This is a genomic window from Nocardia pseudovaccinii NBRC 100343 (assembly GCF_001613225.1).
Taxonomy (GTDB): Bacteria; Actinomycetota; Actinomycetes; order Mycobacteriales; family Mycobacteriaceae; genus Nocardia; species Nocardia pseudovaccinii.
This window is the reverse complement of the sequence record NZ_BDBY01000206.1, coordinates 1-57,671: the sequence shown is the minus strand read 5'-3', so window position 1 is coordinate 57,671 and position 57,671 is coordinate 1. Positions and strand designations below refer to the sequence as shown.

At 63.9% G+C, this 57,671-nt stretch carries 46 protein-coding genes (1 of these 46 running past the window's edge); 17 read left to right on the top strand and 29 right to left on the bottom strand.

Annotation, left to right across the window (positions count from 1 at the left end):
- Nucleotides 1-1,127: the 5' portion of an MFS transporter gene (locus NP3_RS26255; RefSeq protein ID WP_063044269.1), read on the bottom strand. 298 nt of this gene lie to the left of the window's left edge; only the first 1,127 of its 1,425 coding nucleotides appear in the window; the start codon lies at nucleotides 1,125-1,127; its stop codon lies off the left edge, out of view.
- 100 nt (nucleotides 1,128-1,227) lie between these two features.
- Here NP3_RS26255 and NP3_RS26250 point away from each other — a divergent pair, with 100 nt between their 5' ends.
- Nucleotides 1,228-1,809, top strand: coding sequence for a TetR/AcrR family transcriptional regulator (locus NP3_RS26250; protein WP_063044268.1), 582 nt, complete (start codon nucleotides 1,228-1,230; stop codon nucleotides 1,807-1,809).
- Here NP3_RS26250 and NP3_RS26245 read toward each other — a convergent pair.
- A complete protein-coding gene (locus NP3_RS26245) occupies nucleotides 1,806-2,069 on the bottom strand; it encodes a hypothetical protein (RefSeq protein ID WP_157124558.1) in 264 nt (87 codons plus the stop codon). The genes NP3_RS26250 and NP3_RS26245 overlap by 4 nt on opposite strands.
- A 22-nt stretch (nucleotides 2,070-2,091) precedes the next feature.
- Between NP3_RS26245 and NP3_RS26240 the strand changes: the two genes are divergently transcribed.
- Both NP3_RS26240 and NP3_RS26235 read left to right on the top strand, forming a co-directional pair.
- Nucleotides 2,092-2,616, top strand: a complete 525-nt coding sequence (locus NP3_RS26240) for a cysteine dioxygenase (protein ID WP_063044266.1) — start codon at nucleotides 2,092-2,094, stop codon at nucleotides 2,614-2,616.
- 202 nt (nucleotides 2,617-2,818) lie between these two features.
- The gene (locus NP3_RS26235) at nucleotides 2,819-3,211 is read left to right on the top strand and encodes a rhodanese-like domain-containing protein (protein WP_063044274.1); all 393 of its coding nucleotides are present in this window, start codon (nucleotides 2,819-2,821) and stop codon (nucleotides 3,209-3,211) included.
- Between the two features lie 238 nt (nucleotides 3,212-3,449).
- Here the strand turns inward: NP3_RS26235 and NP3_RS26230 are convergent, their stop codons facing one another.
- Together NP3_RS26230 and NP3_RS26225 are read right to left on the bottom strand one after the other, a co-directional pair.
- Entirely contained in the window at nucleotides 3,450-8,645 is a 5,196-nt protein-coding gene (locus NP3_RS26230; protein ID WP_245721117.1) for a PDDEXK-like endonuclease domain-containing protein, read from the bottom strand.
- Nucleotides 8,646-8,690: 45 nt separating this feature from the next.
- Nucleotides 8,691-9,986 (bottom strand): serine/threonine-protein kinase, encoded by a 1,296-nt coding sequence (locus tag NP3_RS26225; protein ID WP_063044264.1) that lies wholly within the window; start codon nucleotides 9,984-9,986, stop codon nucleotides 8,691-8,693.
- Nucleotides 9,987-10,166: 180 nt separating this feature from the next.
- Here NP3_RS26225 and NP3_RS26220 point away from each other — a divergent pair, with 180 nt between their 5' ends.
- Genes NP3_RS26220 through NP3_RS26210 form a run of 3 tightly spaced genes read left to right on the top strand, consistent with a single transcriptional unit; the run spans nucleotide 10,167 to nucleotide 14,826 of the window.
- The gene (locus NP3_RS26220) at nucleotides 10,167-12,200 is read left to right on the top strand and encodes a hypothetical protein (protein ID WP_063044263.1); all 2,034 of its coding nucleotides are present in this window, start codon (nucleotides 10,167-10,169) and stop codon (nucleotides 12,198-12,200) included.
- A 47-nt stretch (nucleotides 12,201-12,247) separates the two neighbouring features.
- Nucleotides 12,248-14,302 carry a GmrSD restriction endonuclease domain-containing protein gene (locus tag NP3_RS26215; protein ID WP_063044262.1) on the top strand — a complete coding sequence of 685 codons (2,055 nt, stop codon included), beginning with the start codon at nucleotides 12,248-12,250 and terminating at the stop codon, nucleotides 14,300-14,302.
- 2 nt (nucleotides 14,303-14,304) lie between these two features.
- Nucleotides 14,305-14,826 (top strand): hypothetical protein, encoded by a 522-nt coding sequence (locus tag NP3_RS26210; RefSeq protein WP_245721116.1) that lies wholly within the window; start codon nucleotides 14,305-14,307, stop codon nucleotides 14,824-14,826.
- Between the two features lie 957 nt (nucleotides 14,827-15,783).
- Here NP3_RS26210 and NP3_RS26205 read toward each other — a convergent pair.
- The 7 genes from NP3_RS26205 to NP3_RS26180 form a co-directional block, all read right to left on the bottom strand.
- The gene (locus NP3_RS26205) at nucleotides 15,784-16,359 is read right to left on the bottom strand and encodes a hypothetical protein (RefSeq protein WP_157124557.1); all 576 of its coding nucleotides are present in this window, start codon (nucleotides 16,357-16,359) and stop codon (nucleotides 15,784-15,786) included.
- Nucleotides 16,360-16,400: 41 nt separating this feature from the next.
- Complete coding sequence (locus NP3_RS47025) at nucleotides 16,401-16,628, bottom strand: DUF7336 domain-containing protein (protein ID WP_084508999.1); 228 nt, start codon at nucleotides 16,626-16,628, stop codon at nucleotides 16,401-16,403.
- A gap of 28 nt (nucleotides 16,629-16,656) precedes the next feature.
- Entirely contained in the window at nucleotides 16,657-16,872 is a 216-nt protein-coding gene (locus NP3_RS26200) for a DUF7336 domain-containing protein (RefSeq protein ID WP_063044259.1), read from the bottom strand.
- 22 nt (nucleotides 16,873-16,894) lie between these two features.
- Complete coding sequence (locus NP3_RS26195) at nucleotides 16,895-18,181, bottom strand: hypothetical protein (RefSeq protein ID WP_245721115.1); 1,287 nt, start codon at nucleotides 18,179-18,181, stop codon at nucleotides 16,895-16,897.
- Nucleotides 18,182-18,186: 5 nt separating this feature from the next.
- Nucleotides 18,187-18,486 (bottom strand): WXG100 family type VII secretion target, encoded by a 300-nt coding sequence (locus NP3_RS26190; RefSeq protein WP_063044258.1) that lies wholly within the window; start codon nucleotides 18,484-18,486, stop codon nucleotides 18,187-18,189.
- Nucleotides 18,483-18,821, bottom strand: a complete 339-nt coding sequence (locus NP3_RS26185; RefSeq protein WP_063044257.1) for an ESX-1 secretion-associated protein — start codon at nucleotides 18,819-18,821, stop codon at nucleotides 18,483-18,485. Before NP3_RS26185 ends, NP3_RS26190 begins: the two co-directional genes overlap by 4 nt.
- Before the next feature lie 365 nt (nucleotides 18,822-19,186).
- Nucleotides 19,187-20,350, bottom strand: coding sequence for a helix-turn-helix domain-containing protein (locus tag NP3_RS26180; RefSeq protein ID WP_063044256.1), 1,164 nt, complete (start codon nucleotides 20,348-20,350; stop codon nucleotides 19,187-19,189).
- A gap of 217 nt (nucleotides 20,351-20,567) precedes the next feature.
- Between NP3_RS26180 and NP3_RS26175 the strand changes: the two genes are divergently transcribed.
- Both NP3_RS26175 and NP3_RS26170 read left to right on the top strand, forming a co-directional pair.
- Nucleotides 20,568-20,900: a hypothetical protein gene (locus tag NP3_RS26175; protein ID WP_063044255.1), complete on the top strand. Its 333-nt coding sequence runs from the start codon at nucleotides 20,568-20,570 to the stop codon at nucleotides 20,898-20,900.
- On the top strand, nucleotides 20,897-21,190 hold the full coding sequence (locus tag NP3_RS26170; RefSeq protein WP_063044254.1) for a hypothetical protein: 294 nt from the start codon (nucleotides 20,897-20,899) through the stop codon (nucleotides 21,188-21,190). Before NP3_RS26175 ends, NP3_RS26170 begins: the two co-directional genes overlap by 4 nt.
- A gap of 519 nt (nucleotides 21,191-21,709) precedes the next feature.
- On the opposite strand, the gene NP3_RS26165 is transcribed toward NP3_RS26170, so the two are convergent.
- The 5 genes from NP3_RS26165 to NP3_RS26145 form a co-directional block, all read right to left on the bottom strand.
- Nucleotides 21,710-23,278, bottom strand: coding sequence for a serine/threonine-protein kinase (locus NP3_RS26165; RefSeq protein WP_063044253.1), 1,569 nt, complete (start codon nucleotides 23,276-23,278; stop codon nucleotides 21,710-21,712).
- Between the two features lie 61 nt (nucleotides 23,279-23,339).
- On the bottom strand, nucleotides 23,340-26,504 hold the full coding sequence (locus NP3_RS26160; RefSeq protein ID WP_063044252.1) for a type I restriction endonuclease subunit R: 3,165 nt from the start codon (nucleotides 26,502-26,504) through the stop codon (nucleotides 23,340-23,342).
- Nucleotides 26,505-26,510: 6 nt separating this feature from the next.
- Nucleotides 26,511-27,803 (bottom strand): restriction endonuclease subunit S, encoded by a 1,293-nt coding sequence (locus NP3_RS26155; RefSeq protein ID WP_084508996.1) that lies wholly within the window; start codon nucleotides 27,801-27,803, stop codon nucleotides 26,511-26,513.
- Complete coding sequence (locus NP3_RS26150) at nucleotides 27,800-29,797, bottom strand: type I restriction-modification system subunit M (RefSeq protein WP_063044250.1); 1,998 nt, start codon at nucleotides 29,795-29,797, stop codon at nucleotides 27,800-27,802. The genes NP3_RS26155 and NP3_RS26150 overlap by 4 nt, the downstream gene beginning before the upstream one ends.
- The gene (locus tag NP3_RS26145; RefSeq protein WP_063824917.1) at nucleotides 29,794-31,797 is read right to left on the bottom strand and encodes an N-6 DNA methylase; all 2,004 of its coding nucleotides are present in this window, start codon (nucleotides 31,795-31,797) and stop codon (nucleotides 29,794-29,796) included. The genes NP3_RS26150 and NP3_RS26145 overlap by 4 nt, the downstream gene beginning before the upstream one ends.
- Nucleotides 31,798-31,995: 198 nt before the next feature.
- Between NP3_RS26145 and NP3_RS26140 the strand changes: the two genes are divergently transcribed.
- From NP3_RS26140 to NP3_RS26130, 3 genes are read left to right on the top strand one after another with little or no spacing between them, the layout of a single operon-like run.
- A complete protein-coding gene (locus tag NP3_RS26140; protein ID WP_063044248.1) occupies nucleotides 31,996-34,491 on the top strand; it encodes an AAA family ATPase in 2,496 nt (831 codons plus the stop codon).
- Entirely contained in the window at nucleotides 34,488-34,868 is a 381-nt protein-coding gene (locus NP3_RS26135) for a hypothetical protein (protein WP_063044247.1), read from the top strand. The genes NP3_RS26140 and NP3_RS26135 overlap by 4 nt, the downstream gene beginning before the upstream one ends.
- Nucleotides 34,858-35,538 (top strand): hypothetical protein, encoded by a 681-nt coding sequence (locus NP3_RS26130; RefSeq protein ID WP_157124556.1) that lies wholly within the window; start codon nucleotides 34,858-34,860, stop codon nucleotides 35,536-35,538. The genes NP3_RS26135 and NP3_RS26130 overlap by 11 nt, the downstream gene beginning before the upstream one ends.
- Before the next feature lie 693 nt (nucleotides 35,539-36,231).
- Here the strand turns inward: NP3_RS26130 and NP3_RS26125 are convergent.
- From NP3_RS26125 to infC, 8 genes are all read right to left on the bottom strand, one after another.
- Nucleotides 36,232-36,921 (bottom strand): uracil-DNA glycosylase family protein, encoded by a 690-nt coding sequence (locus NP3_RS26125; protein ID WP_157124555.1) that lies wholly within the window; start codon nucleotides 36,919-36,921, stop codon nucleotides 36,232-36,234.
- Between the two features lie 296 nt (nucleotides 36,922-37,217).
- Entirely contained in the window at nucleotides 37,218-37,751 is a 534-nt protein-coding gene (locus tag NP3_RS26120; RefSeq protein ID WP_157124554.1) for a hypothetical protein, read from the bottom strand.
- Nucleotides 37,752-38,034: 283 nt separating this feature from the next.
- Entirely contained in the window at nucleotides 38,035-38,235 is a 201-nt protein-coding gene (locus NP3_RS26115; RefSeq protein ID WP_063044243.1) for a hypothetical protein, read from the bottom strand.
- A 111-nt stretch (nucleotides 38,236-38,346) separates the two neighbouring features.
- Nucleotides 38,347-40,287 carry an N-6 DNA methylase gene (locus NP3_RS26110; protein ID WP_063044242.1) on the bottom strand — a complete coding sequence of 647 codons (1,941 nt, stop codon included), beginning with the start codon at nucleotides 40,285-40,287 and terminating at the stop codon, nucleotides 38,347-38,349.
- 539 nt (nucleotides 40,288-40,826) lie between these two features.
- The gene (locus tag NP3_RS26105) at nucleotides 40,827-41,624 is read right to left on the bottom strand and encodes a TrmH family RNA methyltransferase (protein WP_063044241.1); all 798 of its coding nucleotides are present in this window, start codon (nucleotides 41,622-41,624) and stop codon (nucleotides 40,827-40,829) included.
- A 38-nt stretch (nucleotides 41,625-41,662) separates the two neighbouring features.
- Nucleotides 41,663-42,043, bottom strand: a complete 381-nt coding sequence (rplT, locus tag NP3_RS26100; protein ID WP_040689024.1) for a 50S ribosomal protein L20 — start codon at nucleotides 42,041-42,043, stop codon at nucleotides 41,663-41,665.
- A 104-nt stretch (nucleotides 42,044-42,147) separates the two neighbouring features.
- Nucleotides 42,148-42,342, bottom strand: coding sequence for a 50S ribosomal protein L35 (gene rpmI / locus NP3_RS26095; protein WP_040689021.1), 195 nt, complete (start codon nucleotides 42,340-42,342; stop codon nucleotides 42,148-42,150).
- A 61-nt stretch (nucleotides 42,343-42,403) separates the two neighbouring features.
- Nucleotides 42,404-43,090, bottom strand: coding sequence for a translation initiation factor IF-3 (infC, locus tag NP3_RS26090; RefSeq protein WP_084508992.1), 687 nt, complete (start codon nucleotides 43,088-43,090; stop codon nucleotides 42,404-42,406).
- A 339-nt stretch (nucleotides 43,091-43,429) separates the two neighbouring features.
- On the opposite strand from infC, the gene NP3_RS26085 reads away from it, so the two are divergent.
- From NP3_RS26085 to NP3_RS26070, 4 genes are all read left to right on the top strand, one after another.
- Nucleotides 43,430-43,783: a DUF1844 domain-containing protein gene (locus NP3_RS26085; protein ID WP_063044273.1), complete on the top strand. Its 354-nt coding sequence runs from the start codon at nucleotides 43,430-43,432 to the stop codon at nucleotides 43,781-43,783.
- Nucleotides 43,784-43,843: 60 nt separating this feature from the next.
- Entirely contained in the window at nucleotides 43,844-44,464 is a 621-nt protein-coding gene (locus NP3_RS26080) for a TetR/AcrR family transcriptional regulator (RefSeq protein ID WP_063044239.1), read from the top strand.
- A 44-nt stretch (nucleotides 44,465-44,508) separates the two neighbouring features.
- Nucleotides 44,509-46,050, top strand: coding sequence for an FAD-dependent monooxygenase (locus tag NP3_RS26075; RefSeq protein ID WP_063044238.1), 1,542 nt, complete (start codon nucleotides 44,509-44,511; stop codon nucleotides 46,048-46,050).
- A 230-nt stretch (nucleotides 46,051-46,280) separates the two neighbouring features.
- A complete protein-coding gene (locus NP3_RS26070; protein ID WP_063044237.1) occupies nucleotides 46,281-46,988 on the top strand; it encodes an alpha/beta fold hydrolase in 708 nt (235 codons plus the stop codon).
- Nucleotides 46,989-47,256: 268 nt separating this feature from the next.
- Here the strand turns inward: NP3_RS26070 and uvrA are convergent, their stop codons facing one another.
- The 3 genes from uvrA to NP3_RS26055 form a co-directional block, all read right to left on the bottom strand.
- Complete coding sequence (gene uvrA, locus NP3_RS26065) at nucleotides 47,257-50,280, bottom strand: excinuclease ABC subunit UvrA (RefSeq protein WP_063044236.1); 3,024 nt, start codon at nucleotides 50,278-50,280, stop codon at nucleotides 47,257-47,259.
- A gap of 115 nt (nucleotides 50,281-50,395) precedes the next feature.
- Nucleotides 50,396-52,492 (bottom strand): amylo-alpha-1,6-glucosidase, encoded by a 2,097-nt coding sequence (locus NP3_RS26060; protein ID WP_063044235.1) that lies wholly within the window; start codon nucleotides 52,490-52,492, stop codon nucleotides 50,396-50,398.
- Nucleotides 52,489-52,689 carry a hypothetical protein gene (locus NP3_RS26055; RefSeq protein ID WP_063044234.1) on the bottom strand — a complete coding sequence of 67 codons (201 nt, stop codon included), beginning with the start codon at nucleotides 52,687-52,689 and terminating at the stop codon, nucleotides 52,489-52,491. Before NP3_RS26055 ends, NP3_RS26060 begins: the two co-directional genes overlap by 4 nt.
- Nucleotides 52,690-53,273: 584 nt before the next feature.
- Between NP3_RS26055 and NP3_RS26045 the strand changes: the two genes are divergently transcribed.
- On the top strand, nucleotides 53,274-53,906 hold the full coding sequence (locus NP3_RS26045; RefSeq protein WP_063044232.1) for a response regulator: 633 nt from the start codon (nucleotides 53,274-53,276) through the stop codon (nucleotides 53,904-53,906).
- Here the strand turns inward: NP3_RS26045 and NP3_RS26040 are convergent.
- On the bottom strand, nucleotides 53,903-54,679 hold the full coding sequence (locus tag NP3_RS26040; RefSeq protein ID WP_245721114.1) for a sigma 54 modulation/S30EA ribosomal C-terminal domain-containing protein: 777 nt from the start codon (nucleotides 54,677-54,679) through the stop codon (nucleotides 53,903-53,905). The genes NP3_RS26045 and NP3_RS26040 overlap by 4 nt on opposite strands.
- A 150-nt stretch (nucleotides 54,680-54,829) precedes the next feature.
- On the opposite strand from NP3_RS26040, the gene NP3_RS26035 reads away from it, so the two are divergent.
- Entirely contained in the window at nucleotides 54,830-56,569 is a 1,740-nt protein-coding gene (locus NP3_RS26035) for a sensor histidine kinase (protein WP_063044230.1), read from the top strand.
- A 6-nt stretch (nucleotides 56,570-56,575) separates the two neighbouring features.
- On the opposite strand, the gene NP3_RS26030 is transcribed toward NP3_RS26035, so the two are convergent.
- Nucleotides 56,576-57,671: beta-ketoacyl synthase N-terminal-like domain-containing protein (locus NP3_RS26030; protein ID WP_063044229.1), on the bottom strand; the 1,096-nt coding region annotated here is incomplete at its 5' end.

The following is a 57,671-nucleotide window of genomic DNA, read 5'->3' as shown; positions in this document are numbered from 1 at the left end:
AACGGCCCGACGAATGCGAGATAGCTCGCGTCGACCGAGGCCACCGCCGCCATCCAGGCCAGCGCAGCTGCCAGCGAAAACTGTCCCGCCGTCAGCAGATTCCGCGCACCGACCCGGTCCACGATCAATCCGGCCAGCGGTGCGACCACCATTGGCGCCATCGTCCACGGCATGGTCCGGATGCCGGATTGCAGCGGCCCGAAGCCCTGCACCACCTGGAAGTACTGCGCCAGCAGGAAGATCGAACCGAATACGCCGACCGAGAAGGTGAACACGGTCGTATTGCTCACCCGGAAGGCCCGGGAGCGGAACAACCGCAGCGGTAGCATCGGATCCGGCGTCCGCAACTCCCAGGCGATCAGCAGTCCGAGCAGCAACGCACCGCCGATCAGCGCGGTAAGCACGCCGGTCGAGGTCCAGCCGTCATCGGCGCCGTGGATCACGCCCCACACCACCGCGAGTACGCCGCCCGCGGACAGCACCAGCCCGAGCGGATCCAGCCGCTTGGCCCGCCCGTGCGATTCGGTCAGCACCCGCGCCGCGAAGGGCAGCACCAGCACGCCGATCGGCACATTCACCCAGAAGATCCACTGCCAGCTCAGCCCTTCGACCACCGCGCCGCCGATCAGCGGGCCGAGTGCGACACCGAGTCCGGAGATGCCACCCCAGATGCCGATGGCGGCACTGCGCATCTTCTCCGGGACCGCCGATGACAGCAGGGTCAGCGAAAGCGGCATCACCGCGGCCGCACCGAAACCCTGAATCGCCCTGGCGGCGATCAGCATCCAGGGCTCGGTGGCCAGCGCGCAGGCCGCGGATGCCGCCGTGAAGAGAGCGATACCAGCCAGGAAGATCCGGCGGCGGCCCAGCCGGTCCCCGATGGACGTGGCGGTGAGCAGCAGCGATGCGAAGGCCAGTGTGTAGGCGTTGACGAACCATTGCAGATCGGCGAGGGAGGCGCCGAGTTCGGTGCGGATCACCGGCAGTGCATTGGTCACCACCAGGTTGTCCAGCGTGACCATGAACATCGGGATGCCGACCGCGGCCAGCACGGCGGCCAGCGCCCGCCCGCCCGCGCGTGGTTCGACGGACGCCTGCGGAGCGGCGGTTACGAGTGTCTCGGACATATCCAGCCTTTGTTGTAATCGACTGATAACTAACTGCTCGAAGAGTATGCATCGGCTGATAACATGTCAATGCGAGCGGCCGACGACGAAGTGGAGCACGATGGCGAGTTCAACCCGAACCCGGATGACCGCGACCGAACGCAGCGAGGAAGTACTGCGCGCGGCCGTCACCGCATTCGCCGAATCCGGTTATGCCGCAACGAAAACCGATGAGATCGCGCGGCTGGCCGGGGTTTCGCAGCCGTATGTGATCCGCCTGTTCGGCACCAAACAGCAACTGTTCCTGGCCGTGACGCATCGGGTCTACGATCGCGTCGAGGAGGTCTTCCGCGCCGCCGCGGCCGAGGGCATCGAGCCGGACTCCACCGGCGAGGAGAAGTTGCGCGCGCTCGGCAAGGGCTACCAAACGTTTCTCAGTGAACACGAACTACTCCGGGTCCTATTGCAGTCCTTCGCCGCCGCCTCCGATCCGGCCATCGGTCTAGACGTCCGCGCCCGCTTCGGCGGCATCTACGGGGTGGTCCAGGAACTCACCGGCGCATCCGTCCAGGAGATGTGCAGCTTCCTCGGCACCGGCATGCTGCTGACCGTAATGGCCGCTATGGGTGTCGCCGGGCCCGATTCGGTCGACGTCTGCTGGGCTACCGACATGCTCGAAAGCCTTCGCGCCGAGGGCGACTAGCGCATCTGTCCACGCAGTTTGTCGGACAACAATGCGTGTTCGACAGCGACGGACCGGTGCTGGCGGTCATCGGACGCATTTCCGTCCACAGGCACGGTTACGGCGGCACCCCACACCGCTTCGGCCAGTCGGGTGCGCCGCACCTCAGCGATGACGGCAAGGTCCGGGTTTTGCTCATGGTGATCGAGACCGGTGGCAACGGCGTCGTGGTGCCGGACAATCGCGAGACGCGGTTTGGCAGCGCAGTCGATTGTCCCCACGACCTTGTCAGGAGTATCTCGCTTGACCACATCACTGCCGGTGAATCTCAAGCACACCAACGATATTCATCCCGCGGTCGATGGACCGCTGATGCGCGAGGCGGTGTGTCCGGAGCGGACGCTGTGGTCACCCGCGGAATTGCGGGAGTTGACCAGGTCGGTCGCCGATGCCCATGCGACACCACTACTGGATATCGTGCGGTTCGACACGCAGCAACGCTGGTGGACCCGGCTGGCTCTGACCATGGGCGTCGAGGTGTGGCTGCTGTCGTGGGCCCCGGGGCAGGGCACCGAGCCGCATGATCACGGCGGTGCCTCCGGCTCGTTCACGGTGTCCATCGGCGAACTCGGCGAGGAATACCGTCATCCAGACGGCCCGGTCCGCACGACGCAATGGCGGGCGGGCGAAACCGTCGCCTTCGGACCGGAACGCGCGCATCGGCTGCGCAATCACAGCACCCACCCGGCCGCCTCGGTGCACGCGTATTCACCACCGCTGCGACCGGTCCGCGAGTACCGTGCGCTCACGGATTTCGTGGGCGTATGAGCGAACGCAGTGAGCGAACCGCTCATTCCGCAGCCGAGCGCCAGCGAGGCGCAGGCATGAGACCAGTCCTCGCCGGGACGCTACCCTCCAAGGCAACCTGCCTCCAGCTAAAACCTCCGGGTACGCCGTCTCATTTCAGTCCTCGAAGGATAAGCGCCGAAAGCATTCCCTGGAGGTCCCAGCCATGAAAGAAGGTAGTGCTATCAGCGCCGAGGACAGGCTCGACCGGGCACGAGCCAAGCTGAATCGCGTCGCCCCGGAGCAGGCAGCGGCACTACTGGCCGACGGCGCGTTGGTCGTCGATATCCGCCCGCACGCCAACCGGCTCGCCGAGGGCGAAATCCCCGGTTCGGTCGTGGTGGAACGAATAGTGCTGGAATGGCGGCTCGACCCGACCGGCGCACATCGGCTGCCCGGTCTCACCGCGAACTCTCCAGTGGTACTGGTCTGCAATGAGGGCTACGCGTCCAGCCTCGCCGCCGCCGACGCCCTCGAACTCGGCCTGCACCGAGCCACCGACCTCATCGGCGGCTTCCGCGCCTGGCAAGCGGCCGGTCTGCCTGTAGCTCCCGGCGGCACACCAGCCGTCCCCTAGCCCGTCGCCTCGATCTTTCGGCGCCAAAGCACTCCAGCCCGAGCTATCGCCTATCCAGTGTGCGCGGCGCAGGAGGTAGGACTTGTCTCAAGTGCCAACGCATATCTGACACGCTGGCGACACGACATTTCTGACACTGTCGGGCAGGTCCTCCAGCGGTCACAGTTTCGGATCCAACCGGCTCGGCGACCTCCGTGGTCTCTGCGGAGATCAAGGCCGGGCGTTTCGATCAGTCTTCTTACGCAGTTGTCCGCGGAGTTAGTGATCGGGCCAATGGCTCGACTCTTTCGAGTGCCGCCCTCGCGTTCTCGGTGAGGCGGGTCTGGCCGAATGCGTTGATCACCGCTCGGAACAGGTCGGCGCGATTGTCCCAGGCGACAGCCTGCGCTCGGTCGACCATCACCTCGGCGAGCTCCCGTGGCGGGACCTGCTCGATACGCCGTGGTCCCAGCAAGCGGCACTGCGATAGTGGCTGACCAGGGGTCCGGTAGGCCATCAGACCCGGGTCACCCCGATCGAGCGGGTCGTCTACGAGCAGGCGACCACGTGCCACCGCGGCGTGCAGCGCACGGTCGATCGCATTGCGGATATTGTCGCGTTCTCTGGTGTTCGCCGCGCTGACATACGCCGCTCGCAGCCGGAGGCCGGTCACCGGCCCTTCAACCGCTACGACAGCGCACAGATCTTCGACAATCGTGCGATGGGAAGCTTTGGTTGGACTGGCCAGCTCGGCGGTGAACGCGGCGTAATCGCCCATCGTTCCTGGCAGCGAACCGCGCGAGTCGGCGTCGCCCGGTGCGGACTCGGTTTTCGGTGGTTTCACCCAACGGGCCGGATCGGTGAGATCCAGCATTGAGGTATCGGCATCGGCTGCAAATTCGTCTTTCACCACATCGTCGGACGGTGCCGTTTCCGGCCTGTTCCAGTCGAATTCCTCGAGTACGGACGCATTCGGTATTGCCGCCGATTCGATGGGCGGCCGGTCGTCACTCGGGATCACCGGATCGGCAGGTCCGTGCGGAGTAGGGTCGTCTCCGCGCGGAAAGATCCCGTGTTCGGCGAGGACACCGCATAACCTGTCGAGGCATCCGACCGGATCGATAATGAACTCGGCCTGCCTGATCCGATGAAACGGCCAACCACATCGCTCCAGGTCTCGCTGTAGATCCAGCTCTGCCCGGTAGGCATCGGCACCTTGCCAGCGGTCACCATCGCATTGCACGGCGAGCTGCCCGCCTCGACCGGTCACCACGATGTCGAGATCGCACGCGGTCTCCGTGTGGTGCGCGGCAACGCGATAGCCCCGATCGACAAGGCCGTTGTAAACCTGCTGCTCGAACAACGACTCGAAAGGGTTGGTGAGCGCCTCATCGCTGAACCGCTCTGGCAGGGCATCCAATTCCTCGGCGTTCTCCTCGACCGACAGGAAGTAGTCCAGCAGCCGGAACCGCATATCCTCACGATTGGATAGCTGGTGAATGGCCACCGAGTGGAACAACCACACCTGATCGCGAGCACGGGAGACAGCGACGTTGTAGCGCTGCACGAATTCGTCCCGCGTGAGTGCGGTCAGCCGGCCTTCTTCGCGGGCCGCCGCGACCAGCGACAGGAAGATGACGTCACGCTCAGCGCCCTGGAACTCCGCGGCGTCACCGCAATGCAGATGCCGCTGCTCGAGTTCCTCGGGCGACACCACGTCGATCAGCTTGCGCCAGATGACTTTTGCCTGCTCCGGCCCGAGCAGCGAGATCACACCGAAAGTCTTGCCGTCGTAGGCAGGGTCGCTCACACAGGCAGCGACCTGCTCGACGATCCGGTCCGCTTCGACCTCATTTACCTTCGAACGCACCTCCCGCCCGTCACTGACATACACCGTGCGCACGGGCGGCAGTCGATCGCTGCCGAACCGGCGCACCGGAATCAGCGACACCCCTTCGGGTTCGTAAGCAATCTTGTTCGAGAACCCGATGATCTCCGGGACGCACCGGCGGTGCTCGACCAAGGTCAGCTTCTTCGGAAAACGCATGACGGCTTCGTCGAACAGGCTGCGCTTGGGCAATTTCCACGTATCGATGTAGTAATCGTCGGCGAGGTACTGCTTGCTGAGGCTGTCGAGCTCACCTTCCTTCACGCCGACCGACGACGGCGAGACCTGCTTGTCGTCACCGATCACCACGATCCTGGGCGCGAGGTACTGCAGCAGGACAGCCGCGGCACCTGCCTGCGACGCCTCGTCGACAACGATCACATCGAACATGTCTGGTTTGATCTCGAACTGTTCGACCACTCGATAGATCGGCATGATCCACACCGGCACCGCGGGCCTGCAGTCCGCCAGCGCCCGCTGCAGGCCGACCAGCTTGCGCGCAGCGTGCTGACCTGTGCCCTTTCCGCGATCCTTGACCAGTTGCGAGTATCGCTGCAGGTCAGCTTGTGCTTTGTTGGTGAGCCTGCCGACCGCCCGGTCCCACGCGCTCGTGGTGGCGAGAATGGTTGCCTGGACCCGCAGTTGGTTCTCGACCCCATCCAGCCGACGGCACAGGTCATTGACCCCACCGACGTTGTGACTGGTCAACCACCTGGCCATGACGCTCCACTGCCACGCCGCCGCGAACCCGGCGAGCCTGGCAGGCCACTCGGAATGTGTCGGATCAGCGGTCACCGCGGCGTGCAGGCCTGCCTGTTCGGCGATCCTGGCATCGAGTTCACGCCGCCGGGCAAAGGCATGCCGGAGCCGGTGCAGCTGGGTCAGCCGCTCACCCGCTTGCCGATACGCGGCGACATCTCGCTCCCGAACAGCGGCGGCCAGTTCGCGTAAGTTGCTGGTTGCCCGGGAATCCCGGCACCAGGTGTCGAGCTGGTCGGTGAGGTGAACCAGTGGCACCCCGGTCTGCTGCCATGCGAGCTCTGCCTCGACTGCGGCGAACGCTTCGAGAAGGTGAGCCACTTCATCCGGCTTCGCCCAGTTGGGCACCGAAAGCCCGCTGTGGCGCAACGTGTTATCCGTCGCCGACAGCCGTTCGCCGTACTCGAGAATTCGACCGAGCAGGGTCCGCGCCGCGCGATGCGCGGCGACCCGATCGCGCAGTGTCGCGGTCTCCGGCATCGGCACTGGCATCGGCCACGCGGAATCGAGCAGGCCCAGTAGGCGGCGGCAGGTCTCGGTTTCCAGGAACACCGTCAGGTGCTCGACCCGGGTAGGGATGCGACCGTCTACCCGAACATGTTCGAACAGCGGTTGCGCGTCTTTGACGACTCGCGGAGTCAGGAAGTTCAGTTTCGGGCTACCGTCCGATTTGACCTCGAACTTACCGCCTTGGTCGATATGTCGGCGCAGGTTCTCCGCGAGCGCGAGCAGTGGTGCGAGATCGGTGTCGGCCACCTGGACGTCGGAGAATCCGATCGTGTCGAGTGCCGCGTCGATCTGTGGCATCAGTGCGTCGATGGTCTGCGCGCATCCGGACCAGCTGTGCGATCGGTCAGCCCGCAACGCATCGGCAGCGGCGCGGGCCCAGGCATCCGGCCGGCACGCGAAGTCCTTGGCACGGCTGTCCAATTCCGCTACCGCACCGCACAATTCAGCTCGAAAATCCGGCGGCATCGCCATCAATTGACCTACAGCGGAGGTCCCGCGATGGTGTGCGTAGGACTCTCGACGCTCACCGGCTTCCCGTTCCCGTGCGTGCCACTGGGCGAAGTCGTCCGCGGTAGGGAGGTCGGCGGCCGCGATCAGGTCCGGCGCGGCGGCCTCGGGATCAGCGAGGTCCGGATCCCGCAGTAGGGCAAGCCATTCGGTCAGCTCGTCGACCGAGAACGGGCATGGCTCGTCGAGTCCTGGCGCGAGCAGTCCTGCAGTCCAATCGAATTGGTCACGTCTGGTGCACCACCGAGTGGCGATATCGGCGACGGTGCCGGTATACCCACCGACGCGGTGCTCGGTGATGTCATGTTCTCGCAGGCCGAGCAATTCGGCGTGCAACCCGCGCCGGATCCGGCGCAGCTCGTCGATCCGTGCTTCGGTCGCGACGGCTGTGCGCCTGGAGCGATTCGGATCATGGTCGGCCGCGGCTTGATTGATCCGATTCACCGACATCTTGAGCTCTTCGAGCTCGGTGCGGGAATCGCCGACGACCGTCACGCACAGCGGTTTGATTTCCTCGGGCAGCCGGTGCCGCACCTCGTGTAACGCGCGGTCGGTATGCGCGGTGATCAGGACCCGCTTGCCCTGCGCGAGCAGGTGGGTGATGAGTGCCGCCGCAGTATGCGTCTTGCCCGTGCCGGGCGGACCTTGGACCAGCGTGTGCGCATGGTTGTCGACGTGGTCGAGGATCCGCAGCTGAACCTCGTTGAGGGGCAACGGAAGGAACTTGTCCGGGCCGTCGTGGACGATGGCGCCGGCGGCGTCGCAGGTGGCAACTACCGGCTCGTGATCGGGATCGACGAGGTTGACCATGCCTGCGGGCATCGATCCGGTGTTTCTGATGTTGTCGGCGACAGCGCGCAGCGCGTTCACCATCCCTCGGTTGCTGCGCTTGCGTAGCACGAGCGCAGGCGCGTAGTAGGCAATCGGATTCGAGGTCGCAGCGCCAGGCACCAGGTCGTCTCGGTACTCGGCGTCGGGATTGATGCAGTTGACGAACATCCGGACCAACGCGGCGATGTCGTCCCGGTCGAAGGCATCGATGTCACCGGTTCTCGCCTGCTCCTCGGCACGTTGCAGGTCGCCCGGCGCCGACATCTGACCGGCCTCGACGATGTCCTGCAGTTCCGGGGTGTAGCCGACACTGGCCGGGTCCAGTGCGACCGACAGCGCGCCGTAGCCGGAGTCGAACCGAACCGATGCCGCCGCTGTCAGCACGTGCCGACGCACCGATCCGACCGAACTGCCCTGCCAGGTGAGCAGGCCGAGACCGAAGACGATCTCAAAGGTCTCGCGTTCCCCTTCGTAGCGTGTGTAGACCTCGTACAGGCTCTGATACAGCGCGAGCACGGCTCGCTTGAGCCGCGCTACGGGCGCCCATTCCCGCCATTCGGGCAACCACTTCGCGTAGGCCGCGGTGATATCGGGTTGGTCGGCCAGTGCCAGTTCCGCGCCGTCGTCATCGAACCGATGAGACACCAGGTCGGGTTCGAGGTCGGGGTTGTCCACAGCTCCGGCCAACCAGGTCCGAAGGACCCGGGGAGGCTCCGGGACAGGAGGAACTTGCGTCTTCTCGACGATGAGAAACGGTGCACCGGGTTCGGCCTGCTGATAGATGACGGCGGGATCCGCGGGTAAATCGGCCACCCAGATGACCTCACCGTCACGCTGATAGGTGGCGATGTCCTTGATCCGGCTCGACCGCAGCTGCTGGGCGTGTGCCAGGAAATCGAACAGTCGCGCACCGCGACCGACAATGTCGGCGGGAATCGCTTCCCCACCCGAGGTGTTCATCACCTGAAGCCTCCCTTACTGACATGCTCAGAGCCCACCGATGGCTCAGCGAACATGGATACCGTCGATCTGGGTCGCCAGCTCGACCACGCGAGTGTCCTGCGCACCGAATCGCACCGACATCTGCTGGTGCAGCCGCTTGAGCCGGTTCAACGCTCCCTTCGGATTGCCGAGGCGCAGTTGGCATATCGCGAGACGCTGCAGGCAGTACATCGCTTGCTCGTCGTAAGGCCCGTTGGCCGCGGTGAGTTCCTCGGCGAGCGTTCGGTACAACTCGGCGGCCGACGCGAACTCGCCCGCGTCGAAGTGCCGGTCGGCGCCGCTGCGTCGGTCGTCACCGAATACCCGCACCATAGGTGCGGTGCGCGGCTCGACGAAGGCAACGTCGATCGGCGGTGCGATCATCGTGCGCGCCGTCCGGTAGTTCGGCGGCGGCACCACGGCCTGCGCATACAGGCGTGCCGGGCTGGCCGGTTCGCATACATCGTCGAGTTCGTCGAGCCCGCACACATGTCGCAGCAGTGTGCTGTGCACGGCCGTTGCGTCACGCGGCCGTTGCCGCGGATCCTTCGCGAGCATGTCCGACACCAACGCACCGATATCGGGTGGTACATCCGCCCGCAGGGTCGATATCTCGGCGGGCTTCATTTCGATCTGCTTGCGCCACAGCAGGAACGGAGTACTCCCGGTGATCGCCTGAGCACCCGTGAGGAGCTCGTAGAGCACCAGCCCCAGCGAATACAGGTCGGTCTGCGCCACTACTGGGTCACCGTTGATCTGTTCCGGCGCCATGTAGGCGGGTGTCCCGAGGGTATTTCCAGTGGACGTGAGCCGGGATATATTGCTGTCCAGCAGCACAGCCAACCCGAAGTCGAGTACCTTCACGGTCCCGTCTGGACACAGCATCACATTGGACGGCTTGAGGTCTCGGTGAAAGATCGATTGGCGATGCGCCGCCGTCAGCACCGCCGCTACCTGCGCGCCGATCGAGGCGACAACTCCTACGGGCAGCATGCTGCGATATCCGGCGATCCGATCCAGTGGCACACCGTGCACGAAATCCATCACCAGATAAGGCCGTTCGGGCGGCCCCGGCTCGATCCCCGCGTCGTGAATCGCGGGCAGCCCAGGATGCACCAACCGAGCCATAAGCCGGGCCTCGCGAATGAACCGCTGGGTCCACTGCGGGTCCGTATCCAGATCCGGCCGAGTGAGTTTCACCGCGATCGGGCGCTCGAGGTGCCGATCGTATCCCGCGAACACCTGCCCCATACCGCCGGCGCCGATCTGACTGGTCAGCTCATACCGACCACCGACGACCTGCGGTTGCAGCGCCACCATCACCCCTCCGTATGTCTCATCGAAGGATCAAAATACCGGATGAACGCCAGGTCGGCCCTATGCTGTACCCAAACCTGAAGCAGGCCAAACCATTCGGTCGATTTCGCGACGCCCGCTACGCAGCGCAGATCGTTTGACATAGTTTTCAGTCGCTCTTAGAGTTCCTTTCCAGTGGCTGGCATGCCAGCCGACCGCAGCAGCAAGATAGGTGACAGCTACATGGGGGGCGTGGACCTTTCCAAGACCGATTCCTTGGCCTTACGCGAGCGATCCATTCCATTGCCTGCCAGCGCCGACGGCTACCGAAAGGTGCTGCTGCTCGGCACAACCGGTGCAGGCAAGACCACCGTCGTTCGCCAGCTGCTCGGCACCAACCCGACGACCGAGAAGTTCCCGTCGACCTCCACCGCGAAGACCACGGTCGCCGACATGGAGGTGATCGTCAGCGACGGACCCCTCTTCCGCGCCGCGGTAACCTTCGCGCCACTTGACGTCATCGAAGGGCATCTCCAGGAGAACGTCGTCGAAGCGGCATTGGCGGCCTACGCCGGCAAGGACGATGCCGTAGTCGGCCGCAAGTTGCTCGACCATGTGAACCAGCGCTTCCGATTCAGCTACGCGCTCGGTCGAATCCAGGCCGCGTCGGCCGAAGACGTCATCGACGACGAGGACGACGACGAGGACGAGGACCTCGACCCCGACGACTTCGGCGCGATCGACGAGGCCGCCACCGCGCGCACGCTGAGGTCCGCCGTACAGTCGATCCGACTGATGATCGAGGAATACGCCATCGAAACCGCGTACACCGTTCCTGCGGACGAGGTCGCGAAACACATTGAGCGCAACGCCGATTCAGACCTGCCGCGCAACCGCCGCTACGCCGAGATCGTGAACATGCTCCTCGCCGAGCTGATGCAGCGATTCGCGGCCCTCGACAGCGGTGAACTGCGGCGCGACTCATGTGACTGGCCTCTCCTGTGGACCCTGCAGAGCACCGACCGCGCCGAATTCCTCACCACCGTTACCCGTTTCACCGGCAACAACGCCAAACTCTTCGGCCGGCTCCTCACCCCGCTGGTGAGCGCGGTCCGCGTCAGCGGCCCGTTTGTCCCGAAATGGGTCGAGAACCCACCGCGCCTGGTCCTCATCGACGGCGAAGGCCTCGGCCACGCGAAATCCAACGCCTCTCCCCTGTCGACCCGGATCTCGCGCCAACTGGACCAGGTCGACGCCGTCCTGCTCGTCGACAACGCCCAACAACCCATGCAGGCTGCCGCTGCGGCCGCCCTGAAAAGCGTTGCCATCTCGGGCCATTCGGCGAAGCTGCACTTCTTGTTCACCCACTTCGACCAAGTCAAGGGCGACAATCTCGACACCTTCACCGAACGCGAAGAACACGTCCGCCAGTCCCTGCACAACGTCCTCAGTCAGCTCCGGGCCGAGGGCCGCCAGGTCAACCCCGCCCTGGAGTCAGCCGAACAAGTCCTTCAATCGCGCCTCGACCACGGCGCCTTCTTCGTCGGCGGCATACACAAACAACTCAAGTCTACGAACAATGCCGGCCGCCGGACCATCGACGAACTCAACAAGCTGCTCGCGCTGATCGCCGACCCCGAGATCGCCCACCGAGCCGGCGAGTCCCGTCCGGTGTATCGCAAAGTCGAACTGTTGGAGGCAATCTCCCAGGCCGTCGTCGAATTCCGCGACAAGTGGCAGGCCCTGCTCAAACTAAAGTCTCACGCCTCGGTCTTCCCCGAACACGGCAGCCGCATCAAGGCCCTGGCTCGCCGGGTCGCCAATCGTTGGGACAACAACGAGTACGACAACCTCAAGCCGGTCGCCGAACTCCGCGAATCCCTGAACGAACAGGTCTGGAATGTCGTCCAGAACCCACAGCGATGGCTGGGTGCGAGGCCCTCCGCTGAGGAACGTCGGATTCTGATCGACAACTTCATGGTCGCCGTCACCAGCCGCCTCACCGATCTCGTGGAGACCCGCATCGTCGAGGAACCGCACGCGGAATGGGTCGAGGCTTACGCGTTGTCCGGCAACGGATCTGTCGCCCGCCGGGCCCAGGCCCTGGACGTTCGGATACTGGAACGGGGGGCGCCTATGCCGGTAACAGGACAAGCATTGGAATCGAATGCGCTACTGACGAGCGTGGCGCGCCTGATCGATGCGGCGGCAGACGAGCAAGGCGTCGTGTTCGAGTAACCGGGCACCTCATTGGGTCGGTGCCATCACAACTAAAGGAGAAGTAAGTGGTCGCGGCGCAGGAAACCTCTCTGCAGCGGATCCTCGAGGGGAGCTCGCAGTACCTTGTCCCGCTGTATCAGCGGCCGTACGGATGGGGCGACGAGCAGCTACACGAGCTCTGGAGCGACGTAATCCAGCTCGCCGAAGATCGCACACGGGAGCCGCAGGCGACCCACTTTATCGGGTCTGTGGTGTTGGCTCCGACGCCGGCGGGTGTCGCAGGCGCGGTCACCCGCTTTCTCGTCGTCGACGGTCAGCAGCGGCTGACGACCTTGACTCTGCTGCTCGCGGCGATCCGCGACTACCTGCGAGCGGTCGACGGCTCCACGAGCCGCGACACCGACCGCATTCACAACCAGCTGCTGACAAATCAGTATCACGACGACCCGGATCGCCTGAAACTGCTTCCGACACAGGTGGACCGACCCGCCTACACTGCCGTCATCGACGGCGGCGCCACCGACGACGACGGGAATGTCGGCAGCGCGTACCGCTTCTTCCGCAGTCGGCTGGCTGAACTAACGGCGGTCAACGACCTGCCCTTTGGGCTTTCGCAGGTCGTCCAAGCCGTGGTCTCGGGACTGTCGGTGGTATCGATCAGTGCACACCCCGGCGATAATGTCCACCGAATCTTCCAATCCCTCAACAACACTGGTTTGAAACTCACTCAGGGTGACCTCCTGCGCAACTACCTGTTCATGCGGCTGCCACATCGCAGTGAAGAGGTCTATCGCACCCACTGGTTGCCGTTGCAGGCCTCGTTGGACAACGAACGCATCGAGACACTGTTCTGGCTCGACATGCTGCACAAGCGTCCCAGCGTCAAGCAGGGCCAGACCTTCGCCGCGCAGCAGACCAGACTCGAGAAGCTGAACTCGGAAGAACAAATCGTCGCCGAGATCGAACGGATCGCCCGGCTCGGCCGCCTGTATCGGCTGATGATCGAGCCAGCAGCCGAGCCCGACCCCGAGGTTCGCGTGCGGCTTACCCGCCTCGCCGAGTGGGACTCCACGACACCCGCACCCTTGATTCTCCACCTGCTGCTGCTACGCGACCGCGGCGAAGCCTCGAGCGAGCAGGTCGCGCGAGCACTGCTGTACATCGAATCATTGCTGGTGCGACGCTTCCTGATCGGCCGCTCGACGCAGAGCCTGAATCGCCTGTTCGCCGACACGGTGGCACAGCTCGATACCGCGCTGCCGGTGGACACCGCTCTGCGTGTCCACTTCTCAGCTGGTCGCAAGCATTACGCGACCGATAAGCAATTGACCGAAGCGATCGTGAACGAGCCGCTCTACCTGAACGGCCGCAACGCGCATCGCAAGATTCTTATGACCTGGATCGAGGACTTGTTCCGCTCGAGAGAAACCGTCCAGCCGGAATCGTTGTCGATCGAACATGTAATGCCGCAAAGCCTTTCAGCGCAGTGGCGCGCCGAGCTCAGCGCCGAGTTCGGGAAGGATGAGGTCGACGTCCTACACGAGCGGTACGTCCACACCCTCGGTAACCTCACCCTGACGGGCTACAACGAATCCCTGAGCAACCACGACTTCGCCCGCAAGCGTGAGACCCTGCGTGCCAGCAGTATTCGCATGAACCAAGACATCGCCGCGCACGAATCGTGGGGTCCGAGCCAAATCGAAAAGCGCGGCCTGGCATTGGCCGAGCGGATCATAGAATTCTGGCCGGGACCGGCAGACGAATCAGCCTTCCCCGACAACCCGACCTGGGCCGCCATGCACCAATTGCTGTCGGCGTTGCCCGCCGGCCGTTGGACAACCTACGGCGACCTGGGCAACCTGCTCGGCACCGCAGCCCACCGCGTCGGCACCCGGCTACGGTCCCACCCAGCGCCCAATGCTCACCGCGTCCTCGACGCACACGGCATGATTTCCTACGGACCCGGCGACATCCCAGAGGCCCCTCGCCAGCTACTCGAAAGCGAAGGAATCAGTTTCTCCGCGACCGGCAGAGCCGCCTCAGCCCTGCGCCTGACCTCCGACGAGCTCGAACAACTGCAGACAGCCGCCCAGAACCTCGACCCAGATCTGGTGCATTGACGGTGAAACAGACGAAGGCAATCACCATTGCTCCTCGCCAACGGGTGCCGGATCATCATCGATTATCCCGAGAACCCCACGCCAGTAACGGCGCACCTTCCGAAATGACGAACGAGAAACTCGAGCATTTCCTCCTGTATGAGCTGACCGACGATTGGGCACCGATCGGCACCTTCGACGGAATGGTGGCAGCCAAAACTCCCGAAACCTATTCACGGGAAACGGTCTTGGAGACGATTCGGGACCTTGCATCCAAGGGGTACATACGATTCGGAGCCTTCCCGAGCGGGGGCCGGTCGTGGGAGCCATGGGATGCCTCTACCGACGAGTCGATCGGTCGAATTGCGCACGGCTACAACGGCCTCCGCGGATATCTGGATATCTCTGACGACGAAATCGGTTCCAATGAGGTGTTCCGGGCCGATCTCATCGAACAGGGCGAACGAAGGGCCTCCGAACTCGGGAACCCTTACCAGAAGTATGGCGACCCGTGGAAAGGTAAGCCTCGCCAGGTCCACGACTGATCCTTTTGCCCAAACCCACGTAGCGTATTCATACTGCGCGATCGGGTATGAGTAGGCGGTAGTGGCAATGCCGTTAACTTTGTGCGGTTGCCGACGGTGGGCTATTTGTAAGTGAATCATGGTGGATGTCGGCTGCATCGCCTGAGATCGCCTGTGGTGCAGTCGGTTCGGTGTATTGTGCCGGTTCGTGGCGGAGGAGGCGGTCGGCCAACCGATCAGAGCGGGTTGGGTGCGCTAACGCGGATTGCACCTTCGAAGTGATCACCATCGACGGCGAGAACACCTGCGCAAGATCGCATTTCGGCTGTTCACTACCAAACCTCGGCAGATGATCGCTGCAGGGAACCCGCACTGGCCGCGAAGGTACCGTTCGCAAGGGCAACCATGCCAGCCGTCATACCGGGCACCCGAATGCGCAAATTCGCCGCCGTGCGCTACGCGCAGGACCGGCTGCAGCAATGGCGGAAAATATTCACGCCCTCAGTCCCCACTGAACCAAAGATACCCATTCCTACGAATAGCGGTTTCAGCGGCATCGCGCAATATGACGAGCATCTCTGCTTCTTTGTCGTTGTTCGGCGACAGATTTGCCAGTTCGTCCAATAGCATGGTCAGCTGGGTTGTGTTGAACATTGTGTCCGCGTGCGCGTGAAGACCCCGAAGTATTGAGCCTGCCGGGGCATTCCCTCGATACTTCACAAGCGTATCTTCCGCGTCTCCATATGCTAGCCGATCCGTTCGTGGATTTGATTTTGAATAATTATGTCGATTCCCAATTCAACTCCTGGCATCTACGGGATCGGATCTATGGTAATGATGCCGCCGAATCGGTCGGTAATGATCTTGTATCGACTGGTGGCGTGACCAACCAACTGCTCTGAAACGCTGCCGATGACTTTAAGGCGGGCGGTATCGCCTTGCCCCGGGCAGAGGGTGGCTCATGGCTTTTGCCAGCCACTACCAAGTCTCGATGGCGTCCCGCAACGCGGGTTCGAGGTCATTGCCGGGAAGCTTCGCCGAGATAGCGATCCCCAAAACCGTCGCAGCCTGGGTGAATATCGGTTCCGAAGAATTCATGACGTCAAAACCTGCGCGGTCGACGCGGAGCACACCGGGAGGCAAGGCGATTCGGGGCTCGGCAGTCAGACCGCGCAGGACAGCGTTGGCCATATCCGTCGGCAGACCCGAGGTGAACGGACTTGTCCATAGTCGGCTCGGGCAAGTTGGTTGGTCGGCTCCATCGAGCAGGTCGAAAGGCGCGACTGCGATTTCGATCTGCACCGCCGGATCGTTACCGGCAAGGAACTCCGCGCCGAGTAGAGCTCGCGGTGCGATACCGCCGAAGCGGCGTAGCACCTCCACCAGAACCCGGGCGCCCCCACCTATATTGGGTTCAGCCATCGCGGAAACTGTGGAAGTGAGCACTCGCGCCACCGGATACGCGGCGCTCGTGTCGTCTTCGTCAACAGCGGCGATCCCCTTCTTCTCGACCTCGAGCTTCATCATCGCGGCGGCAACCATTCTGCTCCCCACAGCTAATTTCTTATATCCAAAATTGGGGCGAGCAGGCCTTTTCATCGACCTTGGTCAGTATCATCGTAACCTTCTGACCAATAGCTTTTGTCTACCTCGTAGGGTTGAACAACAAAATTTTCAGGGTAGTCGCGAAACCCGGGCTGATCATGAAGGCGGAGGATGGCATTGCGGGCGTCTTCTTCTGATTCGTACACGCCGATTCGCTTGCGCTCCTCCTCCCTATCATCGTTCTGGTAAACATGTTCGAGTAAGAACACTGAACCCATCAATCCGACCTCTCGTCTCGCTTACGAATCATGGGGTGAAAAAACCTTCAGACCAATGATCCTTGCCGACCGTGTACCGATCGATATGAAAATCGTCAGGTCGGTCGCGGAAACCTGGCAGGTCCTTCATTCGCTCGGCAGCCTGTACGGCCCTCGATTCGGTTGAGTACATCCCAACGGTTCTGACAAACTCCTCGCCGTTCTCCAACTCATACCAGTGGTCTAGGATGAAGATTTCGCGCATCGGCACTCCTGTTCTTCACTTCCTAATTCGGATTTTGCCACGCCCGGTCGCCGTATTTCTTGATCTTATTGAACTCGCTATTGGGTCCAGTGCCTTCCCAGTTTCCCGGTCCATAGTGCTCGTCCATCAGTCGTCGAGCATAAGCTTTGCCGCTTTCGCCCACATAGGGCGCTTTGCCTTTCGCCCAACTCGGCGCATCACTGGCCTTTTCTTTTCCAGAGCCACTTGCGGGAACCTTCTTAGGTCGGTCAGTGCCGTCAGCGACGGCATCGTCACTGTCAACGTAAACTTTCATGGCGATAATGGCACCGACTTTGACGGCCCAACCGGCCAGATCTTCGGAGGAGACATTATCGAACGCCGTGACCGTGAAGGCTGCGCCACCCGCGACTGCCGCTGCCGTACCGATGATCTTGGCAAGCTTACTGATGTCGTAGGCGCTTTTGATCACTCTGGCGGTGTTACCAGCGATTGCGACGACGCCCACACCGGCGGCGACGTTGCTGAGCGCTGCAGTGATCCAGGAGGCCGCGACACCGATGATGACGGTCGTTCCCGCCGCGATCAAGGCGTTGGTGACAGCGTCTTTGAACTTTTCGCGGGCCTCAGAGGTGGCATTGCTGTACTCCCCCACCGGGGTGGCCAGGGCCAGCGAAGCGGAGGCTAGGTGAGTGGCACCGCCGTTCAGGGTGGTCAGGTGCCCAAGGAGAGGTTCGAGACCTGTCTTGTCCTGGATATCACTGAACAGGTTGCTGATCTCGGTGATCCGACCTGCGGCTTCCTTGATGGCGGTATGTCCGGCGAAGCCCTTCCAGACGGACGCGGCTTTGGCAAGTTTGTCTTTGTTGCCGTTGGGGAGTTTGCTGCCGAACTCTTCCTGGATCTTGCCGACCAGGGCGTCGTAAAAGCCCGGGATGCTGCCCTCCCCTTCGGTGACTCCGTCACCGTTCGTGCCCACCGAGGACGGGATCGACACCTTGTACTCCGACATCGCCGTCACGCTCGGACGGTCGGGCATCGGGTTGGACTCGTTGGCCAGCGCCCAGTTGTATCCGGCGGCATAGAGCATGTTGCCGAAGTTGGTGAGCGCATCGGCCAGGTTCGTGCAGGTCTGCATCGTTTCCTGGGCGACACGGTCGTAGGTCCTACCCCATGCCGCACATCCCCCAGTGTCACCGGCCATGCCCGCGCATTCACCTTTGACAGCGTCGTGGACCGGTTTGTCGGCGGCACGCAGGTCGGTGGCCAGGGCGTGACATTTCTTGCCGGCGTCGTAGTAGGTCTGCCAGTCGATAACCAGTACACCCATGTGTCTTATCCCTGCGAGAACATTCTGTAATTCGTGCCGTGGGCGGTGGTGTAGCGCGCGTGGGCCGCCTTCGCCGCGTCGCTGACATCCTTCACACCTTCGACGAATTCCCTTGCGCCAGTGACCCATTGAGCGTGGGCATCGGCATAGGCCTGGGCGGCAACGCCTTCCCACCCACTGCCGGTCAGGGTGGCGACCCGGTCGTCGATCTCATCGAGATGCTCGCTGATGAAGCCAGCCAGACCCGACAGACGGACCACGATCTCATCGAGATGGTCGAGATCAACCGAGAATCGAGAGTTCATGGCAGATCCAAACTCGAAGTGTTCAATGGGATGGCGTTGCTCTCATCTCCCGCCTGGTAGGTGTCTGCGGTGACACCCAGCTTCTCCGCCATGCCGGCCAGAGCGGTCATGATCTGGACACCGCCGTCACGCACTTCTGTCCAGCCCTCCGAGAATTCGTTGGCCGCATCGCCGGTCCAGCTGCCATCAGTCAGCGAAGCGACGTCCTTCGCGGCGGAGTCCAACGCCGTGCGCAGTGCCTCGGCCAACTCGTAGACGTACTTGCCGACGTCACGCACCTTCTCAGGCACCACCGAGAGGTTCTGGCCAGAGGCTGGTGTCCCCCCATCACTCATGACGCGAATCCTAACCGATGCCCGCTGGGGTAGCGATAGAGCGAGCTGGGAGACTTCGGTTGGGCGGCGGGTCGAGATCCCTGCATGCTGTGACCACGACTTTCTTCTGTAGATGTGCTATTTCTCGAATTCATCCACTCCGTTGCGGCTCGGCCGCGAATGACGGGTACTAGCGAGCGATTTCGAGCAGATCATTCGACCGTGCCGGACAATTCACCCTGTCAAAGTTGTGAATCCACGACGGTTCCGCCGCCGGTTCGGAGTCGCGAAACGCATCAAATGCCTTGTCGCGCTGCGGCGAAAGGTAGGGCTCGAGCCGTGTGGATGGTGGCTCGATTCTGTCCGGCGACAGTGTCTTTCGTCGGTTACAGTGTCGACCCGAGCCAGGATGCGAACCCGAGCAAGCTGTCTGTCTGCCGACGCTGGGCCATGGCGATACCGGAGAGCGTTTCGCGAACCGACGGGTGCAGCCGGGTTTGCTGGGGTGCTGCGGCGCGAGCCTTATTCAGCGCGGCCAAGGCGCGGTCGGGCTTGCCGGACATCAGCCAGGCACGGGCGTTGTCCTGCCAGTGGTGCGCGATACGGGTCGGTGGGGCGCCGGGTGTGTAGGTCAGGGTATCGCCTTCGACAGCTGCCTTGTTGGGGTCGCCCGCTTCGAGTTCCACAGCGTGGCTGTGGATCTCGACATTCAGTGGGCCGAATGCCGTCATGTACAGATCTGTCTCCCCTGTGCGGGCTGCGAACTCGTGTGCCGCTCGCACATGGTCTGCCGCAGCGGCGTAGTTCAGCGTCCGGGCGTCATTGATCGCGCCGGTCAGATGCGAGTACCCAGCGAGCACCATTCCCGCCCTGCTGTCGTCGACGGCCCCGATAGCCGAGTCGATAAGTTGAGCAGCTACGGCGGACTCGCCGTAATGGGTGAGCACCCGTGCGCGCGCGAGTGCGGAGAACGCGCCGTAGACCGGGTCGTCGGCGAGTGGGGCGTAGCTGTCGGCCAGGTCGAGCGCCGGCAGCGCCAGCATCATGTGTCCGGTGCGGCGCACCGACCATTCGGCGAGCACGTAGGCGGAGGTCAACAGTGTGTAAGCGTGCGCTTTGACGTCACCGGACTGCTCACGGATCGCGCCGTGCAGCTGGCGGATCAGTGCGGGCAACACCTCGATGGTCTGACGGGTACGGTCGCTGCGGTAGAGCTGTTGTGCCGCTGCCAGTTCCGCCTCGAGCCGTTCGAGCGGGGCTGGTTCGGTGGCGCGGGCGTAGCGGCCTTCGGTGAGAAGAATCGACAACCTGTTGATCGCGTCGGACAGCGGCTTACCGTCGTTGTAGGGCGCGCCGGTCAACTGCTCGGGTGTGATCAGTAGCGCGCTGGCCACCGCGGAGATGAATCCAGGTGAAGCCACCTCACGGCCTTGCTCGACAGCCTTGACCATGCTCAGGCTGTACCGGGCGCGGGTGGCCAACTGCCGTTGGCTCAGCCCTGCGATCTTGCGTTCGGCGGCGAGTGCTTGCCCAATGTGCTGCTGCCCCATGCTTCGAGCGTAGATCGATGCGGAGGCTGCGTCTTCCTGTCCCTTCGCTGGCCCTTCGGCCGTTCGCCAAGCGCGAAGCTCAATGGCAGCCCCGCCGCCGGGTCGATGCCGTGTTCCCCATCGGCACATTGACCGCCCAGCCACACCACCCGGTCAGTGGCGACTGCTCCCCGGCGGCGGGTGCTTACCAATACGCGATCAGGAGGGACAGCACTGAATGAATCCGGACACGGACATCTGCCAGCAGCACACGCCGTGGCGATCCACATCCGCCGATGCTGACGAGAGAAGGTCGGACGCCGTCCCCTTCGAACGGACCAATGGGTCTGGGCTGGACACGCCGCAGCATGTGATCAAGACTCGTTGTCACGCCGAGGGGCTGGTGGACTGTCGCTATTTCGTTGATCCCGAGCCACCGGCGGTGCCCGGCCCCGACATGCAGACCTTGCTGGATGTACTCGATGGGCTGACCGACCCCGGTGCCGATGCCGCGGCGCTTGCCGCACGGCTCACACCGACAGCCGCATCCTGCGATGCAAGGCAGCGATGAGGTCGCGTCCGACCGCGCTGGGTTGGATAGACCCGGTGGTCACCGAAATGCCGGAATGGGATGCCGCGCAGGTGCGGCGGCTGGCGCGGCGGCTCGGCTACGCGCTGGAGTGGCCGCCGGAGATCACGCTGGTGCCGCTGGTCGACCAGGTTCGGGGTGCGGATGTGGATGCGGTGATCATGCCGTCGCCGCTGCATATGGATGTGCTGATGTTGCATGCGGTGATGTGTGTCGTGGACGTCGAAACTTTCGCTCCGCGAATGTCTTTCGCTCGGTGGACCGCGTTCTAGTGCGGAAGGCAGGGATGATGAGTGGAGCACGGCCGGGCTGGTGCTGGCGGCTGGTGTGCCGTTGACGGTGCTGGTGTGGGCGGTGTGCTGGCCGGTGCGGGTGTCACAGCGTAAGCCCAAGCGCAAGCAGCGCCCAAGCGAATAGCGAAGATCCACAAAGGGTTCGACTGCTGGGCCGCCATGCACGAATTGCTGTCGGTGTTACCCGCCGCCCATTGGACAACCTACGGCGACCTCGGCGACCCGGCACCGCAGCCCACCGCGGCGGCACCCGGCTACGGTCCCACCCAGCGCCCAACGCTCACCACGTCCTCTACGCACACGGCATGATTTCCTACGGACCCGGCGACATCCCCGAGAACCCCCGTCAACCACTCGAAAGCGAAGGAATCAGTTTCTCCGCGACCGGCAGAGACCGCCTCAGCCCTGCACCTGACCTCCGACGAGCTCGAACAACTGCAGACAGCCCAGAACCTTGACCCAGATCTGGCGCATTGACGGCGAAACATACGAAAGCAGTCACGATTGCTCCGCTCCACCGGGCGCATGATCATCGTCGATGAACCGCTCCAGCGCTTCCGACGCTTCTTCGGTCAGCGGGTCTTCGATCCCCCGCACGAGCAATAGATCCTCGTACAACTCGCTCAACGTGGTGCGCGCCTCCGCGCGATAACCAATGAGCGCGAGCAACCGCCCGAGAGCCAACCTCAACTCGAGCGCCATTTCGCTGCCGTCGCTCTGGGTGGCGCGCACGTCGTCGAGCACCGCGCGCATCCCGGACAGGGCTTCGGTGAGTTCGCCGAGCTCGATGCGGCAGTCCGCGGCGAACTTGCGACATTGGATCGTCAGCTCGTCGGCGAACCCCTTCACCCGGGCAGATGCCGCGGCGAGAGCGTCGAATTCCGCTCTCGCCTTCCGGAATTCGCCACCAAGGAAGCGAGCGAGTGCGATATCGAACCGAAGTTCCAGTACCCGCGGGTTATCGGTGCCGAAGGCGAGGCCTGCTGGCTCGAGGATGCTGCTGAGGACATCAGCTGCCTGCAGTGAGCGGCCCGCAGCGACCAATTCGCGGTACTCGGCCAGCTGATGTCGCAGCCGTTGCTCGAGCACCTCATCGCTGATCGGAGCAGTTGCGGGCAGCGCGCCCTGGAATCGGGTAGTGGGCGCGACCTGCTCCGGACGCAGAGGTGCGTTAGGGCGTCGAAAAATCGCGGTCGGGTCAGGCACACCCGACCGATGCCCATCGCTCGGTCCGACAGTCGCCCCTGGTCGGGGCAACAACGGAAGCAGTCGCTCGTACACCTCCGCGGCGTCACCTGGTCGCTGTTCGAGCTCCTTGGCGAGCAGGTCCAAGACCAGCCGGTCCAATTCGACAGGTACCTCGGCACGCAGTTCGCGAGGCGGAACGGGCGCGGTGGCAGCGTGGTGGTGCAGCACGATCGGCGCCGCGCCGTCGAACACCGGGTAGCCGCACAACATTTCGTAGAGGATGCAGCCGAGCGCATACAGGTCGGTGCGTGGCGTTGCTTTAGCGCCGATGGCCTGTTCCGGCGACATATATGCCACGGAACCGAGAACCGCACCCGTCATGGTCAGCTTCGGGGCGCCGGCCGTGAGCAGCGCGGCGATGCCGAAGTCGATGATCTTCACAGCGCCGCTGCGCGTGACAAGAATATTGTCGGGCTTGAGATCACGGTGGACAACCGGCAGTGCATGCGCGTACGAGAGCGCGGTTGCGATCTGCGCGGTCACCGCGACTGCCCAATCGACCGGCAGCGGGGCGTCGGGGTCGAGATAGTGCCGCAACGTATTGGCGCCCTCGATGAGTTCCATCACGAGGTACACCTCGCTCAGGTCCGCGTGCAAGACCGCGTCGTACACCTGTGGCACGCCATGATGTCGGATCTGCGCGGTGATCCGGGCTTCACGGCGAAACCGTTCGGCGAACTCGGCGGCGTCGGTCTGCGAGTGGATCTGGGTGAATCGGATCAGTTTCACCGCGATCTCACGGTCGAGTACGGTGTCGTACCCGCGCCAGACCGATCCCATCCCACCGAACCCGATTTCTTCGATCAGGTCGTACCGCATACCGATCCGCCGAGCCGGCACTGCCTACCCCCTGCCATCCCGCGACAGCCGCACCACCGCGCTACATCTCGGGCAGTCCATGCCGCCGCCCGAGCAGCCGGAACGCCGCTGTGCGCGCCTGCCGATCCAGGTCCTTCTTGAACTCGTTGTCCCGGGCGAAGTACCGCTCCCCGAGATCATTGAGGGTATCGAAGTGTTCGACCATCTTCTCGGCAAACACCTTGTCGAAGACGACGCCGAAGTCGTCGACATTCTTGTTCGCCAGGCGCGCCTGCTCCACCTGCGGTTCATCCATGGCGGCGTTGAACGGCACAGCGAGGTGTTCTTCGGAGAACTCCGTACCGAACCGTTCGTTGAACCGCTCGACCAGCGCGGATAACAGCGATTTCTCGGGCTCCTTGGCCGGCCCGGTGCCGTCACCGAACCCCCGCAGTTCCTGTGAGCCTTCCGGAGCGAGTCCGAGGTCGTATTCCCCGGTCGGCTCGAGGCGGAGGTGGCTCAAGTCGACCTCGCCGATGTCGATGCCGCCATCAGCACGTCGCGGCAACCGATTCAGCAGGTGACGCCCGTACAGGTGCAGCAGCTCGAGATCAGGGTCCTGATAGGGCACGATCTGCGCGAGGAACCCGTATTTACGGACGTAGTCGTTGAGGTCGGCACGGAACGACTCGGCGAGCGCGACATCGTCTTCCTCCTCGCTGTTGAGAAACACACTGAACCGGTCGACAGCCGGTGCCAGGTGCCGATACAGCTCGGCATGCAGTTTGGCCCACTTCGCGGCCGATCCGGCCGCCTTCTGCTCGGCGACGAGATAGGCCGCGGCGAAATCCTTCATCTCCTGCGTGATGAGGATCGGCGCGGCCAGTGCCCGGTCGCGGGCGACGTACAGCAGGTTCGGGTCGGTCGGCAGAGTGAACGCGTCCTCGTAGTACGGCGCGAACGATTCCTGAATCTTCTCGGCCTCGTTGACGAAGTCGAGCACCACAAGATCCTGCTGCGATTTGCCTTCGCGGGTACGGTTGAGTCGCGAAAGCGTCTGCACCGCAGCGATACCGGTGAGCGTCTTGTTCACATACATGGTGGTGAGCAGCGGCTCGTCGAACCCGGTCTGATACTTCTCGGCGACCACCAGGATCCGGTATTCCTTCTGTCCCTTGCCGCCCGCCTGGGTCGCCCGGTCATCGGCGCGCGTATACCGAAACGCCTTGGGCAGTGCGGATTCGGCGAGCCCACCGTTCTCCGACGGCTCGGTGACTTCCTGGCCATCGACCTCCAGGCTGCCGGAGAACGCCACCAGCACACCGACATCCGGGTACTTGATGTCGTACTCCCGATCCTTCAGGTACTCCTTGATCGCCCGCGCCACCGCGACCGCGCTCTGCCGGGATGCGGTCACCACCATCGACTTCGCCCGACCCCCGAGCCGCCCACGGGTGTGCGCGACGAAGTGTTCGACGATCACCTGCGCGTGCTGCTCCACCGCGTACGGATGCATGAACGCGAACCGCGCGAGCAAGCTCGAGGCTTTGGCCTCGGGCACTTCGACATCGTCGGGATTCTGGTTCACCAGGCGGTAGTAAGCCTTGTAGGTGACGTAGTTGCGCAGCGGGTCGAGGATGAACCCTTCCTCGATCGCCTGCCGCATCGAATAGGTGTGGAACGGCCGGTATTCGGCGCCGTCGGCGGTACCGAAATTCTCCAGTGTCTTCGCCTTCGGCGTCGCGGTGAATGCAAAGTAGGAGATGTTGGATGCCTTCGCCCGCGCCTCGGCTTTACGCCGCAGGCGTTCGTCGATATTCACCTCGACCGCGCCCTGGTCCTCGTCGTCCGCATCGAGCCCCATGTCGCGCAGCGCGGTCCGCACCGCCGCGGCGGCGTCACCCGACTGCGAGGAGTGCGCCTCATCGATAACGACGGCGTAGCGGCCACCAGCCAGCTTGGTCTGCTCGCGCCGCAGATAGTCCAACAGCGCCGGGAAGGTGTGCAGCGTGACAGTGATGATCTTGCCGCTCTGCGAGCTCAACGCCCGAGCCAGTTGCTCGGACTTCGCGCCCACCTTGTCGTCGATCTTCACCACCAGTCCGGACACCTGCTCGAACCCGCCGACGGTGTCGCGAAGCTGGGAGTCCAGGTTGCGCCGGTCGGTGATGATGATGACCTTGTCGAAAACCGGTACACCCGGCTGCAATCCGGCCGCGCGCGCCTGCGAGTCGAGGTTCTCCAGTCGCTCGGTGTGCAGGTCACTCAGCCGGTGCGCGAGCCAGCCGATGGTGTTCGACTTGCCGGAGCCTGCCGAGGCCATCACGAGGTAGTCGTGCCCGAAACCGTGGGTCGCAGCGTGCGCGGTGAGCTTCTTGACCACATCCCACTGGTGGAACCGCGGGAAGATCGTCGAGCGAGTCGCCTTTCCCCCCGGCCCCTTCTTCTCGGTGGTGTGCACGAACCGTTCCAGCAGGTCCAGCCAGTTGTCCGGCTGCCACACGTGATCCCACAGGTACGAGGTCGCGTATTTGCCTTCCAGAGTGGCCGACGGATTCCCCTTGCCACCAGCATTACCCGGCCCCTCCGAACCGGTGTTGAACGGTAGGAACACCGTCTTCGCCGCCCTCAGCTGTGTGGTGACGAACACCAGATCCGGGTCGACAGCGAAGTTGGCGATCACCCGATGCTTGAAGATCAGCTCAGTCGGATCCCGATCCTCCCGATACTGCCTCTTCGCTTCCTCGACACCCTGCCCGGTCAGCGGATTCTTCAACTCCGCCGTCGCAACCGGAATCCCGTTGAGCAGCAACGCAAGATCAAGACGCGGGCGCGAAGGACCAGGCTTCGTGGTGTATGGCAGTTCGCGAACTACCGTGAGGCGACTGGCTTTATAAGCGTTCAGCACGTCCTCGGAGCCGACGAGGTTCGGCTTGAAGTAGGCGACCCGGATCAGAACACCCCGATCCTTCACTCCCTCCCGAAGAACCTTCATCAACCCCTTGGCAGCCAGCTCCTGCCCCAGCCGCTTCGCGAACCCCCGCTGTGCCTCATCCTGATCGTCCCCGTAGGTGGCGACTAGCTCGTACCACTCCGCGTACTGGGTCTGCGAGATGAAGGGCAGCAACTCCCCCATATCCAGCCCGAGCTCCGTGTTGTATTCGTGCGGATTCCCTTCCCGCCAGCCGTTCTCCACCATCGCCGTGACGATGGCCTCCCCGAACACCTGCTCGCTGTGCACAGACATTGTTCGCTATACCCCCTGGGTGAGATTCCGCCCGGAGGCGGTGGTGACGTCGAATTGGCCGGTCACTGCGGCGGTGATGAGAGATTGGCGGCGGTCGGCCAGAAGGACTAGCTGTCGGTCAATCACATTTCGGATCTTCGCGAGTTGTTCTCGACCCTCCGACATCTCATCAACAAATTGATACTGGGCGCGTCGATCAACCCGGGGAATGGGCCACGCTTTAACCTCCTCAAATCGAATATTAGCCATCGACTGCGAGGCTCCGTGCGACGAGGAAGCGCACAACATCCGGATCTTGCTTCCAGCGGCAACCTCAGCCACGAATTCCGGAATAATCTCGCCGCTAAGTTTAACGCGGAAGATTTTGTCCGATAGCAGTAATCGCTCTCTGACATCGCCGACTACAGCCGTCGAGCCGACGAGTAGAGGTGTATTTGCCCGGGCGATGAGCAAGTCACCCTGTCTTACCGCATATCTGGGATCAGGCTCATTCTCGGGTGGAAGACGCTTGTTCTGGCTGGCATCAAAGACGCCGGGTCGAAGACAACTGACCTTCAGCACGCCCCACTCACCATCCTCGGCCGGGATCGCATCACACTGGGGACTCGTCCCCTGATCCATCGACCAGATGTACCGCCGGAGTCGAACAACGCCACCCATTGTCTCTAGGTCATCGATCGCACTGTCGCGTTGAGCGGCTTCGCGCTCTTGAAGTTTGGCGAGCATCCGACGTTGCAGCGATATCAGCCGGTCGATACGGGAGGTTTCGGCGTCGAGGAAGTCGGCGATGCGGCGCTGTTCCTCGATATCCGGCAGCGGAATACGAAGTTGCTCGATGTCAGGCATGTAGATTGTCTTATGTGTCGAGCCCATGGCGACACGCTTCAGATCCGGTGCCATACCGCGAAGCGCATGAAGTAAATACCTCGGCTCCAAACGCGGGCCACAAGTCCAAGTTGCAAAGTCCTGGCTGGTAGCCATCATTGATCCCATTATCGCTGAGAACCCAACGGACGCGGTTCGCGACAGGATCACGGTGCCAGCAGGATGGATAGCCGCTGATGAGTTTGACAACCCGAGCGCGCTGATCATTTCCTTCGTATCGGTGATTACGTCAACGGCGCCGCTGCGGAGCTGCCATACATCGGCCAATGTAATCCAAGGGATGTCGCAGTTCTCCCAGTACTCGGCCACCTTTCGGCTGGGTGTATGTCCGGATCCCAAACGCGCAACCAGTCGAATAGGTACAGTGGGCCACTGCGATTCTGCGAGCCACGGCGCGATACTCGCCCCACTCATCGAGTCACCTCACCCAAAAGCGCTCGAATTTCCGACTCCAGCGCCTTTAATTCATCATCAATTTCCGCCAGCGGCCGGGGTGGTGTGTACAAGTAGAAGTGCCGAGTGAACGTAACTTCGTAGCCCGCTTTGGTCTTGGCGTGATCGATCCATGCATCGGGAGCGTGAGGCAGGACTTCGCGGATCAGGTATTCATTGACGTCCTCGGTCAACGGAACGTTCTCGAAGTCGCGCAGGTCGGGGTCCGGTTCGGGGGCGCCCTTCACCAGTTGAACCTCACCCTCCGCATCGCGCGTACCGACCGCTTCACGGAAGGCTTTTGCGAAAGCTGCACCGCTGGGCCACGTTTCACCGGCACCAACAATGGCGTCGCGCATGGCGGACACGGCATCAGCCTTCGTCCTCCAGGAAGTACCGACCAACGGAGCAAGGAGGGCTCGAAACGCATCGGAGTCGCCATACTGCTTAAGGACCGGCGCCAAGGAGGCCAGCTTCTCCAAACCCTCACTTGTAAGCGCAAACCGCAGCTTCAGTGGTCGCTCCACGGTGATGCGGCGGTATCCGAAGTCCTCGTTGTTGAAGACCTTCACCTTGCCGTGCAGCGGGTGGGTCGGGTCCTTGGCGACCGTCAGCGCCTCGCCGTACAGCTGGGTGACTTCCCGAATCTGTTCATCGCTGAGCTGCTTACGCTTGTCCCCCAACGACTTCCGCATCTTCACCCAGTAGTCCCGCGCATCCAGCAGCACCACCTTGCCCTGATGATCAAGCTTCTTACGGTTGGTGAGGATCCAGAAGTATGTAGAGATGCCGGTGTTGTAGAACAGCTGATCCGGCAACGCGACAACAGCTTCCAGCCAATCGTTCTCGATGATCCACCGGCGAATCTCGGACTCACCGGACCCAGCAGCACCGGTGAACAACGGAGAACCATTGAAGACGATGGCAATCCGGCTGCCGCCCTCGCCGGAGGCGTTCACCGGCTTCATTTTCGAAATCATGTGCTGCAAGAACAGCAGTGAGCCATCGTTGATGCGAGGCAGCCCGGCGCCGTAGCGACCCGCTTCACCGAGGTTGGCCGCCTCCCACTCGACATCGTCCTTGATCTTCTTCCACTCCACGCCGAATGGCGGGTTGGCGAGCATGTAGTCGAACTTGGTCTTCGAGTGACCGTCGTTGTCGTCGAGGGAGTTACCGAGCACGATGTTCTCGGAGTCCTCACCCTTGATCATCAGGTCGGACCGGCAGATAGCCCACGATTCCGGGTTCAGTTCCTGCCCGTACAGGTCCACCGTCGCCTGCGGGTTCAAAGCGGTGATGTGGGCTTCCGCGGAGCTGAGCATGCCGCCGGTGCCGCAGGCCGGGTCGAGTACGCGGCGGACGACGCCGGGCACACCGAGGAGTTCGGCGTCCGGAGCGATCAGCAGGTTCACCATCAGTTCGATGACTTCGCGCGGGGTGAAGTGTTCACCGGCGGTCTCGTTGGACTGTTCGGCGAAGCGCCGGATCAGTTCCTCGAACACGTAACCCATCTGATGGTTGGACACCACCTCCGGGCGCAGGTCCAGGTCCGCGAACTTGCCGACCACCTGGTAGAGCAGACCTGCCGCGTCGAGTTTGCGGATCTGCTGGGCGAATTCGTACTTCTCCAGCACCTCACACGCGTTCTCGGAAAAGTCATTGATGTAGCTGATCAGGTTCTTGGAGGCGTAGGTCGGATCGGCGGCGATCTTCTTCAAGGTGAGATCGCTGGTGTTGTAGAACACCGCTCCGGCCGCCATGGTCAAGAACTTGTGCACGTCGAGGTCTTTCCCCGCCAGCGACTCGGCCTTGGCGACGACCGCGTCCCGGGTGGGCGCCAGCACGCACTCCAGACGTCGTAGCACCGTGAACGGCAGGATCACCTTGCCGTAGTCGGACTGCTTGTAGTCGCCGCGCAACAGGTCCGCGACCGACCACGCGTGGTTGGCCAGCTCGCTGTGCTTGCCGGTGTTCACTCACTGCCTCCTCGAGGATTACTGATGTCTTCGTTTATCGCGCTGCCCGTGGTCGGTTCGAGCGCACCGGCGACGAGACCGGTGGTCACCACCTCGGCGATCTGCTCTACTGCCTCACCGGCCCGAGTCAATGCCGCCCGCAGCTGGTGCACGCCGCGAAACGCTTCGCCGTAGCGCTGTTGCTGCGCCAACGGCAGCAACGGTATTCGCGTTCGGTGCAGCGCGGAGTGAATTGCGGTCGTGCCGAGGGAAGCAGCATCATCGATGCCGCCGATGAATCCGGCGACGAACCACGGGTCCAGGCGTTGCGGGTCCGTGCGCACGAGTTGCACATTCGGTCCGAGCGCGATCCCCGCATCTTCCGGGCCCGCGATCCGGAAGGATTGGCCTCGGGGTGCGCGCACAGTCGGAACCAGAACATCGCCGACTTCGACCATCGGGCTGCCGGGTTCCACCTTTACTTTGCCGGATGCCGGGTTACCGGTGGCGATGTCGCGGCCGGTGATGGCCAACCGGAGATCTTCGTCGTTGGCCGTGGTCGACTTCGGTAGTTGAGAACGCAAGATACGTACGGCTCCTCCCGAAGCCAGATCGGAAATGGTCGCAGTCCGCCATGTCGCACCCGAGATCTGCGCGACCTGACCGACAGCTTCGGACACGTGAGCCAGCTCCGCGACAGCAGTGCGGAGTCGCGAGAGCGCCGTATCAGCCTCGCCGGCAACGATTCCGGGGTCGATCGCCAACTTCACCCGCGGTCCGGGCGTGAGATCGACCTCCTCGTCGAGCATGTCGACAACTCTGACAACGGTCGACACGTTGGGCTCTTCGGCCTCCGCTGATCGACCCTCGACGAAGGCAGACCAGACTCGCTGCACTGTGTCGGCGACCGGCGGCCAATCGACAGCATCGCCGGCACCGCTCTGCGCGGCCTCGCCCGCGGCCGGCGCGGTATCGACCAGCAGCACGCTGTCCGGCACCGCTGCGTTGGGGTCAGGCTTCTCCAGGATCCAGATCTGCAGATTCAGTCGCGTCCAAAGGAGCTGAGGCAGTCTTGGTGGCAGGTTGATGACGGCGCGAAGCGCTCCCGCCCGCAGCAGCGAACTACGAATTCGCCTGCCGGAGGCCCTCGACGCGACGGATGCGGGAACAAGGAGAACAGCAAGTCCACCAGGACGAAGGTGCGCGAGAGCGTGTTGGACCCAGGCAAGGTCCGAATCCATTCGCCCTGGCGTGCCATATCCCCAACGCGGGTCATCGACTTGCACCCGATCCGCGGCCCAGTCCCGAAGGCTGAGCGGACTGCTCATTACCGCGTCCACTTCCAGGCCTGGGAACGCATCGCCGTGCAAACTGTCGCCCATGGCGATGTTCGCCTCGACCTCGGTTTCGGCCTGCACCAACAGACGAGCAAGCGCTGCTTGGGTTTCCGAAATGTCTTGTCCGTAGAGCTCTGTGGCACCGCGCTTTGCCGCCGCGACGAGCAGCGAACCACCACCACAAGCAGGGTCCAGCACCCGTACCAGCCCTGCGCCGAGCGGCTGCAGCAGTTCCGCCATCAGTGTGGCGACCAGCTCCGGAGTCCGGTAGAGGCCGACGTTCTGTTCATCACCGTGCGCGTGGTCGGCCAGCGCCTGAAGTGCCGCACGCGGCCCCTCGACTTCGGCAGCATGCGCCAATGTTTTCAGGACGCCGGACAAGGCATCGGTTGACGCGGAGTCCGATGACACCCAACCAGATTCGGACGGTTTCAGCCCGGCGAGCAGAACCTGCGCGTCGTCGCTGGATAACGACGAACGCAACAGTGTCTGCAAGGACAGGATCGGCGCATCGGTGGCATCTTGACCGCGCTCGGCCAACCATGCCTGCACCGCGTTCCAGTCGAACACAGGTCGGAACTCGGTGCCGCCCACCGGCTTCGGGAAGTCCTCGTGACGCTTACGCCAGTTACTCACGGTCGCGCGGGTCACGCCGACCAGCTTGGAGATTTCCGTGGCGGTCACGGGTGGAACCAGGTTCGACATGTCACCCCTCTCGTGTACATCACGATCCTGGCGCATGCTCCTGTGAAAATCAAGGCAGCTCAAACTTCTTGACAACATTCACAGCAGAACCGATGATGTGTACATCGCCGATTGACGCTAATCGCGCCGGCTCCACTCGCTCCACCCGAATCACTAAGACGAAAAGGGTTCACCGCCATGACCGATCCGCTTCCGGACAGCACACGCCTCGCACCATGGATTGCCGAACAGATCGACGGATCCCACCTCCCCGACGAGGTGGGGCTACTGATTCTGGCGGCCTTCGAAGGCGATCAAGCGCTCGACGACTACCTCGGAGGGGGTACGCAGACCCAGCACGCCGAGGAACCATCCGCCGCCACAACACCATCAGATGCTCGCGGCACATTCCTGACTTCGGTGCAGGTTGAGGGTTTTCGGGGGATCGGACCCGCCACCACCTTGAATCTTCGGCCCGAACCGGGGCTGACGATTGTGGTGGGACGCAACGGATCTGGAAAGTCCAGCATCTCCGAGGCGCTGGAACTCACGCTCACCGACAGCGCTTTTCGCTGGACCGGCAAGAAATCGACACAGTGGCGTGACCAGTGGCGCAATCTGCACCATCCCACCGCGCGCATCGCGGTGAATTTGGTGGAGGAGGACAACGAGCCAGTCGTGGTGACCCTCGACTGGCCCGACGACGAGACCGAGGTGAACCGGCACACCACCCGCACCCAACGACGCGGCGGCAAGCAGCAGATCGGTCGCGGCGACCTCGGATGGGATGGACCGCTACAGCGATTCCGCCCGATCCTGTCTTATGACGAGCTCGGCGCCATGCTCAACGGCACTCCCAGCGATCTGCACGACGCGATCTCGCGAGTCCTGGGAGTCGAACAGCTGACAGACGCGATCAATCGAATCTCAGTGCGGCACAAGGACCACAAGGCACCCGGTGACGACCTCGCGAAACGGCGTAGAGCGCTTGCCGACACGGTCGCAGAGCTTGACGATGAGCGGGCCGCGGCCGTGGCGCCGCTGCTGAAGAAGACGGCACCCGATCTGCTCCGGCTGCGTGCGTTGCTGCACGAGACCGAAGCGAGTGCGAGCGGACCGGTTCCGGAACTGCGCGCGCTCACAAACCTTACGGCCCCGGTCACACCAGACAGCGCCGTTGCTATCGCGAAACGGTTGCGCGAGAGCGATGCCGAGTTGGCCGAGCTCGTTGACGTGGCCAGTGACCGCAAGCTGGACACCTTGCGGTTGCTCGAACAGGCTCTGCAGGTACACGAAAAGCACGGCGACATGGCGTGCCCTGTGTGTCACGACGGCACACTTGACGCGACTTGGGCTCGCCAAAGCCGTGCCGCGGTGAGCGCGGACCATCAACACATGGCCGCACTGAACGGCGCCCGGAAACTGATGGAATTGGCACACGCCGAGGCTGTTCGTGCGCTGCAGCCCGTACCCGCCATCCTCGACCGCTCCCCTACTCAGGAGCTCGAGGAGACGGTGGCTGCCGTCCGCAGCATGTGGCAACAGTGGGCCGCGATCACGCGCGGCCCTGTCGCGCCGACGATGACGCAGCTCGCCGACCATCTGGAGACCAACGCCGCTGCACTCAGCGACGCGGTCGACGCGGTCAACAAGGCCGCGGCGGCATGTCTCGCGGAGCGCGAGGACCGATGGCAACCGGTGCACGCCGAGCTCCACGCCTGGTGCGCCGCATGGCAGGCATGGCTCACGGACAAACCCGTGGTCGATCAGCTCAACGAGGCCAAGAAGTGGCTTCAGGACAACGATCGCCGACTGCGCAATGAACGCCTCGCACCGATACGTGTCGGCGTCCAGCACGCGTGGGCGATGCTGCGGCAGGAAAGCAACGTCGAGATCGGTGACCTCTGTCTGGAAGGGTCCGCGACCCGGCGCAAGCTGCGCATCGACTCACTGGTCGATGGTGTGGCCGCGGATGGACTCACCGTGCTGAGCCAGGGCGAGCTCCACGCACTGGCACTCGCCCTGTTCCTGCCTCGCGCCACTATGGCCGAATCACCCTTCCGATTCCTGATTCTCGACGACCCCGTGCAAGCCATGGATCCGGCCAAGGTGGACGGACTCGTGACGTTGCTGAGCGAACTCGCCCAGACCCGGCAAGTCGTGGTCCTCTCCCACGATGACCGCCTGCCAGCCGCGGTCCGGCGGGGGAACTTCGCGGCCACGATCATGGAGGTCAACCGCGGCAAGGACTCTCAGGTGTCGATCACTACTCTCACCGATCCCGCTCGACGCTATATCGAGGACGCTTTCGGGCTTGTGCTCGAACACAAGAACGGCAGGCTCCCTGACGAGGCGATGCGCCGGACGCTCCCCGGCATGTTGCGCTTCGCAGTCGAAACAGCCGCCCGCCATACGTACTTCACGCGAAACATCAGAGCCGGACGGTCGCTCGAAACACTCGAGAGCGAGTGGGGTGCGGCGGCCACCACACGATCCAAGGTAATCCTCGGAGTGTTCGGCGAACCACGGGAACACCATGTGCTCGAACAGTGGGCACGAGCGCCATATCAGAAGTCCGCGCTGCACATCACGGGACCCAAGATGCACGACGGGCTCACCCCGGCCGCCGATCCACGCCAGGCGGCCAAGGACGTCCAGCGCCTGGTTGACGACATCGAGAAGGCGGGAAAGTGACCAGCCTGCTGACTCTGGCTGCGGCGCAGGTCTCCCGGCAATCCCCGCACAGCAATCGGATCGCGGCCTGGCTGGCCCGCACCGCGTTGGAACAAATCGTCGACGAACTCCTGCGCGCAAAGGGAATCAACCCGGGCAGGGCCAGCAGCCGGGCCCGCCTGGCCTGCCTCGAGATCGCCTACCGCGATGAGCGTGACGTGCCGTTCCGATCTCAGTACGCGTGGACGCGGTTGTCCGAGGCGTGCCACCAGCACGCGTACCAGCTGTCCCCCACATACCAGGAAGTGCAGCACCTGCTCGAGATCGTGCGCAGTCTGCAGGCGAGCCAGCCACCAGTCCAGTCCCCCGGAGAAAAGGCAACCAGCGATGAGCACTGACCGAGATTCGATGTACCGCAACCACGATCCGGCCCTGGGTGGGGCACCAGACCGAACGATCACCGACCACGACCGCGGTGTCACGATCTCTCTTCGAAAGCTGGCGTCGCGACAGTGGCGTTTCGTGGTGCGGCTCGCAGAGTTCGAGCAGTACGGCGGCATGCGAATCGGCGAAACCGTCTGCGAGGGAGAGCGATCGACAACTCGGCGGGCCGAATCGTTGGCTCTGGAGCTCGCCAGAGCGTTCGAACAGCAGGCACGCGCGATGGTTGCGGCCACGGTGGCCGAGCGCAACGAACGGGATGCAGAATGGCGTCGCCGGGACAACGAGCAGATCGAGCGAGACCAACACAATGCCTCGGTAGTAGCCGCGACGCTGCAGCGACTGCTCCACTTCGGGGATCCACTACGCAAAGCTGGAGAATGGCGGCGCGGCGACGTCATCGAAACCGCCCCGTTCCGCCCAGGCACAGGGAAGCCGGTGTCCGCGGCAGACCTCGCCGCATTCACCGTCATCGCCGCTGACCGCACCGACCCGGACGTCTACGCGGTGTGCACCACCCACAGGGCAATCTACGGAACATACAGCCAGGGCCACGCGCGCGAACTGCTCTCGAAGCGCGACCGATGGTGCCCCGGTTGCAACACCATGGACGGCATCTCCCGGTAGTCGCGCGAACAAAGGAAAGCGATGGCAATTTCACAGGGGGCGAGAGGCGCTCAGCGAGGCTTCGGCACTATCCGTGGTCTGGCTCGAGATCCGCGATCGGTCGGACTTCGACCACGAATACTGCCAGTGGCTTTGCGATATCGCACGATGGCAAACCATTCTTCGTCGGGCGTGACGCGCCAACGCACTACGCTGCCATAGCGCACTCCGTCGGTCGTCGCGACCCTGCAATTCTCGAGAAGGGACTCGTCCACATGATCAGGCGAACATCGCGGGCTTGCTGGCTTCTCCAGCGCATCAAAGAACTTGTGGAGCCGCCGATCAATAGCGTCATATCCGCCGCAGCTACGAGCAGTGACTGGTCCATCTGGAGTACGACGCAGTGACGATCGGAGTAGAAGATGGAAACGGAGGGGTCTCCTGGGCTGGTGAGCGCCCAGACAAGTTTGTTGGGCGGCAAAGGGTTTCGACTTCTATTCTCGTCATCAACCGGGTTCCGACGCTCATACCGCCACACGCCGGTGTGGTACCAACCCCGTTCTTCCGACGGATCCCGTTTCGGTGCCGTCACGTCCGCCCATTGATCCATCGTTTACGCATAACACGTAATCAACTGCCGTGCAGCGAATATGAACCGCCTGTAAGTGTTGGAGCTGGCTGGCAGTCGGGTAACCGCGCTACGCGGAACACTTTTCATCGGACCATACTCGCGACGTGGGCGAATACTTCTACGAGGTGATCGCGGTTGCGGCGGCCAGTCTCCTTGTCGGGCTGGTTGATAGACAACGGACCCGGATGGGCAGTGAACACGACCTCGGCACCGTGAAACCGCCGATGGTTCGGTCCCACAGCTGCTTTCCAGGCTGGCCAAGTCTGTGTTTTGCCCATGACAATGACCGCCGCGAGGTCACCGGGCAGCAGCTCGACCACCTCTTCCAGATAGCGCCGTGCGCGCCGTGCCTCTGCTCCCAGCGAGCGCCGGCCTTTTGCAGGATTGGCCACCCACCACGGTATGACGTTCCACGGAACGTAATCGGCGTACCGCAGAGAGGTCTCCAGACACAGCTTGTACACGTTGTGCGCGGTCTGGTCGTTGTTGTGCAGGCTGATGAAACCAGACTCGCCATCCGCCGCACCGGACGGATCTTGCAGCAGCATTAGTACTTTTGCTCCGCCTGATGCCGCCCACGGATCGAAGTACGGCACGCTCTCGCCGGTTGCGGCCCGTACCCCGTCCACCCACTTGTTGAGCTCGCCGATCGGACCGGTGTAGCGCTCTGCCAGCCGATCTGCGACATTTTGGGGTGTTACGACGTTGCTCAGCAGCTCACCACGGTCGTAAGCGATTCGGTTCTTCACGCCACGGTAGGAGATAGGTGCCATGTCGGTAAGGTCGGCGCGCGGCGAGAGACTGTTAGCGGCGATTGATTCCGACACCGTCCCGAAGTGACTCGGAAATTACCGTCACTACGACGAATCGCGATCGGCGGTCAGCTTCGGCGGCACGTACAGAACGAATGGGTCTGTGTGATGGTTCACCGCAGCCCGTAACACCACGAGGCGGCGGAGAAATGTCCGGGACTTCGCACATGCGAACAGCGCTCGACGCGTTCCGCGCCGCGACAATGCTTGCAGGTGAAGCCTTTATACGCCTCGCCCTGATCCGCAGCGGCGGACAACTACAGAGGCATGGCGACGCACCAGCGGTCGAATGCGTGAATATCCCTACCCTGCTTCGAGTTCCGCCAATACTCGTCCTGCGCAATGATCAGGTACCGGGAACGCGCACCAGACGGGAACGCCTCAACCTTCCAGTACCGCACCGGCGTTGCCGACTCAGGCGTCTGCCACCGATAGCCGTTATAGCCGTCGCCGCCGAAGCTCTGTTCGTTGGGCGGGAGTGAGTCGACGACCCGGCGCACATCCGACTGCGCCAGATAAGCCAACACCACATATGTGGGTTTGTCAGTGAAGCCCCAGCAATCCCATGCGTCGGTCCACGGACCGAGATTCAGCGAGTCGTCGTTATGGGGCGCTATCAACGTACTGCCCGTGGTTTCGTGGTAGCACTTGTGCCCGTCGTAGCCGGTTCCGGATACACCCGATCCGACCGGTTGCACCAGACCAGGAAAGGCATCCTTCATCTTGGCGAGCTCCGACTCACCCTCGCCCTTGCCCTTGCGGATGACGACCAACGCCAGGACTGCAGCCACGACGAGCGCCACCACCACTCCAACGACGATCCAGCCAGTGGGATTCGACGACCTGGGCATTCCGGGGTACGGCGGTATACCTGGCTGCGGCGCAAATCCCGCCGGCGGCGGCCAACCACCTTGATTGACAGGAAAGTTGGGGTAGGGAGGTTGGGGTGCCGGTGCGGACCAGTTCTGCCCGTTGTAGCGCATGCTTCCCCCTGTTATTGATGAACGGGAAGCGACACTACCAGCCGTAAACTTCTGCAGTACATAGCATTACGTCCTGCAGGGGAGTCTCCATTCATATCATCTCAATTTCGCCGTCGGTCGATGATTTGACGGCCCGATAGCCGACTTCCGGACGAAGATCGTCGCGCAGCAGCGCCAGGATCGCTTCCTCGTGCACATCCGTGCGGTACTGCTCGTGCGCATAGGCCAGCGCGATGTCCTCGGCGACCTGATCCCGAGATGTGTTGCGTAAGTGGGGGTATCGAATCGCCACAGTCGCGTGTTCGGTGCGGCAGACCGAACCATCGCGACGATGACGAACCCGGCCGGGTCGATTTCGGCCCGTGTGTGGATACGATCCCGGGTTTCCGAGGCACCCCAAGCACTACTCGCGCACCGGTGCCAACACTCCGGCGGTCAACGCCGTCCCGATCAACTCCGCTGCCCGCGTAGCCACATCCGCGGTCCGCGCCGCGGCCACTCGCAACAAGTGCAGTTTCCGGAATGCCTCCGCATACGGCTTCTGCTCCGCGAGCCGCAGGATCGGGATACGCAACCGCATTGGATCGAGCCGAATCGTGGTCGAACCGAACATCGCCGCCGAGTTGTCCGGGCTGCCGATGAACCCAGCGAAGAACCACGGATCCATCCGGGTCAGGTCGGTCCGAAACACGATCACGCCGGAACCGGGAACTGCTCCAACGTCGGCGCCCTCGGCAACCCGAGTACCTTGGGCGGCACCGTGGTCGTCGCGGAATCTGGATACCAGAACGTCGCCTTCGCGGATCAGTTCGGCAGACACCGGTACATCCGGATTGGTAAGGCCGGATGGGCCGCGTCCGGAAAGGAGATCGCGTCCGGACAGGACCGGGCGCTGGGGGGAGTCGGAATCTGCGGCTTCGGGGGTTGTCGGCACGAGCCGAACTGCCCCACCGCGTTCGAGATCACCAACGGTGGCGGTGCGCAGTCCCGCGCCGGTGCCGGCGGACCAGTCCTCGACGGTTGCGGCGATGCCGCGGAGTTCGATGAGATGCTCGCCGAGATGTCCGATAGCAGCGTGCGCGGAGGCCGCGACATTGCCGGGGTCGATGGCGGCGCGAACTCGGCGCGCCGGGGTCAGGTCGATATCGTCGTCGAGGATGTCCATCGTGCGCACTACCGCGGTGAAGTCCGCAACAGCGGCGGCATCGACGTCACCGCGGTCGAATGCGCGCCACGAGTCGATGACTCGTTCGGAAAGACCTTGCCAATCGGACTGAATTTCACCACGGGTGGGCATCCTCGCCATGTCGGCAAACAGCACCGAGTCCGCAGACCCGCCACCGGGCCGGCGCAGCACCCAGATCTGTAACCCGACCTGTCGTGGCGTAGACGCCCCCTGCGGCAGCGCGATCACCGCTCGCAGGGCGCCACCGCGCAGTAGCTCCATCCGGATCCGACGGCCGGACGTACGGGATGCAACGGCAGGTGGCAGCAGAACGACAGCGGTCCCGCCGACGCGCAGGTGCGCGAGGATGTGCTGCACCCAGGCGAGTTCGGATTCGCCGCGCGGCGGCACCGAGTACTCCCAGCGGAGATCGAGCGCCAACCGGTCTGCGCCCCAATCACGTTGCGCATAGGGAGGGTTGGCGAGCACGGCATCGAACTCCTCACCGGGGAAAGCGTCGGCTAAGAGGCTGTCGCCGGTGCGGATGTCGACCATAGCTGCGGGGACCTGCGCGTGCAGTAGAGCGGCGGTCCGGGCGGCCTGAACGGGGAGCACGTCCTGACCGGACAGGGAAGCGACGCCGATGCGAGCTGCTTCGACAAGGAGGGTTCCGCTGCCACAGGCGGGATCGAGCAGGGTCTGCGGTGTCGGGGGAGCCGCTGCCGCGAGGATATCGGTCATCAGAGCAGCGACCGGTTGCTCCGTCGGGTAGACACCGGTGCTGGGGGCGGCGTCCAAGCCGCGATCAGCGAGCACATCCAAGATCTGTTTGACATCGGTCGCCGTGACAGCGTCGCGAATGGCAGTCAGCAGCGGTGTCGCCGGAGCCGAGGTCTCGTCGCCTACAAACAACATCAACTCGGGGATCGATGCGGGGTCGACTTCAGTGCGCAGCATCGTACGCAGTCGTTGAACCGGCGAGTCGGCGATCTGCACCCTGTGGTCGCGCAGCCACTCCTGCACGTCACCGAGATCGAACAGAGGTCGAGCTTCGGAGCCACCGGCCACCGGAACCGGGAAGTCGGCGTGCCTGCGTCGCCAGTTGCTGACAGTGGCGCGAGTAACACCGGTCAGCCGGGCGATCTCTGCGGCGGCGACCGTGGGGGTTGAGTCCGACATGAGCCTCCCTTTCGAGCTGCCCACGCGGTGGAGCTCGTCAAAGTCAAACTAACACGGTCAAAATTGACGATGTTTTCAACAAACTCGCAAAACTACGGTCAACGCTCATCGGCGATCTCACTGAAAACGTTGTTAGTCCTAGACGACGCGGATCCTACTTTTGTCATGTCGGTAGCGCACCACCGCCGACCACGGAGCAGACCGAAGTCGTTGCTCCGCAACAGATCCCGAGTGTGACTCGGCCTCTCTGCGGCCGTTCCTCGTCGTGACTTCAGCAACCCCGAGAGAAGAGCGGATGCCCACCTAAAGACAGCCTCGACACCGTCGGCGCCAGTCCGGAACCCGCGGAGCCGACACCCCTCAACGGCGGCATGGGCGTGCGGGATTCGAAACTGGGGGCCGCCAGCCGGTGCTGGTTTTCGACGGAGTGGCAAGGGATCTGTTCGACTCCGCCGTGAAGGCCGGCAAGGTCAACTGCAGCGGGCACGCTGAGTACGGGCTCACCCGGCCCAGTGTTCCACTGCGGGTTCGTGCCCGGCCTATTTCGTATGCTGGACCCGCGCGCTCGCGTACAGGCAGATAGCTGCTGCGGCGGCAAGGTTGAGACTCTCGGCGCGGCCATGGATCGGGATACGCACCCGATGGTCGGCCCGAGTGGCGACCAACGGATCCAGGCCGTGCGCCTCATTACCGAACAGCCAGGCCACCGGTCCAGCCAGCAGTTCGTCGGCGTCGTCCAGATCGACCTCACCCTTGGCGGCAGTAGCGAGCACCGTAATACCCGCTGCCGCAACGGCATCGAGCACCTCGCCCACATCGCGATGCCGCGCGATCGGCACATGGAACAAACTGCCCGCACTCGCGCGGACGCATTTGCCATTGTGCGGATCGACCGCATCCCCCGCCAGCACAACGCCATTCGCGCCCACCGCATCGGCGACTCGAATGAGAGTGCCCGCATTGCCGGGCTCGGCGATCTCGACCGGGACGGCGAGCAGTGTCGGCCGCTCGGCCAGCACGTCCGCCAGCGGCACGTCGATGTGGTCGCACACCGCGACAAGCCCCGGCGCGGTGACGGTTTCACCGAGGTGCTCGGCGGCGCGCTCACTCACCAATGTGGTGCGCACACCCGCGGCGGCGGCCCCGGCGATCAGCTGATTCTCCCGAACCGCGGCGTGCATCGAGTAGAACAGCTCCCGCACCCGACCGGTTTCCAGTGCCGCCGCAACGGAATTCGCGCCCTCGGCCAGAAACTGCCCGTGCTTGCGGCGGGCCGCGGCGCGCTGGAGCTTGACAGCGGAAACGACCCGGGGATTATGCTCGGAGAGCGCATCCACGGGTCGTTCCGAATGCTGTGTCGTCACGCAGGTGCGGATCAGGCAGCCGGGGCGTTGACGTCCTGCGGCAGAGCGGCCTTGGCGACGGCGACCAGACCGGCGAACGCCTCCGCGTCGGAGACGGCGAGCTCGGCGAGGATCTTGCGGTCCACCTCGACACCGGCGGCCTTGAGGCCCTGGATGAAGCGGTTGTAGGTGATGTCGTTCAGGCGCGCCGCGGCGTTGATGCGGGCGATCCAGAGCTTGCGGAAGTCACCCTTGCGCGCCCGGCGGTCCCGGTAGGCGTAGGTGAGCGAGTGCAGCTGCTGTTCCTTGGCCTTGCGGTACAGCCGCGAGCGCTGGCCGCGGTAGCCCTTGGAGGCCTCGAGAACGGAACGGCGCTTCTTCTGCGCGTTGACGGCCCTTTTGACGCGTGCCATGGGTCAGTCCTTATTAGATCTAGGGGGCGCATGCGTGGCGGCCCCGGAATTGGTCGGTGGTCGCGTCCGGAATCCCGGTCGCGCGGGTGCTGCTACCTGGGGTCTTAGAGACCCAGGAGACGCTTGACGCGAGGGACGTCGACAGACGCGACGGCTTCCGTGCCGTCCAGACGACGAGTCCGGCGAGTGGACTTGTGCTCGAGCAGGTGGCGACGGTTCGCCTGCTGACGCAGCAGCTTGCCACGGCCCGAAACCTTGAATCGCTTCGAGGCGCCGCTGTGGCTCTTCATCTTCGGCATGGATTCCTCTATCTGTCTCGTACCGGTGGTCCTCGTCGGACCACCGGTTTTCTGATCGGTATTACTGCGGGTCGGCCGGCGCGGCCTGTTCGGCGACCGGTGCGCCCGCGGCAGGTGCGGGAGCGGCAGGCGCTTCGGTGGCGGCGGGACGCGGTGCCCGCGAATCCTCCTGCGCCTTCACCCGCGTCTTCGCACCCTTATGCGGTGCGAGGACCATGGTCATATTGCGACCGTCCTGCTTGGCGGAGGTCTCGACGAAACCCAATTCGGCGACGTCGGAGGCCAGACGCTGCAGCAGCCGGAAGCCCAATTCGGGACGCGACTGCTCACGACCGCGGAACATGATCGTGACCTTGACCTTCGAGCCAGCCTCGAGGAAGCGAACAACGTTGCGCTTCTTGGTCTCATAGTCGTGGTCGTCGATCTTGGGACGGAGCTTCTGCTCCTTGATCACGGTCTGCACCTGGTTCTTGCGAGACTCGCGCGCCTTCTGCGCCGTCTCGTACTTGAACTTGCCGTAGTCCATGATCTTGCAGACCGGTGGACGGGCATCCGGCGCGACCTCGACCAAGTCGAGATCCGCCTCGAGGGCGACGCGTAGTGCATCTTCAACACGCACGATCCCAACCTGTTCACCACCCGGTCCGATAAGTCGGACCTCGGGAACGCGGATGCGATCGTTGATGCGGGTCTCAGTGCTGATGGGGCCTCCTAGGTCAAGCGGTGTCGTCAGACGACCGCACGCAATAACGGCAACCCCTTTTCAACACAAAGGCCCCGGTGCGGTATTCCGCCACGGGGCCCGAGTCGACCGGCCTTCGACCACGAGCATGCTCGTGTCGACCTTGTCCGTGATGATCCTCGCCGAGGACCCTCCGCACAAGAAACCCGCCCAGGCAGGGCGGGGGACCGGACCGTTTGACCAGTACGATTGCTCGTCGGCAACGGTGGGAGTCGGGCTCCACTTATCAGCCCCGGGCAAGCCCGGGGCGGTCGTCAGCGGAAAGTCTAACATTCCCACTCGCTATCGCCGAATCGCCCCGCCCCGCCGACCGTGTCCGACCACCACGATGCCATCCTCGTGCCTATGAGTGACGAGGCAGTATCCGATGCGACCGACGTCCGCGAGTTGGCCGAGATCCCCGCGGTCGAGATCATCAGCCGCGCCGCGATGATGCTGATGAGCGCGGCGGCGGAGAAGCTCGGACTCGCCGACGAGGATCCGGACAACAGTCCGCGCCGCGATCTGGACGAGGCGCGCCGCCTGATCACCGCGCTCGCCGGGCTGATCACCTCGTCTATCGAATATTTCGGTCCGCATGCCGGTCCGTATCGCGACGGCCTGAAGTCGTTGCAGCTCGCCTTCCGTGAGTCCTCGGCACATCCGGACGAGCCGGGCAAGGGTCCGGGCGAGAAGTACACCGGCCCGGTCTACGCCTAGCTAAATTTTGCCCAGCGGGAAACATTGCCCGCTGGGCAAGTTCCGTCGTACTCTGGTGTCATGCCAGATGAGCAAATCCTCGGCCTTCGCGAACGCAAGAAGCTCGACACCCGCAAGGCACTCAGCGATGCGACGCTCGAGCTGGCATTCGAACGCGGACTGGCCAATATCACCAGAGAGGACATCGCCGCCCGCGCGGGCGTGTCGGTCCGGACCTTCAACAACTACTTCACCGGTAAGCACGAGGCACTGGCCTACCGGCAGACCGAGCGGATCCAGCGCAGTCTGATCGCACTGCGGAACCGGCCTCTGCACGAGCCGCTCTGGACCGCGATCACCGCGGCGGTCCTCGAACCACTCGAGGCCGACGGCGCCGGAGACCACCCGCCGACCGCGCGCCAACTGGCGGTCATTCGCGATCTGCTCGAGGCGCCCGAGACCCGAACCGCGGTGTCCAAGGCGGTATCCGACGACTGGATCGAGGCGATCGCGGCACGCACCGGGACCGACGCGGCCCGCGATCTGTATCCACGCCTCGTCGTCGGCGCGATCGGCGCGATCTACCAGGCCGCCACCGCGACCTATGTGTACGCGGATCCGCCGGTATTGCTCACCACACTGCTACGACAAGCCATCGACGAGGTAGCCGCGGGACTTCCCGCGCCTTCCGTCGACGACTGACACCGCACACTCACTTTTCGAAGGCAACAAGAGGTGTATTTGTCATGCCCGAAAACTCTTACGACGTAGTCATTTCCGGTGCCGGACCCAACGGGCTCATGCTCGCCTGCGAACTCGCGCTGACCGGCGTGCGTCCCATCGTGCTGGAGAAACTGAGCGAGCCCAGCGCCGAGCCGAAAGCGAACGGCCTTGTCGGCCAGGTGATTCGGCTGCTGGATATGCGCGGCCTGTACCACGAATTCGGCGGCGCGCCGGGCGCTCCGCAGCCCGTGCCCGGCTATCTGTTCAGTGGGATGCCGGTGTCATTCGCCGAAGTCGCGAACAATCCGATGTACGCGCTGCTCATACCCCAGCCGAAATTGGTTCGCCTGTTGGAGAAAAGGGCACGCGAACTCGGCATCGAAATCCGTTGGGGCCATGAGCTGACCGATCTGGTCCAGCAGGACGGGAGCGTGACCGTCACAGTGACGGGTCCCGACCGCGAGTATGACCTGACCACCACGTACTTGGTCGCGGCTGACGGCGGCAAGAGCTTCGTCCGCAAACACATCGGAATAGAATTCAGGGGCAGCACAAACGCATCGAAGTTGGTCCGGATGGCGCATGTGAGCGTGCCGGAGGAACTGCGAACCGGAGACGGCGGCATCCTGATTCCCGGCCTCGGGCGACTTCCCTTCGGACACAATCGACTCGAACGTGGCATGTTCATCTTCGCAGAGCTCGAACGCGGCCGCCCGTTGGTCGCGACCATGGAGTTCGACGGCGATCCGGTACCGGAGGACACGCCGATGACGCTCGACGAACTACGCGCGAGTCTGCGGCGGGTGCTCGGTGTCGACCTGCCGATCGCGCCACCGCCCGGATCCGGCCCGCACGCCCTGCGCCGGACCGAAGGCCAGAACACTCGACTGGCCGAACGCTATCGCGACGGAAATGTGTTCCTGCTCGGCGATTCCGCCCACGTGCACTCGGCGATGGGCGGCCCGGGCCTCAACCTCGGTTTGCAGGACGCGGCCAATCTCGGTTGGAAGCTCGCCGCACAGGTGAACGGCTGGGCACCCGTGGGACTGCTGGACACCTATCACTCCGAGCGATACCCGGTCGGCGAGCGAGTCATGATGCACTCACTGTCCCAGCTCGCACTGATGGCGCCCGGTCCGGAGGTCACCGCGCTGCGCGAGTTCATGGGCGAACTACTCAAAGCACCTGAAAGCGCTGGGCATATCGCGCATCTGCTGGCCGGATCCGATATCCGCTACGACATCGGTGATCCGCACCCACTGTCCGGACGCATGGTCCCTGACCTCACCCTCGAAACCTCGGACGGCCGAACGCGTATCGCCGATCTGCTGCACTCGGCACGAGCTGTACTGGTCCAATTGACGGAGAACAGCGGGTTCGCCGATATCGCGGACGGCTGGAACGACCGGGTCGATACCGTGATCGCGACCTGTCCGGACGCGCCCGCTGACGCGCTGCTCATCCGACCGGACGGATATGTGGCCTGGGCAGGTGAAGTCGGCACCGAAGACGACCGACTCCGGAACGCATTGACGCGGTGGTTCGGTCCAGCTCGAAGCTCGTAGGCACGCCGATGTGGCCCGCCCGGAATCGCGGAGATGCCCCCGGGTGGGCCGCAAGCGATGCGGGCGATCCGTGCCGCCGCTGCCCGTCGATCTCACGGGGCGATCCCGCTCGACCCAAAGTAGTTCATCTTGTGAACAATGAAACGCTTTGCGCGCGTGGCCATCTCGGCGACCCGGACATATTACTGCGGATTTGTGTTGCGCCAGGTCCGGCGTGCGATGCTCACTGCATGGCACGGATACTTCTGATCCCCGGATTCTGGCTCGGCGCGTGGGCATGGGACGACGTCGCGGCCGAGCTGCGCGGCCGGGGTGACGATGTGTTGGCGCTGACGCTGCCCGGCCTCGACCCGGACGATGACGACCGGCTCGGCGCGACCCTGGAAATGCAGGCGCAGGCCATCCTCGACGAAATCGCCCCCGATGAAGCCGTGGTGGTCGTCGCGCACTCCGGCGGCGCGGCGCCCGCCTATCTCGCCACCGATATCGCCCCGGAACGCTTCAGCCGCGGCATTTATGTCGACGCCGCTCCGCTACCGAATGGCTTCATCCTCAATTCCGCACTGGATGCGACCGTTCGCGAACTCGCACTGCCGGATTGGGATCAGTTGGAGGCCGACGGCAATAGCCTCACCGGACTGGACGAGGCGTCCCTGGCCCGGTTCCGCGAATGTGCCGTATCCGAACCCGCCGGAGTCGCCGCCGCTCCCCTGCGACTGAGCGATTCCCCGGCGCGCCATGCCATCCCGACGACGGTGATCTGCAACAGCATCACCGCGGACCTGGTCAAAAAACTCCGCGACGCGGGTCAGGAACCAATGTTCGCCGAGTTGGCCGAGATCGACGCCGAATACGTCGATCTGCCCACCGGCCATTGGCCGATGTGGTCCCGATACAAGGAACTCGCCGAACTGATCCACTGCATCGCGAACCGCTGAGCCCGCAACCTCGACGGTAGTCAAATGGTGGCTCCAAACACACTCGCGACCACCATTTGACTACCGTCGCCGAAAAGTCATTTTGGCCAGGTCGAGCTGCGATAGGTCCTGTTGTTCTGCACCGACTCCACGGGTCCGGCCAGCCCAGCAACAATTTGCCTGTGGTCGCGTTCTAGAGCGTTTTGGCGAGGATAGTCGAATGGTGGTTGTAGGTGCTGTTTCGAGCAACCATTTGACTACCCTCGCTAGGTTTTGCTCTGCCGAGAAGTCAGCGGAGCGCGGCGGCCTTCCGCGATGCGCGCTTCGCGGCGGCGGCATTCGGTGCCGGAATCTTGGTCGCCGTTGCCTTGGTGGCCGACGAATTGTTCGTCGCCTTCTTGGCCGGGGCTTTCTTCGCCGCTGCCTTCTTGGCCGGAGCCTTGGGCTCGGTCGCGGCGGGCAGTGCCAGGACCTCTTTCAGGAACTGGCCGGTGTAGCTGTCGCCCACTGAGGCGATATCTTCCGGGGCGCCTTCGGCGACGACCGTGCCGCCGCCGGAGCCGCCCTCGGGACCCATATCGACCACCCAGTCGGAGGTCTTGATGACGTCCAGATTGTGTTCGATGACGATGACCGTATTGCCCTTGTCCACCAGGCCGTTGATGACGAGCAGCAGCTTGCGGATGTCCTCGAAGTGCAGGCCGGTGGTCGGCTCGTCGAGGATGTAGACGGTGCGTCCGGTGGAGCGCTTCTGCAGTTCGGCCGCCAGTTTGACGCGCTGCGCCTCACCGCCGGAGAGGGTGGGCGCACTCTGGCCGAGTCGCACATAACCCAGGCCGACGTCGACCAGGGTCTTGAGGTAGCGGTGGATCGAGGTGACCGGCTCGAAGAATCCCGCGGCCTCCTCGATCGACATATCGAGCACCTCGGCAATGGTCTTGCCCTTGTAGTGCACCTCGAGCGTCTCCCGGTTGTACCGGGCGCCGTGGCAGACCTCGCACGGAACATACACATCCGGCAGGAAGTTCATCTCGATCTTCAAAGTGCCGTCACCCGAGCATGCTTCGCAGCGGCCGCCCTTGACATTGAACGAGAACCGGCCGGGCTGGTAGCCGCGGACCTTCGCCTCGGTGGTTGCCGCGAACAGGGTCCGGATCTTGTCGAATACGCCGGTATAGGTGGCCGGATTCGAGCGTGGCGTCCGGCCGATCGGCGACTGGTCCACCTGCACGAGCTTGTCCAGATGATCGAGGCCGTTGATCCGGGTGTGCCGACCAGGCACCTGCCGCGCACCGTTCAGCTTGTTCGCGAGCACGGTCGCCAGAATGTCGTTGACCAGCGTGGACTTACCGGAACCGGAAACACCGGTGACCGCGGTGAGCACGCCGAGCGGGAAGCTGACATCGATATTGCGCAGGTTGTGCTCGTTCGCACCGACCACGGTGAGCTGGCGCTTCTTGCTGACCGGCCGCCGCACCATCGGCACCTCGATGCGCTCGCGGCCCGAAAGATATGCGCCGGTCAGCGATTTCGGGTCGGTGAGCAGTTCCTGATACGGACCGCTGTGCACGACTTCACCACCGTGCTCACCGGCCAGCGGACCGATATCGACCACCCAGTCCGAGGCCCGAATGGTGTCCTCGTCGTGTTCGACCACGATCAGCGTATTGCCGAGATTCCGCAGCCGCGTGAGCGTTTCGATGAGCCGCCGGTTGTCGCGCTGATGCAGACCGATCGAGGGTTCGTCGAGCACATACAGCACACCGACCAGCCCGGATCCGATCTGGGTCGCCAACCGGATGCGCTGCGCCTCACCACCGGACAGCGTCGCCGCGGCCCGCGACAGGCTCAGATACTCCAGTCCGACATCGAGCAGGAAGCCCAGGCGCGCCTGCACTTCCTTGAGCACCTGCCCGGCAATGGCGGTCTCCCGCTCCCCCAGCGTCAAGGCGTTCAGGAATGCCGAGCAATCACCGATCGACAATTCGCTCACATCGGCGATGGACTTCTTCGCACCGCCCGAGGCGATGGTGACGGCCAGAATTTCCGGCCGCAGCCGAGCACCGTTGCACACCGGGCACGGCACATCGCGCATGTACCCGTCGTAATGCTCCTTCATCTGCTCGGATTCGGTGCTCTCCATGCGCCGCTGCAGGAACGGCATCACGCCCTCGAAATCGGCATAGTACGAACGCTTCCGGCCGTACCGGTTGGTGTAGGAGACGTGCACTTGATCCGAACTGCCCTCCAGCACCGCCTTGCGTGCCTTCGGCGGCAGGTCCTGCCACGGCGTATCCATGGAGAATCCGATGGATTCGGCCAGACCCGACAGCAGCCGGGTGAAGTATTCCGCGGTCTGTCCACGCGACCACGGTGCGATCGCGCCCTCGGCCAGGCTCAATTCGGGATCTGGCACCACCAGATCCGGATCGACCTCCTTGCGGATGCCGAGTCCGGTGCAGTCCGGGCACGCGCCGTAGGGCGAGTTGAACGAGAACGAGCGCGGTTCGAGATCCTCGATATCCAGAGGGTGACCGTTGGGGCAGGCCAGGCGTTCGGAGAAACGGCGCTCCCGATCGTGGGCGTGCTCGTCGCGGTCGACGAAGTCCAGTACCACGATGCCGTCGGCCAGCCGCAGCGCGGTCTCGATCGAATCGGTAAGCCGCTGTTTGGAACTCGACTTCACCTGGAGCCGGTCCACCACGACCTCGACGTCGTGCTTCTCCTGCTTCTTCAGCTTCGGCGGATCGGTGAGCGGATACACCACACCGTCGACCCGGACGCGCGAATAGCCCTGGCTGTTCAGTTGGTCGAACAGATCGACGAATTCGCCCTTGCGGGTGCGCACCACCGGCGCGAGCACCTGGAATTTGATGCCCTCCTCCATGGCGAGCACCTGATCCACGATCTGCTGCGGACTCTGCTTGGCGATCAGCTCACCGCAGACCGGGCAGTGCGGAGTACCGGCGCGCGCATACAGCAGGCGCAGGTAGTCGTAGACCTCGGTGATGGTGCCGACCGTCGACCGGGGGTTGCGGTTGGTCGACTTCTGATCGATCGAAACGGCAGGGGAAAGTCCCTCGATGAAGTCGACGTCCGGCTTGTCCATCTGCCCGAGGAACTGGCGCGCGTAGGCCGACAGCGATTCGACATAGCGGCGCTGCCCCTCGGCGAAGATCGTGTCGAAGGCGAGGCTGGATTTGCCCGAACCGGATAGACCGGTGAACACGATGAGACTGTCGCGGGGCAGATCGAGGTCGATGCTCTTGAGATTGTGCTCCCGAGCTCCGCGCACAGTGAGGCGTTCCGCCACCAGGTGTCCCTTCTCGATCGTGTCGGTCCAACAGACGTGATACCCCCAGCGCCATGCTAGGCCGACCCACCGACAAGTTTCGTCGCACGCCGGGTTCCCCGGTCATCGGTCCAGGTCAGGAGTCGGATCGACGCAGCTTTCCAGCCAATCCGCTGAGCTGCCAGCCCCCATTGTCCACGGTGACGGTGAGCACATCCGACCCAACCCGCACCCCGCTCACCCGCAGGGGCAGGTACCGATCCGGCACCGCGGGCGCGACCGATGCCGACCCGGTACCCGGCTCCAACCGCAACATGCTCCGCATGAAAAGCAGCGGCGCCGCCGACGCCCACGCCTGCGGTGAGCAGGAGGTCGGATACGGCACCGGAGCGTCGAATTCCGCGCGGTCGAAACCGCTGAACAGCTCGGGCAGTCGATAGCCGAAGCGGGTGGACGCGTCGAGCACCCCGTCGATCACACGGTTGGCGTGTTCGGTGAAGCCGTAGCGCATCAGCCCGGCTGCGCAGATCGCGTTGTCATGCGGCCACACCGATCCGTTGTGATAGCTCACCGGGTTGTAGGCACCCATATTGGTGGCCAATGTGCGGATGCCCCACCCACTGAACATCTCCGGCGACAGCAGGTGATCCGCGACCGATCGCGCCTTGTCCTCATCGATGATCCCGGTCCACAGGCAGTGTCCGATATTCGAGGTCAGCGCGTCGATCGGCCGCTTGTGCCCGTCCAGACCGAGGGCGAACCAACCGTGCTCGGGCAACCAGAACGCCTTGTTGAACGCTTCCTTCAATGCGGCCGCCTTGACCCGGAACCGATCCGCGGTCGGGTGATCACCCACATCCGCCGCGAGCGCCGCCCGCGCCACATACGCGGCATATACATATCCCTGCACCTCGGCCAGCGCGATCGGCGCCTCGGGCAGCCTGCCGTCGGCGAAGTTCACTCCGTCCCAGGAGTCCTTCCACCCCTGATTCGCCAAACCGTGCTCAGCCGCGCGCTGATACTCGACGAATCCGTCGCCGTCCGCGTCACCGAAGTGTTCGATCCACTCCAGCGCCCGATCGGCGTGCGGCAGCAACTCGTCCCTGGTCTCGGCATCCAGTCCCCAGCGATGCAACTCGCCGAGCAACATCACGAAAAGTGGTGTGGCATCGGCGGTTCCGTAGTACACGGTGTCACCGCCGAGCAGCGACGTCGCCGCCCGTCCGAACCGCACCTCGTGCGGTATCTTTCCCGGCTCCTCCTCGGTCATGGCGCGAACCTCGCTGCCCTGCAGACCCGCCAGACTCTGCAGCGTGCCGACGGCGAGCCGCCGGTCCAGCGGCAACACCATCCACGAGGTGAGCAGCGAGTCCCGCCCGAACAGCGCCATGAACCACGGCGCGCCCGCGGCGACCACCGCCCGTTCCGGATGACCGGGATCGAAGATGCGCAGTGCGCCGAGATCGACGACAGCGCGGCGCAGTACCGCGGCGAGGGTCTGATCGTCGGTCTGTACCGACGGCGAATTCTCGTACCATTCGCGCATCCGCACTGCGGGCGCACTGTGCGAGATCGGATTCCCACACTGATGCCGCGGCGTCACCACCGAGCCGAGCGTCGGCTGGTACTGGATGCACACCGACCATTCCCCGCGCCCGGGCAGTTCGACCTGCCACCGCAATTCGCGATCGACCGCGGTCGCCCCCGCTGCGGTCACCGTCACCGCCAGCGGCAGATCGGTCCGGCTGATCTCGACCGTGCCCGCCGTCGCCTTGCTCTCGGTGACCACCACGCTGTCGCCGATCCGCCCCTCCTTCACCTCGAACAGATCGGCGAAATCGGCATCGAGTTCCAGCACCACCACACAGCTGATCGCCGCGCCGGAGAGATTGCGGACGGTCACGTCATCGCGCATACCGTCGCCGACATAGCGCGCGACGGTCACCAGTGCCGTGCTGTCGGCCCGTCCTGGCCGCGGCGGCGTCCTGGCCAGCAGCGTCGCGCTGTAGGGCTCGGTGTGCTGGACGGTGAGCGGTTGCGGCGCCAAACCGTCGACGGTCAGCCGCCACCGCGACAGCACCCTGGTATCGCGCACGAACAATCCCTCGGCACGATTCGGGCTGATGACACCGCCGTCCTCGCTGATGCAGAAGGTCGAGCCCTCGACCAAGGTGACCCCGGCGACCGCTCGGGGCGCCCCGGGATCGGCGCCGTCACCCCAGGGGCTCGTCAAGCTACCGGCGTGGGCGCCATGGCCCGGCTCGTCGCTACCCGAGGCGCCAGTGGCTCCTCGCGCGGTTCGGGGTGGTCGGCTCCCATCAGTGGACGCACCGGCTCAGTGTAGTAGCGCCACTGCTCCGGTTCGCGGATCTTGGTGATCATCACCGGTTTTCGGCGCGCCAGCCGGGCCGTCCGGACCGCCCGATGCACCCGTTCTCCGCATTCGTCCGGCCGACCAAGACGATGTAGCCACCGGTACGGGCACTCACGGCGGCACGATCAACCCGATCATCATGGACACGTCCACGCTTCTTCGGGTCCCGGCTGCGGATCGATAACCGGGAGCTCCCGAATGGCGCGGCCATGTGCGAAACGCCATTGCACGCCGCATTCTCCGCACCGGAACAGGGCGTCCCGGTGGTCGACGAAGGTACCGATAGCATGCGAACCACAATCGGGACAGCTCCGCGGCGGACCGAAAATATTGCCGAAATCGAGCGTCGCTGAATATGTCATTGTTCGACATAACTATGCATGGGGCCCTCCAAGGCCGCGCTACCGAAGACCGCTATGAATGACTTCGGCCTCAGCATACCCGGAACCCCGATTCGCACAATGCCATTCAAGCGGTCGGTTTCTTTCGGTGTTTCGATAGCGCTCGTCGGTAAATTCGAGTCGCCATTACTCGAAATTGTCGTTCCCGACATACCGGTGCGGCCCGCCGAGGGATACCTTGTCGGGTAGGACCAAACGCCGGGGGCGCACGAGATCCCCTGCACCGCACAGGAGGTCGCGTGATCACAGTGTTCCTCGTCGACGACCACGAGATCGTCCGGCGCGGCCTCGTCGACCTGCTGGAGAGCGATCCGGAACTCACCGTGATCGGCCAGGCAGGCGACGTCGCGGACGCCATGGCGGGCATTCACGCCCTGCGACCCGATGTCGCTGTACTGGACGTCCGACTTCCCGACGGCAACGGCATCGAACTGTGCCGCGACCTGCTCGCCGAAATCGACGATTTGCATTGCCTCATCCTGACGTCCTACACCGATGAACACGCCATGTTGGACGCGATACTGGCGGGCGCGAGCGGCTATGTCGTCAAGAACATCAAGGGCATGGAATTGGCTGCGGCGATCAAACAGGTCGGCGCCGGACGTTCGCTATTGGATAACCGCGCGGCGACCGCTCTCAAGGCCCGGCTACGCTCCAGCACCGAAAAAGACGGGCCGCTGGCCGGCCTCACCGAACAGGAACGCCGACTGCTCGCACTGCTCGGCGAGGGATTGACCAATCGACAAATCGCGGCGCGAATGTTCCTGGCGGAGAAGACCGTCAAGAATTACGTCTCCCGGCTTTTGGCCAAACTCGGGATGGAACGGCGCACCCAAGCCGCGGTGCTGGCCTCCAAACTGCGTGAGAGCTAGCGGATTTCGACCGGAACGACGATGGTGAGATCCCCGTCGTAGCGGCGGTACAGCAGGCGGCCGCGGCCGCTGTCGGCATCGGTGAAGAACAGGAACGGCAGCCCGTTGCGGCACAGCCGGGTCACCGCCGCCTCATCGCTAAGGACCGGCGCCGGAGCCGAATCCATGATCAGCGGTAGGGAATTCACCGTGAGGGGCCGCTGCGCCGGAGCCAGCGGCGGCTGCGTGGTGCGCTGCCTGGTCAGCCGGACGCCGAACGGATCCGCCCAGCTCACCAGGGCATCCTCACCGGTTTCGGCATCGATGAACAAGTACGAGTCGTAATCCATCGCATCCATCACCGCCGACGCCTCGGCGGGCGTACCGGTCAGCAACGCGCAGCGCTTCCTCCGCACGATCGGGCGCGGCTCGGTGACCCTGGCCAGGGGCGGACGCGCCGGATCGGGCCACTCGCGTGACTGTTTGGTTGCCAGCCGGGCGATCTGACGGTCCAGCCGTTCCACCGCGAAGGTCACCGCGAAGCCGCGCGGACCGGTGACCTGCACGCGGGTCGGGGTGTCGTGTATGCGAATGTTGGCCTGTACCAACGTGGGTTCTTCCGAATCCACCGGTGCCGTCACCCGCACCCGCGCCGCTGCGTCGAGGTGATGCCGACGCAGGACGCGGCCGATCCCCCGCACCGCCCTGGTCACATCCGCGGGCGGCACCGCACCCCGGGTGGTCACGGCCATTTCGGGATCGGCGGCAGTGGCCCACAGTTCCGAAGAGCGCATCGGCGAATTCATAGGACATCCCTACTTTCTATTCCCGGTGTGTGACTATGCCATCACCGCTACGCCACCGCGAACAGGGCCGAAAGTCCTCGATCGACCAACTAGACTGGCGTAGGCGCTGTTTCGCGCCTGCCAGAACAGGATGCCGTCATGACCGAAGAGCTGGGCAGCGGCCTCTATTCGGTACGCGACACGCTGTCGCAACTTCGGCTCCGGGAGCTGCTGTCGGAGGTCAAGGAACGCGTCGAGCTGATCATCGATTCACGCGACCGGATGGACGGCTTGGTCGAGGCGATGCTGACCGTCACCTCCGGCCTCGACCTCGATGAAACGCTGCGCGCCATCGTGCACACCGCCACCAGCCTGGTCGACGCCCGCTACGGCGCGCTGGCGGTGCGCGGGCACGAGCAGCAGGTCACCCAGTTCCTCGACGAGGGCATGGACGACACCATCCGGGCGCGCATCGGCCGACTTCCCGCCGGACACGGCGTACTCGGCGAGGTATTCACCCAACCCAAACCGCTGCGCCTCGACGAACTCTCGAAACACCCTGCTTCCGTGGGCTTTCCAGAACACCACCCGCCGATGCACACCTTCCTCGGCGTCCCGGTGCGCATTCGCGACGAGGTCTTCGGCAGTCTCTACCTGACCGAGAAAGCCAACGGCCAGCCGTTCACCGAGGACGACGATGTACTCGTGCAGGCCCTGGCGGCCGCGGCCGGTATCGCGGTCGACAACGCCAGGCTCTACGAATCGGCGCGCACCAGACAGGCCTGGATCGAGGCCACCCGCGACATCGCCACCGAGTTCCTCGCGGGCACCGAACCCGATCTGGTGCTCGCCCACGTCGTCGACCATGCGCGCACCCTGACCGGCTCACATCAATCATTCCTGGCCAGCACCGCGGTACCGCAACTCCAACTCGCCGCGGTCTCCGAACTCGTCATTACCCAATGGTCAGGTCCGGGTAGTGGATTCGACGGACTGATCGTGGACGCCGACGGCACCGCACTCGGCGAGGCCTTCACCCGCCGCACACCGCTGCGCTTCGACGATGCCGCCCTGATCGACCTCGGCGTCCCACTGCACGATGTCGGACCCGCGCTGATCCTGCCGCTGTGCACACCCGACGCCACCCTCGGCGCGCTGGTCACCGTCCGGCCCATCGGCTCACCGCCCTACCCCGACGAACTCGTCGAGCTGACCAATGCCTTCACAGACCAGGCCGCGCTGGCCATGCAGCTGGCCGAAACCCAGCGCAGAATGCGCGAACTCGATATCCTCGCCGACCGCGACCGCATCGCCCGCGACCTGCACGACCATGTGATCCAGCGGCTGTTCGCCATCGGGCTCACCCTGCAGAGCGCGGTACCGCGCGCCGAGGTACCCGAAGTGCGCCAACATCTTTCGACGGTCATCAATGATCTGCAGGAGGTGGTCCAGGAGATCCGCACCTCCATCTTCGATCTGCACGGCGGCAATGGCGGCGGTATCGAATTGCAGCAGCGGATCGAGGATGCGGTGCGCCAGCAGACCACCGATTCGCCGCTGCGGGCCACCGTGCAGGTGACCGGACCGCTTTCGGTGCTGGAGGCCGAGTTGGCCGATCACGCGGAGGCGGTGGTGCGCGAGGCGGTGAGCAATGCGGTGCGACATTCCGGCGCGGCGATCGTCTCGGTGGAGATCAGTGTGGCCGATGATCTGACCATCGTGGTCACCGATGACGGCTGGGGCATCCCGAATCATGTGATCCGCAGCGGATTGCGGAATCTGGAGCAGCGGGCCGAGAAGTCGGCCGGGCAGTTCACCATCGGACCCGCAGTGGCGGGCATGCACGAAACAGAGGGCATGCCGGGCACGAAATTGTCCTGGTCGGTGCCGCTTCCATAAGTGAGCTCAGTCGACGGGACCGAGCACGACCATCGAATTATTGCCGCCCATGCCGAGCGACAACTTGACCGTGATCCCACCCTCGAAGGGCGTGGGACCGTCCAATAGTCGCTCGTAGGCAGGTGCGACGATCGGTGCGGCGGGCACGATGCCGCGGTCGTAGGCCAGTGCCGCGGCCGCCACCTCGACACCGGCCGCTGCCCCTTGGCAGTGCCCGGCGAGCGGCTTGACCGAGTAGACGTGCGGCCGGTCGTCGAACATCCGCCGCAGCAGATCGCGCTCGGCCACATCGCACTGCCGGGTTCCGGTGCCGTGCGCGTTGAAATACCGCACGTCCGCGGGGGCGACAGCAGCGTCCGCGAGCGCGTGGCGCGCACAGTTGAAAATCTGGGTATGCCCAGGATCGACCGAAACCACGTGATAGGCGTCATTGGTCGTGCCGCCACCCAGCACCGTGGCATAGGGCCGCTCGACCGAGCGCGTGAGGACGAAGGCGACCGACGCCTCACCCATGCTGAAACCGCGGCTGCCCTCTTGAAAGGGGCGGCATGCGGCCAGGGGTTCGGCATCGCCGACCGCGGCGCCGAGCCGGACGAAGTGCTCGAGCATTTCGGGGGTGGCCGACATATCGGTGGCGATGCAGATCACGTCGTCGGCGACACCGCACTGCAGCCAGAGTTTGGCGGTGATCAGCGCGACATTCGCCGAACTGCACGCCGCCGAGACATTCATCGATGGCCCGTGGAAGCCGAATTCCTGCTGTAGTACCGAGATCGGCGTGGAGGGCAATAGTCGCATGTAGTCGCGTGAGCGCCGGTGCCCCTCATCGGCCAGATAGAAGTCGCGCCAATTGGCGACGTCGCCGAGCACGATGGCATGCAGCAGGCCGACGGTGCGGCCGGGTCGCCAACCGCGCGCGGACGCGTCGGCGATCGCCTCGCGACCCGCCTCCTGCATGGCACGCCCGTAAAGGCTGGTGCTCACCATCGGATCGCCACCGTCGGGAATCAGCGAAACCCAGGCATGCTCATCGCGGCCGAAGCCGTAGCCTGGTTGTAGCGAGGCCGCGGATTTCCTGCTCAGCAGCCCCTGCCAGAGCGTC

Bases quoted from the DNA above. Each gene is read 5' to 3' on its own strand.
- NP3_RS26250 (WP_063044268.1), top strand. From the start codon at position 1,228: ATGGCGAGTTCAACCCGAACCCGGATGACCGCGACCGAACGCAGCGAG.
- NP3_RS26230 (WP_245721117.1), bottom strand. From the start codon at position 8,645: ATGAACACCTCGGGTGGGGAAGCGATTCCCGCCGACATTGTCGGTCGC.
- NP3_RS26225 (WP_063044264.1), bottom strand. From the start codon at position 9,986: ATGGTGGCGCTGCAACCGCAGGTCGTCGGTGGTCGGTATGAGCTGACC.
- NP3_RS26220 (WP_063044263.1), top strand. From the start codon at position 10,167: ATGCCAGCCGACCGCAGCAGCAAGATAGGTGACAGCTACATGGGGGGC.
- NP3_RS47025 (WP_084508999.1), bottom strand. From the start codon at position 16,628: ATGGGTTCAGTGTTCTTACTCGAACATGTTTACCAGAACGATGATAGG.
- NP3_RS26200 (WP_063044259.1), bottom strand. From the start codon at position 16,872: ATGCGCGAAATCTTCATCCTAGACCACTGGTATGAGTTGGAGAACGGC.
- NP3_RS26195 (WP_245721115.1), bottom strand. From the start codon at position 18,181: ATGGGTGTACTGGTTATCGACTGGCAGACCTACTACGACGCCGGCAAG.
- NP3_RS26190 (WP_063044258.1), bottom strand. From the start codon at position 18,486: ATGAACTCTCGATTCTCGGTTGATCTCGACCATCTCGATGAGATCGTG.
- NP3_RS26185 (WP_063044257.1), bottom strand. From the start codon at position 18,821: ATGAGTGATGGGGGGACACCAGCCTCTGGCCAGAACCTCTCGGTGGTG.
- NP3_RS26180 (WP_063044256.1), bottom strand. From the start codon at position 20,350: ATGGGGCAGCAGCACATTGGGCAAGCACTCGCCGCCGAACGCAAGATC.
- NP3_RS26175 (WP_063044255.1), top strand. From the start codon at position 20,568: ATGAATCCGGACACGGACATCTGCCAGCAGCACACGCCGTGGCGATCC.
- NP3_RS26170 (WP_063044254.1), top strand. From the start codon at position 20,897: ATGAGGTCGCGTCCGACCGCGCTGGGTTGGATAGACCCGGTGGTCACC.
- NP3_RS26165 (WP_063044253.1), bottom strand. From the start codon at position 23,278: ATGCGGTACGACCTGATCGAAGAAATCGGGTTCGGTGGGATGGGATCG.
- NP3_RS26160 (WP_063044252.1), bottom strand. From the start codon at position 26,504: ATGTCTGTGCACAGCGAGCAGGTGTTCGGGGAGGCCATCGTCACGGCG.
- NP3_RS26155 (WP_084508996.1), bottom strand. From the start codon at position 27,803: ATGAGTGGGGCGAGTATCGCGCCGTGGCTCGCAGAATCGCAGTGGCCC.
- NP3_RS26140 (WP_063044248.1), top strand. From the start codon at position 31,996: ATGACCGATCCGCTTCCGGACAGCACACGCCTCGCACCATGGATTGCC.
- NP3_RS26130 (WP_157124556.1), top strand. From the start codon at position 34,858: ATGAGCACTGACCGAGATTCGATGTACCGCAACCACGATCCGGCCCTG.
- NP3_RS26125 (WP_157124555.1), bottom strand. From the start codon at position 36,921: ATGGCACCTATCTCCTACCGTGGCGTGAAGAACCGAATCGCTTACGAC.
- NP3_RS26110 (WP_063044242.1), bottom strand. From the start codon at position 40,287: ATGTCGGACTCAACCCCCACGGTCGCCGCCGCAGAGATCGCCCGGCTG.
- rplT (WP_040689024.1), bottom strand. From the start codon at position 42,043: ATGGCACGCGTCAAAAGGGCCGTCAACGCGCAGAAGAAGCGCCGTTCC.
- rpmI (WP_040689021.1), bottom strand. From the start codon at position 42,342: ATGCCGAAGATGAAGAGCCACAGCGGCGCCTCGAAGCGATTCAAGGTT.
- NP3_RS26085 (WP_063044273.1), top strand. From the start codon at position 43,430: ATGAGTGACGAGGCAGTATCCGATGCGACCGACGTCCGCGAGTTGGCC.
- NP3_RS26080 (WP_063044239.1), top strand. From the start codon at position 43,844: ATGCCAGATGAGCAAATCCTCGGCCTTCGCGAACGCAAGAAGCTCGAC.
- NP3_RS26075 (WP_063044238.1), top strand. From the start codon at position 44,509: ATGCCCGAAAACTCTTACGACGTAGTCATTTCCGGTGCCGGACCCAAC.
- NP3_RS26070 (WP_063044237.1), top strand. From the start codon at position 46,281: ATGGCACGGATACTTCTGATCCCCGGATTCTGGCTCGGCGCGTGGGCA.
- NP3_RS26040 (WP_245721114.1), bottom strand. From the start codon at position 54,679: ATGCGCTCTTCGGAACTGTGGGCCACTGCCGCCGATCCCGAAATGGCC.
- NP3_RS26035 (WP_063044230.1), top strand. From the start codon at position 54,830: ATGACCGAAGAGCTGGGCAGCGGCCTCTATTCGGTACGCGACACGCTG.